This is a genomic window from Methanospirillum lacunae (genome assembly GCF_003173355.1).
In the GTDB taxonomy this organism is placed as follows: Archaea; Halobacteriota; Methanomicrobia; order Methanomicrobiales; family Methanospirillaceae; genus Methanospirillum; species Methanospirillum lacunae.
Window position 1 is genome coordinate 57,002 of record NZ_QGMY01000011.1, and the last position, 57,671, is coordinate 114,672.

Consider the following 57,671-nt stretch of genomic DNA (forward strand, 5'->3'; position numbering starts at 1 on the left):
TATCATCCTTGCAGAAGAACGCATGATCGAGGAAGAGAGTGTTATCGATTTTGCAGATATAAACACCCGGTTTGCCCCAAAAGATTCTCAAAAGGGCGGAAAAGATAAGGCCGGCCCTGTAAGGCAGAAAAAAATGTTTGACTGGATCTGATATCAGGTGATGTCACTTCTTTTGTTGAAGATTACACAACTCGTGATGTAGTTGAGAGTTCAATGCCTTTCTCGGTTACAATGAATGGCAATACTCTGCCGGGTGGCTGCATCCCAGAAATTTTTTTCACTTCAAGTGCCCTTATAACCTCATTTCCCCTCATCTCTTCATGTAGTTCGATGACTACGTCACAGAGTCGTATCAGAAGTATCTCATTATAGAGCTCATGAAGGCCACGGTACAGAGTAAAAAAAGCGTGATCATGTGAATCTGAAATCCACTGCCGACAGGAAGATACTCCTGAAAGAACTGGTTCAATCCCCTCTCTTATGATCAATGTAGAGAGTGAATCAACGATTATCCCTTTTCCCTCTCCCTTAAAAATATCAGAGCACGGCATGGTTCTGGAATCGATCATTCCCTCTTCCAGGTATCCATCTATCATGAAAAATGATCGTTTTTCTGGTGATATGGACCAGAACTGCCTGGCAAACCTGTCAGCCCCTGATGTTGCAGATCCAATAAGAAGGATTGAACTACCTGGAATGAATCCACCTTCAAGTGCAAGATCAAGGCCGTTAATTCCGGTTGAGCTTCTTCCTTTATAAGCTCGGATTATAACCCGGCTAGTATCTGTATCATCGGGCATGAATTATCTGGTAATAATCTGATGATGCGTACGGTATCATTATATTTTCCTCTAGTAATTAGTTATTACAATAGTATGGTGGGGGCTCTTTTCAGAATAACTATAGGAAGTGCCGGTATGAAACCGGTGTGAAAGGCCCGCCCACTGATTGGGCTGAAAGATGGCGCTCAAGATCAAATTTGGCAAAGGAAAACCAAAGTCTGGTGGAGAGAGCCAAAGCCAGGACTCCACGTCTGTATCCTCCGATATTTCCATAAAAAAGCCACGGCTCATTTCGAGCCTTAAAAAGACCGAATCAGGATCAGATAAATCAGATATTACATCTCAACTAACTCCTGAACCAGTGAAGGCAGGTATCAAAAAGTTTCCTGGAGTGAAAAGAGTAAAACCCTCCGAAGATGTAGGGATGCAAGATGCTAATCTGTCCGGTTCATTGAATCCAGAGAAGGGTGAGGAAAAATCTAAAAAAATCGGATTTTTCAGAAAATTTTGGAGTATCGCTCCCCAAAAGCGAAGAGAGGTATATAATCCTGATCTACATGGTTCTGTCGTTGATCTTACCTATATTCCACCACCGGGAGTAGAGGAGATAGAGGTATACCCTGTCAATCCCCCTTTTGCATACATCAGGATAACTTACAATTACCCAAACCATGAGTATCTCTACGAGGTTGTAGAACCCCTTTACACAGATTCAGAGAAGAAACTGCTTGATGAGTTGAAAAAGGGGATCTTTGAACGGGTGAATGTGAACACAAGACAGATCTCCCGTGAGATAGCTGCAGAGCTCCTTGAAGAGATGATGAATGAGGTCTTTGCAGATTATGCGATTCACCTGGATCCAAGAACTTATGCCAAGATCCATTATCAACTTCACAAGGATTTCCTTGGTAACGGTATGGTTGATGCAATCATGCATGACCCGTTGATTGAGGATATCTCATGTGATGGAATCGAGCGGTATCTCTTTGTGTATCATTCAAAATACGAGTCGATGGAGACGAACCTCAAGTACCTGGATCCTGGTGATCTTGACTCATTTGTCACTAAACTAGCACAGCGTGCCGGAAAGCACATCTCTGTCGCTGAGCCGATGCTTGACGCTACAATGTCTGATGGTTCACGTATCCAGATGACTCTCGGAACTGAAGTCACTGCTCATGGTTCGACCTTTACCATCCGTAAGTTCAAAGAAGTCCCCATCACGCCGACTGACCTTGTGGAATGGGGTACCTTTTCACCTCTCTCAATAGCTTTCCTCTGGCTTGCAGTGGAGAACGGGAAATCCTGTATTTTTGCCGGTGGGACCGCATCGGGAAAGACGACCTCACTAAATGCCATCTCCCTTTTTATCCCGCCTCTGGCAAAGATTGTTACTCTTGAAGATACCCGAGAACTCAAGCTTCCTCATGCAAACTGGATTCCAAGTGTTACCAGGGAGTCGTTTGATATTGCAGGGAAAGGGGAGATCGATATGTATGAACTCCTCAAGGCCGCCCTTCGTCAGCGTCCAGAGTATCTGATTGTCGGAGAAGTCCGTGGCAAAGAGGCTCTCACACTCTTTCAGGCAATGAGCACCGGACATGTTACATATTCAACGATGCATGCTGATTCAGTTGCCAGTGCGGTTCATCGTTTAGAAAATCCCCCTATTTCTGTGCCCAGGAACATGCTCTCGGCCTTGGATCTTATTTGTGTGCAGGTCCAGGCAAGGGTCGGTGGGCAACGGATCAGGCGTAACAAGCAGATCATTGAAATCCTGGATATTGATCCCAGGACTAATGAACTTATCACGAATGAGGTCTTCCGGTGGCGTCAGGCGACTGATGAGATCACATATTCAGGAAAATCATACATCCTTGAAGAGATCATGGAAGCTCATGGATGGGACGAAGAGCGGATTAGTCGTGATCTGATGCAGCGTCAGGAGGTACTTGAATGGATGCGTCAGCATGATATTCGCGATTACCGGGAAGTGAGTAATATTGTTGTCTCGTATTTCAGGGACTCTGAAGGGCTGATGGAACAGATTCGGTCCGGTGCCAATGAACTCATATGAACGATTCTGCTTCAACCTGCTTGGGAGCAGGATGCTTTCCAGTCGTGAAAAGTATTTTGATCTGATCGCAAATCTCCGTTCTGCCCGAATGGGAATTACTTTTGAGGCCTACCTCGCAACAGCAGTTATTACTTCCGCAATTGCTGGATTCTTCGGTTCCATTCTGGTAGCACTGATTGTATACCTGCTCAATATTCCTGCGTTGATAACGTTCAAAGGAAATATACCTCAGGACATTGCTTCTGGTATCAACCAGTTCTCTGTCTATTCCCTCGTTGCTGGAACGATAATCGCAGGTATCGTTTCCTTCATCACCTTTGGAGGGTTTACCTATTTGATCTACCTCATCTACCCGTCAATTGTAGCAGGCTCAAGGCGGAGAGATATCGAGTCAAGCCTGCCATATGCGATCAACTATCTTGCAGCAATGTCTACTGCCGGAATTCCTCCCGCAGAGGTCTTCAGGCAACTGGGCAGTTCAACAATATATGGTGAGTCTTCTGTTGAGGCCAGGTATGTCTCGCTCGAAATTGATGTATTTGGAAAAGACCTCATAGATGCTCTCAAAACTGTCTCCATGGCGACCCCGAGCCAAAGAATGAGGGAGTTCATGCAGGGAGCGATTGGAAGTGTGGCTTCTGGATCTAACATTTCTGATTATTTCAGAACAAAAGCAGAACAGTACACATATGAGAACCGGCAAACACAGAAACAATTCCTTGATACCCTTGCACTCATCTCTGAAAGTTATGTAACAGCCCTTGTCGCAGGGACTCTCTTCCTTATTCTGATCCAATCTGTCATGTCGATTCTTTCGGGGGAAGGAACCCCGTTCTTTCTCTATATCATCATTTACCTGATCATTCCGTTTGGGAGTGTGATGTTTGTGGTCATGATTGATGCTATGACACCGGAGTGGTAGAGATGAGACTCTTTGATCGGTTCAAAAAGAAGGATGAAGTAATACTCAGCCCTGATGATGAGGCGGCAAAGAAGATCCTTGATAAGATAGAACTCCACAGGCAGTATTCCAAAGGGAACCTCCGGATTATCAGACATCCCTTTCGGACCCTTACCGAAAAACCTGTTAATATCCTTTTTGCATCTGTCCCCCTTGGTATTATCGTCTTTATCATCGGGTTTTCAATGGCAATCCAGAAAGATGGGATTATATCGCTGCTCAAGAATTCTTTTATTGACGATGTCATTGTGATTACACTGCTGATCATTCTCATACCGCTGGTTGTTCTGGATCTACGAGAATCTCGGAGAATCAGAAGTATCGAGATTGCACTCCCGAACTTCTTCCGGGATCTTGCAGGAATGCATGAGAGTGGAATGACTCTTCAGGGTGCAGTCCACCTTGTTTCAATGAGTGAGTATGGCGCCCTCACTCCTCATATCAAACAGATGGATCAACGAATATCCTGGAATTTCCCTTTTATTGATGCAATTCGTGCGATGGGAGAAGAGATCCCTATCCCACTTGTCCGCAGAAGTGTGGATCTCATTGCCAGGGCGAGTGAAGCCGGTGGTGATATTGTTGAGGTGCTTAGAGCTGCAGCAAAGGACTCGTTTGAGTATGTAACACAAAATACAGACCGGCGAAATAACATGTTCATCTATGTGATCATCGTTCTTGCTTCGTTCGGTGTGTTCCTTTTTGTGATGCTCATTCTCGTTTCATCATTTTTGAAGACCATGGCGGATCTTGGGACGACAACCGGTGCTTCATCAGCACCCGGATTTAATCTCGGTGGTTTTGATCTCGCTCTCTATATTAGGATATTTTCACACGGTGCCATGTTCCAGGGTTTTTTTTCAGGGTTGGTTGCTGGTGTAATGGGTGAAGGACGGGTCACAGCGGGTCTCAAGTATTCAGTTATAATGCTCCTCATTGCCTGGATTGTCTTCAGGGTTGCTGTCTGATTGATCAATATCCTGCAAAGGTCTAAAAACCCCCTCTGGTACCGTAATAATAAATTCAGCACCTATGCCGTAGGTACCAGATTCTTTGATACCCATTCCAGTGAGTCCGAGAACCTCCTTTGCAAAAAAAAGGCCCCATCCTGTTCCGGTTCCAACACCTCTCTCAAAGATCCGTTCTTTCATAGTTTCCGGAACACCCCCTCCATCATCAACATAGACGATGAGAAGATCTGAGTTATACCGTCGAGTTGTAACAGTGATGTAAAAGACGTCTTTTCCATGTTTCAGACTATTTTCGATGAGGTTGTAAAAGACCTTCTGAAGGAGCTGGTCAGCATAGATCTCATAGTTCTCCCCTGTAACAGAGAATATAAGCCCTTTACGACGGGACATGGCATATGCAAGATTCCACACCGTTTGGATGTCCTGCCATCGTGGCTTTTCGATACCAGCTTTCTGATATTCTTTGGAGAATTCGATGTGTTTGTTGATCTTTTCAGAGGCTTCTTCAGCACTACTGATAAGTTGGGTAAGCGATGTATCAATGTTTTTACGTCTGATGAGTCCGAGCATTCCCCTGATTGTTGTGAGTTGGTTTACAATATCGTGTCTGGTCATACTCCCGAGAAGTGAGAGTTTCTTGTTGGAGAGGAGGAGTTCACGCTCTGCACTCCGATACTGGGAGATGTCAGTAATTACACAGAGATAACCCTGTTTTCCTGTTTCAAGGGGATAGGATGCCAATGCAATTCTTACCCAAATATCTTTTCCATTTTTAGTCCGGGTATGTATCTCATGGTGCCCGGGTTGCATTATCGGGGTTTGTTCAATCGTGCTCTTATCTTCCGGATTGTGTTGAGAGAAGAGTGAGTCGAGTCGTTTTCCGGTCAGTTCGTAGGAGGTAGTTTCAAAAATTTCTGCCAAAGCAGGATTTGAAAACCAGATCAGATTATCAGGTCCAATCAGACATATCCCCTCCTCAACTAGTTCTACCAGGCGGGAAAGCCGGTGTTCTGAGGAGATTCTCTCCTGTTGTGCCTGTTCTAGAGAACTAATCATATTGTTGATAGAACCAGCAAGATCACTGATTTCATCATCTCTCTTTGTCTTGATTCGGCCTGAAAGTAGACCTGAGTTACCAATATTAATGAGGTCCCGGTTAAGATCCTGAAGTGGTGATATGATGATGCGGTTTATTAGCCATGATGCGAGGTACATAAAGATAATTGTCAGAAGAAGCAACGATGCAATCAGAAAAATCCGTGAGTATATACCTCCTCTATTCAAATCCTCTCGCTTGGTAATCTGGATACAGAGAACTGGCTGCCCTTCAATATCAGAAATAACAGCCTCATAGGCATTATTAGTACTTTTTTCCTGAGATGCACGAGAGAAAGATTCTAAATTTGTATCTGAAACCAGGGTGACCGAAATGTTCTGAAGAAGGTTTTGCGACAGTTCGTTTATCTTGTCATTATCCAGGCGACTAAGTATAACTATCGTTCCCCGGGAAGGCCCCTGCATCATCGAATTTAAAATTGGATGTGAAGCAACCGCAAATGGAGTCTGGTTATCTACTATGATCCCCTGGATCCCATCTGGTGATGCAGAAAGAATAGGATATGTCTGCAGGAGTTTGTTTATGTATTCAGGGATTGGATCTGTAGTATTGTTCTGGGAAATACAGATCCCATTAACTAGGGTGTTATTAAGATTGTATAATGTAATCGAATAAAGTTTCATACCCCTGAGTGAAGATTGGACAAGGTTTGAGGAGATGTATTCAGGATTTCCCGAAACCATATATTCATATGTGTCATCCCATATCCCCCAATCCTGAGATATTGTGGAAAGACGAGATTCTTCTCCGTATAATGAGTTCTCAGCCCTGTGCAGGTCCTCTGATGCATACTGTTGTTCCAGACCTGATAGACTCCCCATCACAGTGAATTCAAATGTTACAATTAAAATTACGGCAATCGCAAGTATTGAAATCCCGATAATGAGAATTGTTTGTGCATAGAGTCGCATAAAGAAGAACTCCTGTATCTGGATGAAGAATGACGAACGACAATACCTTAATGTAAACCCAAATAATTGTTTCGACTTTGGGCTCTAATTGGCATCCAGGTATTGAATTCAAAAGATATCAGGCCAGTTCTACCACGTGGGACGACTCAGGTGTGTTTACCTTGAAAGTGAAGTTGTGGAGGGTTCCATTTTCAGTGAGAACTACTCCTGTATAATCACCGTATAATAACTGAAAACTGGTCTGCCCTGTAGCCGAGGTGATATCGTTACCAACTATTTTTCCCTCACTTTTTATTGTGACACGTATCCCTGGCATGGATCTTCCACCTTTGCGAAGATCCAACGTAATATTGCCTATTCCTTTTCTGACTGATGGGATCTCGGGTATGGCATAGACATTGGGAACCTTGATGTGGCTTTTGTCATATATACGGCAGCCAGTGATAAAGCGGGTAGCAATCTCGGGAGCAGTCGGATAGAATGTAAATTGGTGGCTATCCCTGAGGAAGAGGGTACTTTTATCGCCATACAGGACACCGGTTCGATCGATATATATCCCTCCATCTGGTTCACCATTCAGGAATATCAAAAAGGCCCGATGACCGTCCTGGCCTGTTGACGAAGCAATTCCATTCATTTTTAAGGAACGTGCTTGTTTAATAAGTTCAGGCAGAGTCCATGATCCTGCTGGACGTGTATTTTCAATAATAAAGTTGAGCGGAACATTCTCGTCAAAATCACCCATGTCTCTGGGCAGATCTGTGGCCTTCTCCTGGTACCGCTCTTCGTATTCTTTAATATCAGCTCGTGCCTCGCTCTCCTGGCTGATATCCCGTCCGGTTGCTTTGCAACTCACGAGTTGTCCTTCTGTTGAGAAGACCCCCTCAATGTGCCATGAAAAAGTAAGATCTCTCCCATCCGGTGATGTGAAGGTCTGTTGCAGGTCTACATTTGATGAATCAGGGGTGAGAAGATGTATAGCTCCACTGAGTTCCTCCTGATCTTCGAGGGAAAGATCAGACAGGAATTTTCTACCTATCATATCTGTTGGAGCCCCATGATTGAGGGCGGAGAATTGCTCGTTTGAACGAATTATTGTGAGATCAGGCAGAAAGTCAACGATAAGTTCACTCTGGACTGCAAGGACAGAGTGATAGAGTTCTTCTCTCGCGGCCAGTTCTTCCTGTACATCTTTACGATCTGCGACCTGGATGATTCGTTGCTCAAGAACAGCAAACTGTTCGAAGGGATCATTCCCTTTCCTGATATAATAATCAGCCCCGTGATTGAGGGCCTCGATGACGACCTCTTCCTTCCCTTTTCCTGTGAAGAGAAGGAACGGAATGTTTCCGTAATTCTGTCTGATATATTTTAAAAGGGCTACCCCATCCATGTCCTGCATCATGTAGTCTGATACTATGACCTGGAATGAGTTCTTTGAAAGAGCTTCTATTGCTTCCCGTCCTGAACTGACACACGTGAGATCAACTTTTCCAGAGTGGCCGAGGTACTCTTGTGCCAGCATCAGGTGAGGGATCTCATCGTCTACATACAGGACCTGAATTGCCATGGGTGAGCCTAGTACTGTTAGTTTAGTCTTTTCGCTGATAATTGTTTCCTTAGCCCGGAATTGTCTGATTATCAGTTATCGTACAAACAAATGTAAAAGAGGAAAGGGGTTATAATTGTTAATTTAAATAATGGAAATTTATTTAAATCAAAGTCATCTTGATCCATCGTGCAATTTGCAATCAGTACATACCGCATCGCTGTTTGCACACGCAGGAGTATTTTTATCACATTTTACAAGAACACTCTGAACGTTTCCTAACTTCCACTTAATATTATTCCAGAAACGATTTGTCCAGAATGGGGAGTTTGTTGAAGCGTTGACATAGAACTTTGTTGGCTGACACCGGTATTGTTCAACCATTCCTGATCCTGTGAATTCATTCCATGGAAGGCTACTTTCATGAACTGGAATTGTAAATGTCTGGTTTGCAGTATTAGTGTAGGTAAATTGGGCTACACATGTCGTCTTTCCACCGCTGTTGTATTTTGACGAGCACTTGCATACTGAATTTTCCACATAAACCGGGATGACTGCTGCTCCACCACTATCACTTGAGGAATCATCTGTTGTTGAAGTACATGATGTGGATACATTTCCACTCACATAAAACTCCATATCATTATAGTCCTTATCCCCACCACCATTAGCATCCTCAAAGGTCACAAGGTATTTTTGATATGTCCCCGTGGAATTCTTAAGACTTATTGCCCCGTGAATAATCTTATCTGGATTTCTTGAAGCGGGACCTGTGTAATATGTTACCCCATTTGCAGTATCTGAAAAGATCAGTTCTTGTCCCTTGGTGAACTTGCCAAGATTCCAAGTAGCACCAAAGTTAGAGCCTGTTCGACTTGTTCCTGATCCCTGTGACCACCCTAATGCAACACTGCGTGGACTTGATAATGCAAACACATTTTTATACCAGGCGTCTGAAAAAGCGAACTCTACAATTACATCACTTGTATTGTCTAATACACAGAGTTGAGCGCCAATACCTCCGGTATCAATTGGTATAACCGCTGTCGTTGTTGGAGTTGGTGTTGGTGTTGGGGTGGGAGTCGGCGTTGAGGTTGGTGTAGATGTATTGGGAGTACCAAGATCTGTAAACCAGGGTGGGTCTGATTTACTAGGATTTTTATCATCAACGATAACTTTGAAGTCACCAACACCTTTTTGTGAAGTTGTTTGTTCGTTCCCACCAAGAGAAGCACTATATGGAATATCTCCAATATAGACATCCATACCTCGTGGTTTTCCTTCTCCAGTGTTGTTATACTCTGCTGCACATGCAATTCCCACACCTGAAAAGAGAATTGCAAGCATGATGATCACAACAATCACATGATCAACTCTGAAATAATTCTTCATTTATATCACCTATTTGGTCAACTTTTCTTCATCTTGTAATAAATTAGGACAACATCTCCATTTTTCATACTCGTAGCGTTATTATAAGAAATACTCGAACTTGGAAGACTGCATATGTCGTCCCTGGTAAATACTGCAAATTCATCTCCTTGATAAAATTTAGTGCCATACACCTGAATTCGTTCAAAAGGAGTACCATTTGCATATTCAGTCCTCAAATAATATTTGAGCGTTTTAGGATCGATGGTATCACCTCCCTCATGCTTAACAACTATGACAAATGAATCTCCGGTGCAATCAATACATGAGGAACTTAAAATTGCCTTTTGATTTGCCTTTGGTGGGGGTGTTGACGTCATAAATACACCGACGATTCCTATGCCTGCAATTACGATAGCAACAAGTAATATTGCTCCGATAACTTCTGATATTGCTCTCTCACTTTTCATAGATCTACCCGCATGTAGCTTTTTCACTCTTGGATCTCCCGAGCCACCAGACCACGGATTTTGAGAAGTTTACTTTTACCGTGTCGATCTCCGATGTAGAGGAGGAGAAATCCTCAAGGGTCCCTGCAGTTTCTGAACCCTGAAAATAATTCCATGGCTTTCCACTTTGATGTACCGGGATTGAATAACTCCCTGAAGTCAGATTATATGTAAATATAGCCTGACAATCTCCATTGCATCCGGCAGGGCAGGATACACTTTTTAATTTAGGTGTGAGTTCCGCGGTTGGATCAGTGCATTCATCAGGGTTTTTATCTTTGACACAGGTACTGTCTCTGATCTCATTTTTAAAGTTTGCAGACATCATTGGAGATTTATAAGGAATGTACCTGACATCTATCCCTGCAGGTTGTTTATCACTTATAAATCTGAATCGAAGTGTCTGACCACTCTTCCAGTAATCAGATGTTGTCCATGTCTCCCTTCCTGATAAACTACTGTCCCCAATATCAGAGAACATACAATCCTCAGGAGTGCTGTCATATACCCACCAAGGGGTAATTTGCTCCTGCTTCCCATCATCTGTGTGTAAAAAAAAATTGGTAATATTACGATCCAACGTCTCACCCCCGCCATGGTACATGATAATTTCATATGTGCCTTGAAGATCACATCTGACACAGTACGAACTTATTGATGCCTTAGGGGTCTTCTCCGGTGGAGGAGTTGATAATAATATAACTCCAATTATTGCGATTCCCCCCATAACCAGGCCGATCAAGATGACTGCCCCGATAACTTCTGATACGGCATAGTCTTTCCTCATACTCAAACCCCCTTGGACGATCTGTCAGGTAGTTTTTTCAGAACTTATAACTTTGCAGGAAAACCGAGGGAATTATAATAACGGGGAAATAAACCTGAAGTCTAGCCCTCTCTAATTAATCCTTTTTGTAGATCGGCTATTATAGGAAGTTGTATGAATCAATTATTTTACATGAAATAATCAAGTAATCTTAATTATGTTACTAATTATTACCGTATTGGTTCATAATCAAGGTAACAGTTCTACCAGAAGCAAGGTTATAGATTAGATGTATACTATTAACTTGATTTGAACTATCAGGATTTGGAATAAGTAATAAATCTCCATTATTAAATGTTTTATCACTTAAATCAGGATATGAAAAAATTGAATCCCCCTGCTTTAACCTCCAGGAGGTTGAAATAGAATTTGTAAGTGAAAAACCATTGATCACAACTTTGAGATCTGATATCTTCAATGAATCACCACCGTTATGGCATATATAAAGCAATTTACAATTTGAGAGATCAGAACAGGTTAATTGTTCACAATTTTCTAGGCAACGAAGGATTTCTAAGTTGTGTTTTTCTGAATTGTATTGTGGATTATCTGAATAATCCCGGTATCTGCAATCCTGTTCGCAGGTATGATTATCAAATATCTTACATCCGAAAGAGCCACGTATACAGGGATAATCTGTAATATCAGCATCGGATATGTCGTTTTTACCACATGCAATATTTAATTTTACATGAGGATTTGTGTCTGGTTTTAGTGATGGGATGTATAATGCACCAAATATTCCAAATACACTGATAATAATACCGATTAATAGGATTACTCCTATAATTTCTGCAGAGCCTCTCTCATTCTTCATCAGAGTGCCCCACTCTGCATGACAATAGAGACCTCTGAATCCATATAATCAAGAATGAATTCAGAACCTCCTGGATTATCTAAATAATTTCGTAATGAATTCTCACAGATAGAGGCTTGGGTTGGATCGTTTATAACTGCAGGACAATCTCCTGATAAACGATTTTTTGCGTTTTCTCCAATTACAATATTTGCAGAATAAGGTAGTGCACTGGTTGAACTTTTTGCCATTCTAAAAATATACATCCACCCAGTGAAGTCCTTATTTTGATTGTTATCCATACTGCTTGAAAGAGTTTTATTGGTGATTGTTTTGATCTGATCAAATGCTCTCTTCCACAATTGTGCGGTGGTATTCATCTGATTAGAATCAGCAGTTTTTGTTGAATCAAAATAATCTGAACTATTTATCCGGTCATCATCTGATAAAAACTGGAGCCATACTGCTCGTGCATTAGGTTCATCACCTTCACGCATCTTCCATAAAGCCGATGAACCTGAAGAGGTTCCAAGATTAGATGGAGTATCTGTTCCTTTAATAATATTTTGATTGATTTTATCAACTTTCGAAAAAATCTGAGCGCTTACCGACCCACTAACATCTTCTGTGTCTATGATCCTGATATTATTGATACTGACTTTCAAATGGTATTCAGGGTCTGGATTCTGACTAATATTCTGAAAAGGTGTTAATGCAATAGATGGAATGAGCATTACTGAAGAGCCCCCATCTGTAGGCTGATTTAAAAATAACCCCCCCATCTCGTACAGAAGATTCTGGTTTACCCAATAACGGTTGTTTGATTCATACTGAAGTGAACCAATTCGTGGAGGATATTCAGTTACTTTCGTTGTTATAGTATGGGGAGCGTACAAGTCACTAGGTGTGGCTTCGGTAGGGTTTATCAGATAGTAATCAGTTGAATTGTTTGGGAATAATGCATTATCTTTTAATAGATTATAGGTAAGATTACACGGAAATGTAAGATTTTCAATGAGGGTTTTTTGTGCTATCAATGGTCTTGATGCAATGTTAGAGAAGGTCTGAAGGACGAGATCATATGTAGGTTGATATCCGGGAATTGCTAAGGATGCATTCCCTGTAAAATATGGTGTGTTATTTGGATAGGTAATTGCAATATTAACTGTTGTGTTATTTATTGAGAATCGTTCCTGTGTGGTGATGTTATAATATCTATCTGAAATTGTAAAATTTATTGGAGTTGAAGGGCAATTACTTGGTGAATTGCAATGTAATTCAAGTACTGGATTTGATATTGGCGGGGATACAATCGGGGGTAATCCAGACAGGTTTACCATACTGCCGTTTATCATGACATTCAGAAAGTCATTCTGCTCATTTACCATCAGGGTACCTGAAGCTTCGATAAATGAACTGACCGGGAGGATGCTTAATGCACCTGATCCAACCGATGAAAGTGTCCCGAGTTCGAATGATCTGGCTATCGGCAAATTAATTTTATTATTAATGATTAAACCGTCGATGTCTGCTTTCAGCCCTATAAACTCCTGCGTAATATATTTCATGTGGGATATCTCGGCATCCCGACCCTGAATGGGAACAACATAGAGTAGGTACATTGAAAACAGGATCGTCAGCAGGGAGACTATCATTAGGAATCCGATAACCTCGGACAGCCCACGCTCCTTCGTACATCCCACCATCGAATGTGTTACTGTTTATCTTCAAGGTTCATGAACCTATTGCGAAATTTTCCCGGATTTTCGTTAAGATAATGCGGATTTGGATCTGGTATCTGAAGATTTAAAATCGTATTCGGATTTCAAGTTAGATTTGCGGGTGAGACCCATGAGATGACTATTAACCCCATCCCGGAGATCTCAGTACAGGTATTTTTATGATCACCCAGTACATCACCACAAGCGATGGCCTCACCGAGATAGAGGACTTCAGGCCGGGATGCTGGGTTAAAGTTGTCAACCCGACCGAAAAAGAGATAGCATACCTTGTTGGCCAGTTTGGGATGCCAATTGACTTCCTTACTGACCCGCTTGATGTTGATGAACGTGCCAGGTTTGAGGTAGATGAGGGAAATACCCTAATCCTTATCAGGTCTGCACGACGAGAACCCGAAGAAGCGGCAATTCCATACATTACTTTGCCAATTGGCATTATTCTTACCCAGGATCTCATCATCACTGTCACACTCACTGAAGTTGATGTCATGGAGGAGTTTTTGTCAGGGTGGGTGAGAAATCATGACACAAAGCAACGAACCCGGTTTGTTCTGCAGCTCTGTTACCGTACTGCACTTAGGTTCCTGCGGTATCTCAAGGAGATCAACAGGATGACAGGTGTCATTGAGCGTAATCTCCACCGTTCAACCACTAATGACCAGCTTCTCGGATTATTTAATCTGCAGAAAAGTCTGGTGTATTTCACAACATCGCTCCGGTCCAACTCCCTTATGGTGGAGAAATTTTCTTATCAGAGCGTACTTGACATGACTGATGAGGAGCATGATCTCTATGAGGAGATGGTAATCGAGAACAAACAGGCACTTGAGATGGCCAATATTTATACATCCATCATCACCGGTATGACTGGGACCTTTGCCTCGATCATCAACAATAATGTCAATGTGGTGATGAAACTCCTCACCAGTATGACAATTCTCATTGCGTTGCCGACAATGATAGCCAGTATCTATGGTATGAATGTTCCCCTGCCTCTTCAGGAAGCACCGCATGCATTTCTTTTTGTCATGGGAGCAGCCCTTAGCTTATCTGCAATCGGATTATTTGTTCTCATTCGGTGGAAAGTTCTCTGATAATCCTGGAATATTTTTTCCGTTGTGGATTTATTTACCAATTTTTCATGATTATAGGTCCGGTGACCTGATGAAACGTGTGAGAAAAATATAACTTATGTGATATCAAACACACATTATGCGAGAAATTTCTAACACCTCCCGATCTACATTTACCCATCGTCGAATCATTGCCTCAGTCGGACTTCTTGTATCGGCAGTGATCATCACCTATTCTTTTGTATCTCTAACGGATGGAGATCAATCTGGTGATATTCTCCTCTGGCTCGGTCTTATCGCTGCATTCACTCTAGTTATTTACGCTCTCAAAACCGCAAAGAACAGGATGATTCAGTATGGAGTCATTGGAGTCGGTCTGCTTCTGGTTGTTTCAGGGCTCATAACAGTTTTTATAAAAAGTCTTCCCGTTAATGGGATGCCCACTCCAATAATGATAACCGGACTGATTGCTGCAGGAATGATAGTTATCATGCTTGGCGCCAGGATGAAGGAGAGAACTGGAGATATTGGAATACAGGATGAACGAAGTCTACGGATAGGAACCTATGGTATCTCTTACTCATGGTACCTGACATACCTGATTATAGTCTGTATCGGATGGCTTTCCGGGGTAAAGGTCATAAAAATTGATGGAGCATCAATCTGCCTCCTCCTTATCATTCTGATGCCGGTAAGTGCCATGATCTTCCAGTGGTACTTCAACATGAAGGGCGATGTCTACTAAGGAGAATACATGTATACCCAGATGAAAGAATTCCGTGCCCGGTTTGGATATACACAGGCAGATCTTGCTGCCCGGGTCGGAGTCCGGAGAGAAACCATAGTCTTCTTAGAGAAGGGTAAGTATAATCCTTCACTCAGACTAGCCCATCAAATCTCTCAAGTACTCGATACTTCAATTGATGAACTCTTTCTCTTCGATGATGAAGAGAATCCCCTGTAAAAATTTGTTAAAATTAAATGTCTAGTGGATGGTAAATCCGGGGTGGTTTCCAAAGGGATAATTCCCCCCGGCTCTTCTTAAAAAAGGTTACCAGACTCTTGCTCTGGCGGTATCGTTCCTATACAATTTATCTCCCGGGCTTATCTGTGGGAATGCTGCATAGAATTCATCGAGATTGAATGGAATTGCGTTAACCCGATACTTATTCCAGGGATGCTCTTCAATGAGCACCATATTCCTAAGTTCCTCATCCCTGATTGTGCCTCTCCAAGCCTGGGCATACGCGAGGAAAAACCGTTGTTCATCAGTAAATGTGGATGGAGAATTGGTATTATTCAGGTTCGGGGATGAATTAGCATCAGATATTTCTATTGTTTCATTTCCTGTCCGCGTGTTTTGCCAGGCATTCCAGGAAATAACTATTCCTCCGAGATCTGCAGCATTCTCCGGCAGGGTCCGGGTACCATTCAGATAGAGATCTGGAAGTGTCTCCATCTGATCAAATTGTGCAACTAATGGTGCTGTTACCTCCGTGTATCGGGTGGTATCATTTTCATTCCACAGGAAGGTCTCGTTCCCATCTTTCACAAATTTTCTGAGTGGAGAATCAAACCCGTGAGTTAATTCATGCCCTATGATGGAGCCGATAGCCCCGTAATGTTCTGCATCGTCCACGGATGGATCATAGAACGGTGGCTGGAGAACTCCTGCAGGCAGGACGATCTTGTTTCTGGTCGTATCGTAGTAAGCGTTCACTGAGTGTGGTGAGAGGTACCAGGTATCGGGGTTTGATGGTGTGTCAGCAATCTGCAAACTTGCTCTGTAGTAGTAACAGGTGATATTGAGGACGTTTTCAAGGTATGAACTATTTGAAACCTCAAGATTTCGGTAATTTCCGAATTGATCGGGGTACCCAATCTGAATCCCCATTGAATCGAGTTTCTCTGTTGCATTCTCCCGGGTTTCAGGATCCATCCAGGTCAGGTTTGCAAGCCTGAATCTCATGGTACTCTTAAGATTCTCTACGATCTCTTTGACATGCTCCTTCTCTTCCGGTGTAAAATACTGTTCTACATAGAGTTTGCCGATAACACCACCCATCAGGGAGTTCATGGTGGCAATAACCCGCTTCCATCTTGGCTCCATCTCTTCCTGGCCTGAAAGGACCTTGCTGTTAAAGTCAAAGTTCTCCTTCTCATATGCCTGGCTGCTGTACGGGGCTGCAAACTGTAGCACCTTAAATGTCAGGAACTTCTTGATGTCATTAATTGGTTCTTCCTTGAGAATATTTCCGACTTCACGGACATACAGAGGCTGGTACATATCTATGACGGAGAGATCTGTCCTGTTAACAGAAGTGAGAAGACCATCCCAGTCAATTCCGTCAGTCACTTCATTGAGGCGTCGAACCGGACAAGGGAAATACCTTCGATCAGGTTTTCCATACCCATGGGAAGGGGCAGAAGCATTAGCGAGTCTTGTCTCAATCCTCATCACTTTTTCAGCATCGATATCAGCCTGTTCTGGTGACTCGTTATTCAGAACAAACATCCGTGCGATATGACCCTTGAACTCATCTCTCACCCTCTCGCTCTCTGTGTCGTTCCTGAAATAGTATTCACGGTCAGGCAGGGACGTTCCACTCTGCTCTATTGTGGCAATCAGCATGCTGCTATTTCCAGGATCTTCATCTGCATAAAATGAAAAGAATGGGGCTATTCCGAAACCCATCAGGTATGTAGTCAGGTTCCTGATATCATCGCGATTTTTAGCTTTAGCTATCTTCTCCAGTTCTGGCCGGAGTGGTTCCATTCCTATTTGATTGGCACGTTCCTGATCAATTGCAGTCGAGTAAAATGTTCCAACCAGAGGTTTCTCATATCCATCGTTACCTGGATTCTCTGCCGCCTCCTCAATTATTGACCTGACCCGGTCATCTACCGATTGTTGAACTTCAGTGACAGAACTGTACCAACTCAAGTCTGAAGGAACGGGATTTCGCTCCATCCAGTTCCCGTTTGCGTATGTGAAAAGATCGTCACCTGGTTTTACTGAGAGATCCATATCATCAGGATTCAGAGCCGCTACCGGTCCATTCAGGGTGAAAAGAACAAGGATCATCCCGTAGATAAAATATCTAAACTGTTGTTGCATGAATTTCTTATCTCCAATTACAGGAAGGAAAACTGACACTTCATGGGTTACCATATCTGAAAATACGCAATAAAGGGAATAATGTAGGACTCACAATGCACTTCTTATAGATACTGTTTGGTGAGTGAATGCATGAGCCTCTCTATGCATACGAAGTGAAGGTGAGAGTGTTACTCTCCGTTCCCTGGTGTTTGGCATCTCCCGCATAGTTTGCGACAAGTCCTACCATATTTACAAATTTCACATATAGAGTAAATTGGAAACTGCCGTCAGATCCTGTTGTGGTTGTGTCGAAGGGTTCACTAGTGGATGCTCCCTGATATCCGGTCTCGTCGATGGTGACTCTTGCTCCACTAATTCCATTTCCATCCATGTCTGTTAACCGTCCGGATATCACTACTTTATCGCCGACCTTGGGCATTGAGGTGCTGGCAGAGATTTCCAGGATAGTTGGAATAGGGATTGAAGGATTGCGGGTTATCATCGGAATGATGGTCTGCACCGGTGTGATCTTCTGGGTTACAACTGGTTTAACTACCGGTTCTGTGCTGTTTGAAGATGTGAATTTAATGGTTTTAGAGATTGCCTGGTTATCTCCAGTTTTAGAAGTAACTCTGAAGAGAATAATGTCCTTGTTTGCTGTCGGGACCGGCCAGACAAATATGCCGTTTTCGTCAGGTGTGATTGTGGCAAGATCTTGGAAATCTGAATCATTTGATACCTTCCCTTCTATGGTAACTGTAGTATCTGCTCGCGCGCCACTCATGTAACCGACGATCATGTTGGTCTCTTTACCACTCATTGTGGATATAAACGGCGAGATGGTGACCTGATTCTTTTGTGTGGCAATCCCTCCTGCTGGTTCAATGGATAGTGATGATCCCTCTTTAGGTTCCAGGGTGACCACCGGAAATATCCCCATCCCAACAGTGGGAGTGTTTTCAAAATCCCAGTTGTCATACTGGCCGACAACGCCGGAAATATCATCTGCATATACTGGAGAAAAAACCAGCAGGATAAAAATGAGAGAGATGATTGAGGTGATAATCAATATTTGAAGACCCATGGTCCGCCTGCTCTTCATCAGGAGAATGTTGAGAGCACTACCTGAATAAGTTGTTGAGGGCCTGCTATCTACCCAGTTCTTTGTGAGCTCTTGCAAGATGCTGGGCAGCCTGTGCTCCAAGGAGCGAGAGTTCACCGGCCAGTACTCCGACAGCAATAATCTCTGCAAGTTTCTTTGCATGTGAACCTGGTGGATCTCCCCCTCCGGATACGCCGAGAAGTTTCAGACATTCGGCCTGAGTGGCGACTCCTGTTCCTCCTCCCACGGTGCCAACCGGCAGAGCAGGAAGTGTCACTGAGACATACACTCCATCCGGTGCCTGATCGATGGTGGTTATACAGAGCGATCCTTCAACGACATGGGCCGGATCCTGCCCACATGCGATGAACATGGCTGCGATAATATTTGCAGCATGTGCGTTGAACCCAAGAGATCCGGCCCTGGCCGAACCAACCAGATTCTTTCGTGTGTTTACTTCCAAAAGTGAAGATGCGTTGGTCTTGAGGATGGTTCTGATCTGATCATCGGTCAGTTTAACCCCGGCGGAGACTGTCTTTCCTCTTCCAAGGATGACATTTACTGCTGCAGGCTTCTTGTCAGTACAGAAGTTCCCTGAAAGTGCTACCAGCCGTGCACCTGTCTGCTCGCAAATCAACTCAGCCGCTTTCTCGCTAGCGATAGTGACCATGTTCATCCCCATTGCATCCCCTGTGGTGAAACAAAATCTGATAAACACAGAAGTCCCGGCTGTAGTGATCTGAATATCAGTCAACTTCCCATGTCTGGTAGTGGCCTCCGCAGCCTGCCTGATCTCATCTTCATGAGTCTTGACAAAATCCACAACCTCTCTGGCATGAACAACACTATCTGTTGCAAAGACCGGTGCACGGGTCATGCCATCAGAGAGGATCCTTACATCTGCCCCTCCGGCTGCCGTAATGAGGCCGCATCCCCGGTTCACTGATGCAACAAGTGCACCCTCGGTTGTAGCAAGCGGAAGGAAATACTTGCCACCTGCAAATTCCCCTGAAATAAGAACTGGCCCGGCAACGCCGACTGGAACCTGGATGGTTCCTATCATATTTTCGCAGTTTCGTTTCACAACTGAATCGAGATCTATTGAACTATCACCAATTTTAGGGAGAGAAATGCCGGTCTCCTCCTCAACGAATCGCCTTCGAACCTGTACCGCCTCACCAGGAGGGAGTTCCTTCTCAAGAGCATAGAGTTTGAGAGACCCGTCCCGGATCCTGCGGAGGTAATCATCCATGCATACCTGTTTGTACCCGAAGTGCAATAACAGCTGATGAATGGGGAAGCAGCAGTGGTGTCTGCGGGTGAACCGGCAGGGTGCTGAAATGGTAAGAAGGACTCTTCTTGATGAGGGAACCCTTGATAAGAGCCTAAAGATAAGATCTGATGGCGACGAACTACTCTTTCCGGTTATCCATGAGTGTTCAGGATCGGTTATAGCAGAGTTTGAAGAACTTCATCAGCGAGTTCCTCTCCCGAGGCATGAACTGGTAGGAGGAATAGCCATACTTGCCGAAGATGATCCCGTTGGTGCTGCTGCCATTCTTGCAGAGCGTCCTTCGGTCCATACTGCTCTAATTGCAGAAAGTGCTGTGGAAGGTGAGTTCAGGACCAGGCGTTTTCGCGTTCTTGCAGGTGATAAGACAACGTCCACGATCCACACTGAATACGGCAAAACATTTCGGATAGATCTGGAAAAGGCATATTTTTCTGCACGGCTTGCTTCAGAACGTCAGCGGATCGTGGGAATGATGCATCAAGGAGAGGAAGTGCTTGATATGTTTGCAGGTGTCGGTCCATTTGCCGTCATGCTTGCAGAAAAAGCAGGTACAGTCTGGGCATGCGATCTCAACCCTGATGCTGTCTCCCTTCTCATCGAAAACATCACCCGAAATCGGGTCTCAAATGTCATCCCTATCCTTGGAGATGCTGCTAACTTGTCTGAAGTTTATGGAAGACGATTTGACAGGGTGATCATGAACCTTCCACTCATAGCTGAAAGGTTCCTGCCAGTAGCTTCACGTCTCTGTAGGTCTGGTGGCATGATTCATTTTTACTCACTCGTAGAGGATGATGATGAAGACTCACCAGTTTTTCACCAAATCCCGATTAAATCAATGCAAAAGCGGTTTGTCAGATCCTATTCTCCAGGAAGATCCCATGTGGTCTACGATATAGTCGTGGAATAAAAAAAGAATTACTTCATCCCTGAAATTTTTAATGGATATTAATAATAGGTTCCAGATTTTTGGGGTACACACTGTTTGCACAGGATTGAGATACTCTGTGCAGCGGTAGAGGAAAGGCCAAGGCTAGGATCACCAGATTCATTCCGAAGCGTCTTATAATCACTCTGGGCCCCCTGTTTTAACTGGAAAAGTTTTCGTGCCGAGAGTTCTCCACCCCTTCGGGTTTGATTCTCTGTTATTTCTTTGGAATTCTGCTGTATTGTCGTATTATTGACTTGGGTTTCTGTGGCTATCGGGTCTTCAAATGAGATGAGTGCATATTCCCTGACCTGATAATTTTCAGAACTGTTCTGTTCTTCTTCAGCAGCCATGATCGGGATGATGAGCATTCCGAATAGGATGAGAAGGACAGAACCTCTGATCATACCTAATCCATAGGAGGTATGGGAAAATGAAGGATATGGTCAGGTCTGCCTGAAGCGCCTGAGAAGGAATGCTCCAACTCCTAGGCCTATTGGCACGAGAATTCCTGGCAAAGAAGACTGGGTTGGAACTGGGGTTCCTGTTGGTTTCTGGATAGGGGTCATGTTCAATGATGCGGTTGTGGACACTCCTGCTTCAATGCGAACCTGGTTGATATAATCCTGGTACTCATCCATTTTTAGGGTCAATCCATATTGGCCAGGTTTTACTGATGAGAGTGTCAGAGGGGTTATCCCTATATAGAGATTGTTGAGAAGGACCTGAGCACCTGCAGGAGAAGAGCTGACGCTCAATGTTCCGTTCTGGGATGAAGGGATTACCGGTGATTTCAATTCAACCTGTACTGGAGTTACCTGTCCGGCAATCACTGTGATGATAGAGGAATATGTCTCACGTTGAGGTGCAGTGAGTGTTATTGTGTACACCCCTGGTGTGATATCTGTTAGATCTAGTGATCCTGAAACCGGGGTTACTCCCTGGTAATCAGTATTTAGGGAAACTGAAGCACCTGACGGAGTACTTGAAACTGTCACCGATCCTGTAGTGATTTCTGGTGGGGTTTTTACCAGGGATTGTCTGATATTTGTCTGCTGCCCAGCTGTAATAAGGACCTGCTGGCTGACTGTCTGGTACCCTGATAATTGCAGTTTCACGGTATGATACCCACTCTCAAGGTTACCCACCTGCTGGGGAGTCTGACCCTGCCATATGTTATCAACTTTGATATCAGCCCCTTGTGGTTCTGAATCAACAAATAATGTTCCAGTTTTCTGGTATTTTGTAAGAGGGGCATATATCTTCGGTTGGGCGTTGAAGTTCACCTGGACTTGGGTTGTATATTGATTATATCCCTCTTTACTTACCGTGACGGTGTGCATCCCTGATATTACCTGGTTGAAGGTGCAGGGAGTCAGGTACTGAGTACTTCCGTCAAGAGTTGCCAGGGCCCCTGAAGGGTCAGAACTTACATAAATACTACCATACTGGGCCAGGGGCACAAGTGTCGCCAGTATTGGGTAAACCTGGTCTTTTCCTGGATTTGTAGAGATATGTTCAGTATAATCACGATATCCGTTCATGGTGACGCGTATGTCGTGAGATGGAGTGACTGTAGTCGGGATCTTTACCAGAACAGGTGTACTTCCATAATAATCAGTATCAACATATGCGTCTGCACCCGATGGAATTGAATCGATCTTAAAAAATCCCGAGTCCCCTCCTATGCTGGTCGGTTCAACGGTGATGGTTGGCTGAATCTTTACAAGATAGGCAGTCCGATAGATCGTCTCTCCTTGTCCTGGGTTTTCTGATATGTGATCAGCCCAGTCCTGATATCCACTCTTTGATACCCGGAGATTGTGCGATGGTGTTCCAGTAGATAACAGTCTGATGAGGGCTGGGGTTACTCCCTGGTTTGAGCCATCAAGAAACACATCTGCACCCTGAGGATCAGAATCAACAGATAAGAATCCTGAATCTCCCCCTATCTTTGTTGGTTCAACAGTGAAGGTAGGTTCTGAAGTCGGTTGGTCTATTGGGCCCACAGTATATGGCGGTTCATATCCCGGATCAAATGGGCGCTCCTGAAGTCTGACCTCAATTGGAATAGCATTGCTCTCCGCGAAACAGATCCAGCATGCACTGATGTATATGATCAAAAGGACTGTAGTATACAGATACCGGTTCATACTGTTTTCAAACCTCGTAATGTTGAATTTATAGGATTTGTTATGAAACCTTCGATTGAGGTTTGTCATTCACGCTGTGATTATGCTTATTAAATGGAATGTCCATGTGTACTCACATGGAGAAACTCCCCTGCGAGGATATTGTCTGGGAATCACTTCCTGCCATACGGGCAGCAATAGCAGCGGAGATGGTTGCAACTGGTCTTTCACAAAAGGAGGTTGCCACCATCCTGGAGATGGCACCGTCTGCGGTATCACAGTACCTATCCGGCAAACGAGGATACCGGATTGAGTTCACTGACGAAGTAAAAAAGGCTATTGCATCCCTTTCAAACGATCTGCGCGATGGGAAGGTAACAAACCCTGCATCACGAATCTGTGCTATCTGCACACTTATCAGGGGTACTCCCTCGTGCGGTGCCTGTGATGAGGGAGAAACGTAAAAGACACAATAGTAGCGTGGTGTTTCAGGGTTCTCGCCAGATAAGGACAACCATACTGATCTCCCCGGTATGATCCGGGACTGTGGCAGATGAGAGGATCACTTTCTTCTTTCTCCCTCCTTTGGCCCTGATTGTATATCTGATATCACGGACCGTTTTTCCCCGGACAGCATCGGCTATCACGTTCAGTTCACCATTTAGTTCTGGTGGGATGATAGTAAGGGCGGATCCTCCGAGCAGTTCTTCGGCAGGATAACCTGTGATGGTCTCTGCACCCTGGTTCCACGAAAGGATAGTTCCCTGAAGAGTAACGGTCAGGACTCCTTCAGCCATAGATGAGAGAAGAACAGACAGAAGGGCAGAAGCTGATCCACCCTCCTGAAGGCCGGTGATATCGCGGGTAATACCAAGGATCTGTTCTACTTTCCCTGACTGATCGGGCACCGGATAGAGACGTTGATCAAGCCATCTGGGATCCTGCTGATCAATCATGACCGGGAAGACCTGTCGATGCGAAGCAGATGTCTCAATTACTGTCTCCACTGAGTCACGAATGATCTGTGATGCCTGTTTATCAAAAGGTTCAAGAATATTTGATCCGACTAGTTCATCTCCTCTTCCATCAGAAGCTGCAAACCTGGGATTAGCATACAGAATTGTATAATCAGGAGAAAAAATACAGACCTGTTCCCAAGTCTCTTCAGCAAGTGTTGAGAAGAGAAAATCGCTAATCCGACGTTTTTGTTCAGCTTCTTTCCAGTCTGTGATATCCTCAAGGATGAACGTATGCCCAAGGACCCCGTCATACATCACCATATCAGCGACTGTCATCCACAGGTGCCTGGGCCTGACATCTGTGTGAACACGAATCTCATCGGTGAATGCAACATCACGATCCGGATTTGTGATTCGGGCTCTCATCTCTGAAGTCAATCCCTGGATTCCCAGAAGATCCAGAAGGTTTCTCCCAATTAGATCATCCTCATCTGAACCAAGCAGATCGAGTGCAGATAAATTTATATTTACAATCCGGTATCGATCATCAGTCTGGATCACCGCGTCTGAAAGGTAACTGAGCACGCGGGTGACCGGAACTCTGGGAGCAAGGAAGTATAATTTCGCTTTTCCGACATTTCTTACATCGACCACACCGGAGAGATACATGAGTTCCAGGTATTTTCCGACGGTATTTCTGGACATATGAAGATCAAGGGCGAGCTCAGAGACCGTCATCCCTTTCTGGTTCTCTTTGAGGATCTCCTCTATGCTCGCAATATAATATTCATAATTATCCATTGGTAGAAGGAGTTTATTGGTGGCAGTATTTAATTGATTGCGTGGTGAACGTTCTCCATTGTCACCAGTATGTGTTATCATGTATAACTGAAGTAAATGAATCAATGCCAAACCGACTGGTCTATGAACAAAGTCCGTATCTATTACAGCATTCTCACAATCCGGTCGACTGGTATCCCTGGGGAGAAGAGGCCCAGACACTTGCACGGGAGCGGGATAGACCTATCTTCCTCTCAATTGGGTATGCAGCATGCCACTGGTGTCATGTGATGGAAAAGGAGTGTTTCATGGACCCGGAAACGGCTGGACTTCTTAATAAACACTTTATCTCTATAAAAATGGATCGGGAAGAACACCCCGAGATTGATCGGATCTATATGGGTGTCTGTCAGGCAATGACAGGATCAGGAGGATGGCCATTGAGTATATTCCTAACTCCTGATCTGAAACCATTCTATGCAGCCACCTTTGTCCCTCGCAGATCACGGGGAGAAATTCCTGGTATGCTGGATCTTATCCCTCATATTGTCCGTGTATGGGAAGAAAGGCGTGATGAAGTCTATGAGGCCGGAGATCGTATTTTCGAGGTAATATCCCAAGCGTATGGAAAGCATAACCCAGAATCCCATCCGGGAGTGCTCTCTGATCAGGATCTTCATTCAGCATTCCATAATCTTTCGTTTACCTATGATCCTAAGTTTGGGGGATTTGGTAGAGTGCCAAAGTTTCCCTCTGTTCCCCAGTTGATTTTTCTCATGCAGTACGGGATGATCTTCAGTAACGACCAGGCAATCCACATGGCAACTGGTACTCTTACAGCTATGGCCCTTGGAGGGATCAGGGATCAGGTGGGATTTGGGTTTCACCGGTATGCTGTAGATCGTGCCTGGAAAATTCCCCACTTTGAAAAGATGCTCTCTGATCAGGCGATGAATGCATCTGTATTTACTTCTGCCTGGCAGATCACCTCCGATCCACTCATGCGTAAGGCTGCAGGAGAGTCTCTTCAGTACATCTGTCAGACTCTACGACATCCTGATGGAGGATTTGCATCAGCAGAGGATGCTGACAGTGAGGGTGGAGAAGGGGCATTTTACCTCTGGAAATCCTCAGATCTTAAAAAGGTTCTGACCTCTGATGAAATGACGATTGCGGAGAAGATTTGGGGGATCACTAAAGACGGCAATCTTCCATCAGAGTCGGGTATTCCCCCCGGAAATAACATCATCTCATGGGTCTGGGGGAAAAATGTGGATGGGACTTATACCATCCCGATGCCCGTAGATTCACCTGTAGTCGAAAAAATACGACAGAAATTGTATGAACACAGAGAACTGCGACCTCGTCCCTTACTGGACGATAAGGTTTTAACAGACTGGAATGGTCTTGCTATCGCGGCACTTGCATATGCTGGAAGAGTCCTTGGAGATGCATGGATGATCCGTGCTGCAGAGGAAGCTTCTGATTTTCTGCTTACCACGATCATGACCAAAGAAAGAGAACTTTGGCATCAGTGGAAAGCGGGTAACGTAACCATAAAGGGTACAGCACAGGATTACATCTGCTTTTCATCAGGGCTGATAAGTCTCTTTCAGGCATCAGGAAAACCTGCATACCTGAATAGTGCAGTTACAATCATACAGACCGCAATAGATCTCTTCTGGGATGAGAATAGAGGAGGGTTTTATGCTACACGTTCTGATGATCCTCTGGTTCCTGTCAGGATTCGAGATGATTATGATGGACCTGTTCAGTCGGTGAATGGACTTGCCTGCCAGGTTCTCTCTGACCTTGCTCTGATTACCGGGAATGAGGATTATAAAAAACGGGCTGATACGCTGCTTACTGGTATGTATGATACCATCACCAGGGCACCCCAGGGAACTCTCAGCCTTCTCGGAATGACATGCAGGCAAAAAATGGAGATCCGTGCGGTAATTACCGGTTATGTTGATGATGAACGCAGAATCGCACTATGGAAGGTATTACATCAGAAATATATCCCGGGGCTGGTTGTCGTTCCTTATATCCCCACATATCTATCTGAAATGCAAAGAATAGTGACTGAATCAGAAACCGTTGCATGCGATGAAGTTCCAGCTGTTTGGATCTGTGCCGGACAGACCTGCAGACCACCAATATATAATCCAAAGATCCTATTGGATCTTCTGGATCATATTACACGTTCTTAAGTGCAACAAGGCTTCGAACACCGTTCAGTCTCCAAACAACTGATCTCTCTTCACGGCAGATGGATTCTGGAGCATCTTCAGGAGAATGTCCAAGGGCAGCAAGAATATTGAGTGAGAGATGCTGCTCTTGTATTAGATCCACAAATTTTCCCCTGATAATCTTCTTTTCGATAGAGTCTGTTACTTCTTCAAGATATCCCTGCAGGGTCACGAACATGAAACCTGAAAGATCCGGTTCATACTGTTCAATTTCAACTGAAACATATGGAGATTTACGGAAATATTCGAATTTTCGACCGTACTTAGTGGAGAGGAAGTACAGATGTTTCCCATCATACACATACATGAACGGTGCAATATAAGGGTATTTTTCCCCCTGGAATGCTATCCGGGCCATGAATCGATTATGAATCAGAGCGTCGTACTCCTCCTTCTCCATCTTTGGAATCTTCACGATCTCCATGGTATAGAACAATGATACACCCTGAGGGATATAAATCCATTCAACTGTACCTCATAAAATCAATCTGTGTTTTTTAACCTTAATTTGGAAAATACATACAATATGAAATCTTTTTATGTGACGGTAAAGTACTTCAGTGTCGAAGTCGTACTAGTTTTACACGTCTGATCCCTCTTTACCCGCCAGAAAAACGGTAATTTCCATGAACCGGCGCATAACACAGATCATACTGGTCATTCTTCTGCAGATGGTTATTTCACTTGTACTTGTACCCGTGACTGCAGAGAGCATACAGGATGCCACAATCTGGGCAAATAAAGGAAAAGCTCTGGCAGAAACGAAGGACTTCCAGGGTGCCATGGCAGCGTATGATCAGGCACTACAGCTCGATGCCTATTATGCTGAAGGATGGAAACTCCGGGGAGATGCCCTCATGGCACTTGAGAGGTATGCAGAGGCAGCAGATTCATACGACCGTGCAATCAGCATCGACAAAACTAATGCAGAAATAGTCGGGAAAAAAGGACGCGCACTGTTCATGCTTGGAAAGTACCGTGATTCTCTAGATGCCTACGACCGTGCAGTCTCGCTCAACCCGAATGTATTTCTGAATCTTGACGGCAAGGCGGATGTTCTCGCTGCCCTTAACCGGTACTCAGAGGCTGACTCGATGTACGATGCAGCCCTGAAGGTAGATCCACGGAGCAATGCTACCTGGAACAAAAAAGGTCTCACCCTGGCCAAGATGTTCAAGAACGAAGAGGCAGCAGAAGCATTCAACCAGTCTTTAACAATTTACCCTGGATCTGCAGAGGTCTGGAACAATATGGGTAGTGCCTATTTTAACCAGGGAAAGATGAAAGAGGCACTAAAAGCCTTTGAACAGGCTATCTCACTTGATGAAAGTTATATCCCCCAGAAGTATGGAGACACCCTGACCCGTCTTCAACAGGATAAACAGGCTGCTGCCCAGGAGGCACAAGAGAACAGTTCGGGCCAGCTTGTCATGCAATCTCCTTCAGAAATTAAATTGCCTCCCTCGATATTTTTAATAAATTATCTTATGATCGGGATAGGCCTTCTGGCAATTTTTTCACTCGGTGCTGTTCGGCTGTTTAAAACCAGAAGAAAGGAAAAGAAGATCAGGTAGCCCTGTCAAGAATTGTTTTTACAAGGTTACTTCTGTTTACCTCTTTTTTTATCTTCTTCTCAGGGAGGACCGGCTTTTTTGTCTTGAAAAAAATGCCGATTGGTATTTTTGCGTCATCGTTATAATTCCACTGTTGCGCAGTCCGGCAGGCAAATTCGAACAGACCCGCGTTTGATTCACTGGTTTCATAGATCCGCTCATCGTACCATGTTGTCATGTTAAAGAAGGATGCACAGATCTGCAGGACATCTACATGAGCGAAACCGGGATGCATAATTGCTTCTCTGAAAATTCGCCTTAAGTGTGGCAAACGACGGGTATATGCCCGTGAAACAAAGGTGGCTCCGGAACCAAGCAATAACTCAATAACATTGAGGGGATATTCATGAAGGCCCTGGGGGGTTGACTTTCCTTTGTATCCATATGGTGAAGTCGGAGTATACTGACCAGTGGTCAGGCCATAGACCCGGTTGTTATGACATATGACTGTAATGTCAATATTACGCTTCGCTGCATGAATCAGATGATCGAGCCCCTCTGCATACAGATCTCCATCACCGGCAAAACAAATAACCTTGAGATCAGGGTTTGCCATCTTTATACCGGTGGCAACCGGAATAGTTCTGCCATGAAGTGAATAGAAACTGTTCAGTTGGAAGTAGTCAGCAATCTTGGCGTGGCAGCCAATCCCAGATACCAGAACGAACTGATCACGTGATATTCCTTCTGCCTCAAGTTCCTGAATGACAAACTTCATGGCATGCTGAATTGCGAAGTTTCCGCATCCCGGGCACCAGGTATTCTGTGCCTGAGTGACTAGTGACTCTTCGCTAGTCATGAGGCAACCCTCCGTACTTTCTCAAGCAACTCCTCAACTGCAAATGGTCTCCCATCATACCGCAGAATCAGTTCATCTGTCCGGTACCCTTCAAGAGATAAAATCTTGTCGAGCTGGCCCGTTGAGCTGTCTTCTACAAGTATAACTTTTTCAACCCCCTCCATTGCTTTTCTAAACTCACCGGCAGGGAATGGGGAGATCACAACCGGAGAGACCAGCCTCATATTAAGTTCTTGTGCAACCTCATTGCATACACCACGGGGTGACCCCCAGCAGAGTATTGCAGTCTTTGCCTTAACCGATCCGCCGCAGATGACTGCTCCTGGCTTGTCAGTCATGGCTGAAAGTTTCTCCGCCTTCCTGAGCCGTTTATGGACCATGGCAATACTCATCTCCGAATCTTCTGAAGTGATCCCTTCGTAGTCATGTGTATAACTGTTCACCTTGATCACCTCTCCTTTATACGGGGGAATCAAAATCGGGGATATCCCGTCAGGGGTATCTGCGTACCGCTTGTATGGGTATGAAGGGGATGGAAGCGGGGGATATGCCCTGACCTCCGGTGTTGTTTCAGGAGTGTATATTCCCTCTGATAATGTTTTGTCTGATAGGATAAATGCAGGAATCTGGAGTCTCCAGGCAAGTTGCACAGATTCGGCTGCCCACTTGAATGCTTCAACTGGTGTTGCAGGGGCAGCGATGAACCTTGGGAACTCGCCCTGCCCTGCATGACATGTAAACAGGAGATCTGACTGCGCTGTATATGTAGGGAGCCCGGTTGAGGGCCCTCCCCGCTGAGAGAGTACAATCACAATCGGAACTTCGGACATCCCTGCAAGAGAGAGCCCTTCGGTCATCAGGCAGAATCCTCCTCCTGAGGTTCCTACTGCAGCCTTTTTCCCTGCATAAGCAAAACCGAGTGCCATTAGAATGACTGCTATCTCACTTTCAGGGTGGACAACATCTATACCTGCTTCATCTGCCACAGAGGCGAGGAAATGAAGGACTCCGGATGAAGGTGTCATCGGGTAAGCAACATATGCATCTATGCCCCCTGCCAGAAGGCCGAGGCCTATCCATTCATTGCCTGAAAGAAGTGGTCGAGGCGATGCTCCCTCCACCGGGTGGATCTGCATGCACCGGGTTGTACGGGAGAATGCTTCGCGTGCGATAAGTAGGTTAATATCTGTCTCTTTGGTCAGTTTTTTTCTGAAAACTGACTCAGCCAGATTCCAGGGGATTCCTGCACACCCACAAAACCCGGCAACTATTGCTGTGTTGCCCATGATCGCCCTACCTTTAAACTGGGCAACAATCTCCTCAATTGGTAGAGCCTGCCCCTCTGTTTTGACTTTCGGGCTGTCATAGATTACGGTTCCTTTGGTGGTAAGATTACTGGTGTGTAGATCAACAGTCTTTTGATCGAGTGCCAGGATCAGATCGACACCAGTGCGATGAGTAAAAACTGGTTTATCTGATGCCCGTATGATACAGAAGTTATGTCCACCTTTGATTAGAGACGGATAATCAATATACTGATAAACGTAATAGCCCAGTTCAGAGAAGATCGATGCAATCAACTGACCTGCCTGTGCGATTCCGTCTCCTGCTTTTCCTCCGATGAGGACAGAGTATTCAGACAATTGTTCCGCCTCCATGGGGAGATCTCTGCACCTGATCTCTTTATACTTGTTACCGGTACCAAGTTGTCAGGCAAATGTCTGATCTATCCATCTGGTAATGCTGTTCCTGACATCCTGAAGATGTTTCAGACATTGTGGTTCTTCTGGATTACAGTCACCATGATCAGGGAATGATTGGTGAAAGACCACTCCTGCACCTGGGACCATGGGGCAGGCCCCCGATGCAGTATCACACACAGTGACTGCGATATCAATGTCCTTGTCAAAGAAATCAAGAAGGGGCTTTGAAGTCTGTCCGGAAATGTCAATGTCGATCTCTTTCATCACTAGAATAGCTCTGGGATCCAGAGTGGTTGGTTGTGTCCCCGCACTGTATGCCTCATATCGATCCCCATACTTAAACCGGAGATATCCCTCAGCGATTTGGGAGCGGAATGAGTTATGGGTACAGACAAACAGAACTGTTTTTTTGGTATCAGCCATGCTGAGATCTACCTCCTGATACCAGATGAGCATTTCCTGATGACTGGATCAGATCCTATTGTTTTTTTAAAAACAAAACTTTCGTAAAATAATTAAAGGTGAGCAAAGATTAATTCTGAACGTACTTTTCTAAAACACTTCGTGGCATAAAGTAAACACTCTGGATCCTTCCAGAACCTTTTACATTACATTATATATGTGATCACATGGGACTAATTGACATGCGAGTCCTTGCAATATCAGGTAGTCCTCTAAAAAACGGGAACACAAGCAGGCTGATCAATGCAATCGTTGGTGACCTGGAAAAGAGTGACATTACAGATCTGAAGGTAAAGGAGATCTCTCTTGCAGGCAGTTTAATCCGCCCATGCAAATCATGTCGCAAATGTATGAAAGAAGGGCACTGTGTCCTGAAGTCAGATGATTTCTCCAGGATTGTCCGTAGGATGAAGAAGAGCGATCTTATCATCATCGGTTCGCCGGTATATTTCCATGATGTTAATGGACAGATAAAGAACTTGATTGATCGCTCATATTCACTCTGGCATGAGCGTCAGCTGAAAGGTAAAAAGGTGATACCAGTCGCGGTCTGTGCAGAGAGTGGTGATGATCGAACACTTGAAACCCTGAAAATATGGGCCCAGGCCCAGGAGATGAAAATCATCAGAACGGTAAGCGGACGTGGATTCAAAGCTGGTGATGTGCTCAAGGATAAATCAGCAATGAATCAAGTTAGTGATGCGGCAAAATCTGTTGCAGGTGAGGTAAAATCAGAAAAGAACAACTAACACACAGTATCAGGGATGTTGTTTTTCCCCATCAGAGGAAGGTAATACCTCAATTTTTAATCCTCTCTTCATTATTCGTTCAAAGGATCTGATATCTCCAAGGATCGCCCACTGTTCGAGTGAACAATCTCCAGTGCATTCAATGGCCAGTGTTATCTTTCGTCGCTCTGATACCAGGAGTTTTGCACAAGTCACTCTCCCGTCATGACTTCTGTCAAGGTTTTCGGCCATTCTAAGAAATATGGAGAGGATCTGGACCATCATTTTGTCTTCATTGCTCAATGGGCCATAAGATGAGTCCTTCCTGCGTGGCATCTTTTTTCGGTGATACCGGGTGACAAGAGCGATGATCAGGATCTCATGCTCATTAAAACCAAGTAGGGGAGCATGGGTTATCACGTAAAATGAGTGCTGGTGATGGCCTGGGAATGAGATGAACTGGCCGGTATCATGAAGAACTGCCGCATATGATAAGAGTTCCCTGCTCAAATTTGAAAGGTTGTGTAGTCCTGAAACACGTGCTGAATCAAACAACGAGAGTGCCAGTTTTCTGACATGATTGGCATGTGGTTCATTGATATGACATGCTCTTCCAAGGTGCTGTATACTTGATTCCCGTATCGGTTTCTGTTCGGCATAGGGAAAGCCGGGAATTTTTGAAAGGTAATCGATAAGAAGTCCGTCTCTCAGACTTCTTGAAGAGATTCGGATCTCATTGATGTTTGCCTGCCCAAGTAATGATTCAAGAATAAGAACCCCTGCAATGATGATATCTGCACGATCCGGGTTCAAACCCTGAACGTTTCTTCGTTCTTTTAGGGGGAGTGAACAGAGGAGTGAGATAATTGCTGACAGTTCATTTCTGGTTATTACTCCTGGCTGGTGAGGAGTTACAGAGTTCAACCCGGCTGCAATTGCTTCAAGTGTAGTGATTGTTCCCGAGCTTCCAAATGCCAGTTGTACCTTTTTACCAACTACATGCCTGATTGTATGTGTAGCACGGCTGCGGATGTGTTTTTGGATCGTCTGCACAACTGACGGAGAAATTGGGCCCGTAAGATCTTGTGGAATATATGTATTGGTGGTCCTTATGGCACCAAGTTTCAGACTTCGTAGCAGAAACGGTTCATACTGATCTCCGACAATAATCTCGGTACTTCCTCCCCCGATATCAATAAAAAGAGATTTTGTCTTTCCTATCTTGACACCACTCGAGACCCCGAGCCATATCAGCCTGGCTTCTTCTGGTCCTGAAATCACATTGAGTTCAAAACCTGCCTCTTCCCGTATTCGGGTGATCAGAGTGTCACGGTTTCGCGCATCTCGTGTTGCAGAAGTGGCAACAGCGACAATCTCTGAAGCCCCAAAACTCAATGCCATCTCAGCAAATCTGGAGAGGACAATGACAGTCCGTGTAATGGCATCAGATGTAAGGATGTTATCAGCAAACTCTCCTTCACCTAATCTTACAACCTCCTTCTGCTGGGTTAAAACTGAATATGAACAGTTAAGGTTCAGCCTGATGATCAGAAGCCTGGCTGAGTTTGTGCCAAGATCGATGAATGCAACTACTTTGGGCTCGTTTAATTCCATGAAATTTCTATCCGGCACCCGGTCACCTCACTGAGCAGAGCCGACTTCTTTTCAAGTACCCGGGTTTCCGGCTCAGGGATATGATCATCTGTAGTCCTGCAATCAATTTGAATGACCCCCTCACCTGTCTGGATTGACAGTTCCTGTACCGATGAACGGTGGAAACGATCAAGGGCATCGGCAAGACGCAGAATACCTGCAGACCACCGAACCTGCCATTTCTCCTTATTAGTTAATCTGGCAAATGATGAATGAGAGGGATCCGGATGTGCTTTGCGATGATACCTGGCAATGAGGGCCACAATCTGCCGGTCTGTTGGAGTCAATGGGATGGTTGTGTCTGATAGAATGAGATCCATTGAAGCCTTATGATGGGGACGAGATGGTACGCTCCAGCCTATATCATGAAGAAGAGATGCCAGTGAGAGAAGTCGCCGTTCAGGATCTCCCATTCCATGAAACCCGGTAAGGAGATCAAAAAGCAGTCCTGAAAGTCGTTCTACCTGGAAGGCGTGAGGATGATCAGGATCATAGCGCTCCATGAACGAGAGAGTGGGATCTACACTTTGCTCTTCTAACTGACCCACCCTGATGGAATCAGTGAAGCTCAAGTCTGTTCCTCAGGATCCTGAACCACATCCAGAGATTTCCCTTCCCTGATGATTCGTGCGAATGCATCAGGGAGGTGCCTGTGATGTAATTCCTCAATGGTCCGCTCTATTTCATATGGGACCCTGATATGAATGATTGAAAAGGGTTCAACGGTAAGAAGGGCGTAGCAGGCCCTGGGATCACCATCTTCCGGCCTGCCGACACTGCCTGCATTGATGAACCAGACACCGTCTACTTCACGGGCTGCCCCCCTGTGTGAATGCCCGGTTATGATAACTTTCGCTTCTTCTGCAGCTGCGATCTCGTGAAGTCTGGTGTCAGGGGTTCCATAATCGAGGTATTCTGTCAGTGAATCAGGACTTCCATGTGTGAGAATCAGTGGGATGCCTCGTACACACATGCATACCTTTCTGGGAAGGCTGGCTAGCCAAGTGCGGTTTTCATCTGATATCTGGTGATATGCCCATCTCATCGCCAGTTGTTTCTCCTTTGATGAAGGCTTTCCCTTCTTCCATTTTTTCGAAAGAACCGAGAGATCATAGTTCCCGATAACACTGATGATATGTCTCTCTCTGATAAGGTTGATAACCTCATCAGGGAACGGTCCGTAACCGGTTAGATCTCCTGCATGAAGAACCACAGACGCACCCCTCACCTGTGCATCAGCAAGAACAGCTTCCAGTGCAGGAAGGTTTGCATGCACATCACTGATCAGGGCGATGGTAAGTGGTCCTGTATGTTCAGAATCTATGGCCCCGTCAAATGAATGCTGAAGTGGTAATGAGATCTTCTCAGAGAATCTGTTCCAGAATCCCTCATCTTTTACTTCTTCCCAGTTCTTGGTAAGTTCTCTGAACTGTTCTTCACGGCTTTTTTCCCTGTCCGTGATAAGGAGAGAGATCCCTGGTTTTATGAGTTCGAAGAATCCATGATTTCCGAAATAGGTAATAGACCGCTCCTCCTCTTCTTCAAGAAACCGGGGCATAAGCCCGATCCAGACATCACAATCATGGATGTCACCTAGGAGTTCCTGAAGATGTTTGATTACCTTGATCTCGGGCTTAAGGCGATCCTCGTAAAGCCCAGCGTAGGCTTCAAGTGTGTATCGAAGCCTCTTTGCAGCGATACGCATCTCGTGGTGTTGCTCTATCCGTGACGAGTCCTGAAGATATGGCTCGAACCAAAAGAGATCAGATACGCGGGCCATGATCTGCATGAAGGCACGCTCGTAGGTCTGAACCGGATGGACTCCCGTTCCTTCAAGCATTGCCCTGATTTTTAGATCATGGAGAAAGGCTGCCATATCCTGGATAACCCCTTTCCTGGTAAAATCTGATACCTCTTCAGAAACACCTGGTTGCATCACCCTCCTTTTCTGTATCAGCCTCAGCAGAAGACATTCAAGTCCTAAAGTAACAGGGTCAGATGACTGAAACAAACTGATCTTCCCGGCTTGGGGGATATTAGAGGCAGTCTCTTTTTCTCCTCCTAATGGTTCCTTCTCCTGATGGAGGTTTTTTAGATGTTTACCAATCCAGGAAGAAATCCGGTCTTTGACTGTAAGGGGGGGTACTGGAAGGCTCTGTTGTGAGACTAATGCGGGGTCCGTGATCACCTGTGAAATCTGAAGAGGTTCAGCAGATGAGAAGAGAAGAACTGTATTTCTCTTTTCAGGACAGCACTCTGCAAGAAAAGCACGGACAAATTCTATCTGTACATCAAGATCGCGTGCTTCACCTAGTGATCGCGTAAGTTTGCGAATCTGGTTCTCCCATTTTTGCCTGGCATCTTCAGGGAGACAGTCAGAAAATAAGGGAAATGCAGCACGTATTCTTCGTGTCGCCACCCGGCTGCGATGGACATACTCGATATCATCATCCTTCACCACACCCTGTAGTTCTGCTTCCAGCTGGCTGAGAAGAGGCAGAAATGTGCTGGTAGCATAAAGACAGTAATCAGGATTCTGGAGAGGACATTTTATCGGCCGCTGGCCGGTCATATGGTACATGATGTGGAGGTTTTTCTGGTTATATGTTGTGAAAAAGAAAGGTGTGCATATTGAAAAATTTTGAACTGTTCTGCAAGTCCTTATATTACAGGCTGTCCTACGTTGGATTCATGGATTATCGGACATTGTTTCTTATTATGCTGGTTATGGCTACAGTGCTTCTGGCAGGTTGTACGGACCAGAGCAGCAAAGCATCGCCAGAGAAAAATTCGTCGATTATTGATACCGGAGAAAAAAACTCTATGCAGTCTGTTGTTTCTGAAAGTGCCGGTTTGGAAAGGATTGATGGAGAAAATCTGCAGTCAGACTCACAAGAGACAATGCCCCTAAATGATACCATCAATATCTATCTGAAAGAGAATCCCACTACTGGTTTTCAGTGGAATGCAACAGTGACGTCAGGCCTTCGTATCGAAAATGATACCTACGTCGCTGACCCTGTCAAACCGGGTGTTGCAGGGTCTGGAGGAATGCATTACTGGCTGGTTCAAGGTATTGAAAAGGGAAACCAGACATTTGATGCGATTTATATGAGATCATGGGAACCCATCACTGGGAATGAGTCTAGATATACCATGAATATACAGGTTGAATAACAATACCCGGCTGCCTTCCACCTTCTTTTTTCTACGGGTTTATCCCTGGCCAGGATCAATATCAGATCATGCAGAGGTCTGATCACGCCGCACTCATTGGAGCGATCACTGCAGCATTGCTCTTCGGAATTGTTGTTCCAGTTTCAAAGACATTTCTCGTAGGAACCGGTCCGATAACCCTTGCAGCTCTTCTTTACATGGGTGCAGGTGTAGGGCTTCTTCTGCTTAAGATAATCAGACCGCACCAGACCCAGCAAGAAGCACCGGTGACAAGAAGAGACATACCATTTCTTGCAGTCATAGTTATCGCAGGCAGTGTCATGGGCCCGATTCTCCTGATGACCGGATTAACCATGGTACCAGCAGGGACTGCTTCACTTCTATTAAACGCTGAATTGGTCATGACAGGGATTATTGCATCTCTCTTCTTCTCTGAACCACTTGGTAGGAGGGTTGCCATAGCGATGATGGCTGTTGTGATAGGCGGGCTTATTCTCTCAGTGGATCCTTCTGGTACCTTTGGTATATCTGCAGGGGCAGTACTTATTCTTGGAGCGTGCTTCTGCTGGGGAATAGATAATAATGTCACCCGTAGCCTTTCAGGAAAAGATCCAGCATCTGTTGTTATTATCAAAGGGATGTGTGCTGGTATTGTTGGGCTCATCCTTGCAACACTAATAGGGGAATCTCTCCCTTCCACTCATGTTATTCTGTATATCCTGATAACGGGTTTTTTTGGGTATGGGCTTTCATTAGTTCTTTTTATCAGGTCACTTCGGACGCTCGGGGCTGTCAGAACCGGTTCCCTTTTTGCACTGGCGCCGTTCATAGGCGCAGGGTTCTCATGGATATTCCTTGGAGAGGTTCCAGGTTATCAGGCCGTTGTGAGTTTTCTGTTTATGGCCATTGGGGTGTACCTGATAGCGACGGAAGACCATCATCATCTCCACTCTCATATCAGGGTTAGTCATGATCACCGACACCGGCATGACGACGGACATCATACCCATTCTCACCTGGAATCAGATCCTGGTGAACATGCCCATCTTCACCAGCACGATATGGTGACTCATGATCACCAGCATACCCCCGATCTCCATCACTACCATGATCATGAGTTACTGCCTGATGACAAGAAGAGTGAATAACATACGCTGAATAGATAAATGTAGAATGTAGGAGTACTGGATGGATCTTACCATCCTGGAAAATCAAGATAATGAATAGCTTCCAGATGACTGAGAAACATCTCATTTGATCCGACCAGGTCTGAAAGGTCTGTCTGGGCGGGTATGGTCTTGTGTTTGGGATGTGGGGTTCCGGTCAGCAGGGAGCAATCGTAATCACAGTAGAATGCAATACAACTCATAATTTCTCACCTAAACCGGATTGTATTCGGTGTATGGCACTGTGGAACAGTGCAGATTATTGGAGTCATCCTAGTAACAGCATCAATGTAGGAGGACATGGTGACTGATTTAGATGACGTCCTGCTCACAGGTGTCCTGTGACATCATAATGTTAGATGAAACACCATATAAGAGCGGAATAGGATACTCCGGCTTTTCTGTTTGAAATGGGTTTATCCTTTAAATTTTTTTTAAAATTCACATTAAGGAACAAATTTCTATGAGCCACCTGTTCGGGAAAATTGAGGGCGTTTCTCCTGGTTCAGACTGTGTTTTCATCATTATCAGGAGGACAACGAAATGGGGGTGTAAAAGTGAAAATTTCTCGGTTTCAATGGTTGCAACCGGTTGCAACACAAAAAAAGTACGAGTTGTTGGAGAGACATTCAAAATATTTGGGCTAATGTGTTATTGAGACAACAGGCGGTGAAAAGAGAACAGTAGGAGGCTGTCAATGGTGTGATTTACAGCCCTGACTCTGGGTCCTGGTGCAGATGCGGATCAGATCAGCCAGCCTGACAAACTGTACTGCCGGATCCCCCCCTTTCTGAAGGTACCAGGTGTTGGAATCCAGCATCCCGGAGATCCCCTCTTTTTTCTCCCTGCCAGTGAGGAAGATGAAGGGCATGGAAGGGAACATCATTCGTACCTTCTCTCTGAGCGTGGCTCCATCCATTCTTACCATCTTGCAGTCAGAAAGAACAATATCAAATTCTCCCCTTTCCAGAATATTTAATGCCTCTTCACCCTCTGTTGAAACAGTGATCGAGAATTCCCCATCTTTTTCCAGGATCACCTTCACAATTTCAAGAAACGAGATATCATCATCAACATACAGGACGCGGGTAATTCTCCCAACATCACCAATTCCTGGAGTACATTTACCTCCAATAAAAGGGGTCATTAGTATCAGACCATCAGACCGGTGTCTGAAAAGGGCTTTATCTTAACCAGAATATAATCACGCATCCGGGATGGCCGAATGTCACTGATCATCCCTACTGTCACCCCTTTCTCCACTTCTACTTTTTTCAGTTGTACTGCAAAAGGATCATATGGTAGTTTCACCCTTACTCCGTCCATCTGAACGACAACAGGAACAGGTGAAGTAACATCATGGATATCAGGAAGTTGTTCCAGAATAACATCCATCAATCGTGCTGGAGAGATACTGAGAGGATCCTTGGCAATGTCTGATCGTCTACCGTCTAGAACCCGGGAGACTTCAGATACAATATCATCAAGCTTAGCAATCTCCGGTGCCTCTTTAGTCCGGTGCATAAACCTGCCAAATCCTCCAACATATCCGGCAACCGGAGGATCGATTATTTTTTTGAGTGCATCGGTTGATGGCCCCCCGGTAACGACGATTGGAATGTGGATACCTCTTCTAAATGTTGGCATCTTCTGTTTAATACAGGTCTCAAAGTTACCAAAGAGGTAAATCACGAGATCATGCTCGTTGATGATATCACGTTCCTCATCAGAGAGAAGACCTATTCGTTTCCCAAATCCACGGGCAAGTCCAATCATGTTGGTCTTCGCACCAGCGGTTCGGAGGTACTCGGCGACATCGCATGAAGCATGGGGAAGGTGATGAATCTCAAGTGACATTGAGACGATTGCGATCTCTGTTCCGACCAGCGGGGCAAAGATAACCTCTCCAGTAAGAGGTCGTGATAAAACCCTAAGTGTCTCAATGTCTTCACGTGGGATAAGAGCCTGGAGTACAACCTCCTGGGCGATCATATGCTTCTGGATGATATATCCACCCATATCCTCGATCAGATCAAGGATCTCATCATGCCGGTAGACTCCTCCTTTATAGGTAATCGGCACCAGGATCATGATCCCTCTCCCATGATGGAAAACTGCTCTTCAACGAGAGGTGTTACATCTTCCTGAAGGGTGTTTTCACTTGCAACGAACCAAAATTTCCCGTTCTGGAAACTCTGTTTCTTCACCTTGAATCCCTCAGGGCAGATCACCTGCATGGTGTAGATGAGATCACGAAAAAGTCCTTCGGTTGGATCTGCTACTACAATCTCTTCGATCCCTTCCCGCTCTTCGGTGTTCAGATGCATCTCAATGGTGAACCGGTCTGGCTGGACGATACGTTCTTTTCCAAATTTTCTCCAAAGTAATTCAAGGAGTGGGGCAAGATAGGTCTCATCAGCGATCGAGAGGATGACCTTATCTCCGTCATATGTGATTCCGGCAAAATCCCTGACAATAACGTTGCGGGGAACTGTCCGTGTAATTCCAACCGCAATGAATATTGGGACTTCAGGATCGATGAAGATCCGAAGACGGTCCAGTACCCGGAGGATATCATGGTCTGTGATCACTGTCGATGCGATCCTGCGGTATAGTTCTCCTCCGGCAGGTTCGGTCGACTCAACCTGAAAATACTCCAGTGTCCCCATCCTAATCAGTTTTTCTCCACAAATCCTGACGAGAGAAGAGCAGCTCCTACCGATCCGATGTATTGTGAGTGGTGTGGCACCACTATCTCTGTCTGCAGGAGTTCGCCCATGGCCCTGACCAGTCCCTGGATAAGCGAAGTCCCACCAACCATAATCACCGGCTCCTTGATATCTATCTCCTGAAGTTGCTGTTCAAAGACCTGCTCTGCTACGCTATGGCATGCGGCTGCAGCAACATTTTCTTTGCTGTGCCCTTCAGCAAGGGCATTGACAAGACTCTGTGTCCCAAAAACAATACAGTAACTGTTCATCGGCACATCTCCGCCCATGCCAGCCATAGCCAGGGGTCCGAGTTCAGTGATGTCAACCCCGAGCCTTTTTGCAGTCATCTCAAGGAATCTGCCGCTCGCTCCGGCGCAGATACCTCCCATGGTAAAGGTCCCGGGGATCCCATTGTTTACAGATATTGCTTTGTTGTCCATCCCCCCGATATCAATTACCGTAGATGGGCCATGCTGGCAGTCTGCAAGGAATACTGCACCTTTGGAGTTTACTGTCAATTCTTCCTGGATGAGGTCTGCACCAATCCTCTCTCCAATTAAAAACCTGCCATACCCGGTTGTACCAATGGCGTCAAGATCCTCTCGCTTGACACCGGCCTCCTCAAATGCCAGTGCCATAACCTCATCTGCACTGCCCATTACCTCAGTAGTCGGGCGCCAGCCTGTGCCGATGATCTCATTATCCTGCATGATCACGGCTTTAGTCGTGGAAGATCCAGAGTCAACCCCCATGGTGAGACCCACCTGCCTCTCACGTGCAAGGAGGGCGCGACGCCTCGCAATCGTGGTAAGAGCTTCCATTCTGGTGAGCAGGGTTCCGGAGGTTGTCCTCTCGGTGAATGAGTAACTCACCACGGGAAGAGAGGAGTGTTCATGGATATATCTCCTGAGTTCATTCCTGACAATCGCGGCCTCTGCACATCTGAAACAGGAGGCGATAAAGACTGCATCAGCCTCAACCGATCCTTCAACCAGTGCCACTGCACGGGCGATGGCTAGTTTCAGATCACCTGATCTGACATCAAGCCCGAAATCCCTGAAGTTACGCCTGATATCTGCAAGTGAGAGATCAGGGAAGAAGACTTCAGCACCGACTGCTTCGGCCGCTGTATAAATCTCCTTCTGCACACCGCTGTATTCAGGCCCGCACGAGAGTTGGGCTATCCTGACCAGATCTTCACTCATGGGTTCCCTCCAGACTCTTCAAAAATGCCTTGATGCTTCTGACAAAAGCGATACCCGTATCCTCATCGGACGGATACTCAACCTCCAGAACTGGGACTCCTTTCTGCTTTATCAGGAACTCTATCAGTTCATCTGTTCTGGCACATCCCATACAACCGAATGCATAATCAGCATGTTTTACGATCACCGCTGCTTCTGCCTCGTCGATCAAGGGTCCGAAGAGTGACATTCTTCCTCGCACCCCCGACGGAACTTCTACCGCTGCCCACCTGAGTCCACGCTTTGCATCCTCAGGTGTCATCTGCAGAGGAGGCGAATCAAGGCCGGCGGTCTGGATTCTTTCACGGATCGAAAGGGCGGTTCCAAGTGCTTTGTGCCCGAAACGGGCTACGAGATCAGAGAGGATCAGGCTGGTTGCAGGATATATGAACACTTTTGCCACGTTATGGCACCTCGGCATCGATAATTTGCTTGAGTTTCTGCAGATCTAAAAGGGGTGGTTCTTCCGGAACTGATGATGATAAAGGAAGTGTTAAAGCAGGGTCTTCTGAGTTTATCGCCTCGATCCCTTTTGAAACCCACTTTACCACTTTCATCTCGAATTCATGCCCAAAGTAACCGGGCCTGGCCCCACCAAGATTAGCCCGGCACCGCCGAGGGTCTCCGGGAGGAAAGCCCCGGTCCTTCACGAAAATATGGGATGGATCAATCTTTCTGATATGGGCGATCACCCGCTCTACTTCAGATTCTTCACCTGTGATCTGAAGACCGAAACAGGTCTCTTTGATCATTACTTTCTCACTGACCTCATATGCCCGTGATGTCAGGTCGTCAGGGGTTGTCTTGTATGATTCCACAAAGACATACTTAGTGACAGTCCCCTGGTAGAGTGGTGGAATTTTCTGCTTCACTGGTGCACCTCCCTGAAATAAACCATATCGCCTTCTTTGAGTGCACTCAGTTTTTCAAGGTCCACTACTCTTCCCAATACATTTGTTCCAGAAAATGGTTCTGATGTAGGGCCGAACTCGCTGTTATCATTTGTCCTGACACCAACCATCCCTGCTCCTTTCCTTGACTCATTGGTCATCGCGAATGCTCCGGCGGTAACTTCATCTTCGGGTGTGTTTTCAGGTTTGATATTGATCGTCTTCGGCACTTTAGTCTCGAAGAGATATACATCATCGAAGGCGAAGAAGAGAGGAAGCCTGCCCACATCGTGAAACTTCAGACCCGTGATCTCCCTGAAGATACGACAGGTTTCTGGTGCATGAAGATCATCAAGAATAATGTCGATAACCTGCGATCCAGGCACCGTCTTTACTTCTACTCTTCCTTCATATAGCACATCAAGGGTTGTTGCCGGCTCCTGGGAGATGATGATACGATCCGGCTCTTCCCGGTCTGGTATGAGTTTAACTCCCTGACTAGAAGCAAACGGGATTGCCTTGTCAAGACTAACTCCGACAAGATCAAATTTTGCAGGTGTAACTCTGACCTCAAATGAATCCCCTTCTTTAGCAATCTTGGCGATCTCAATACCATGAACTACCTGACCGGTCCGTGTATGAGCAAGGCTGCGGGGAAGATCTTCTGTATAAATGTACACAGAACCCTGCTTTTTACCAGATGTTCTGAGCATGACTGAACCCTCTCGCCTGGATGACCCGGCCTCATAGGGGACAGATGTCCCGGCAAGGGTATCGCACCTGATATGGGTGCTCATCCGCTGACTACCTGTAAATTTCCCGCTCCTGAGAGCGAGCAGCATGAGTTCAACGCTCTTTGCTGCCAGGTTTGTGTATCTCTGGATGGCACTGTCATATCCCTGGGCTTCAATCCTGACATGACTGATGATCTGCATCCCATCAGAAACCTCAAAACCCATATCAGTTGTTGTGAATGCATCCACAGACTCTGAGAAAGAGATGACTGGTTCAATGCCAAGGATTTTATCTCCCGGTCCAAGTCGATCCATAACACCCCGGCCTGAAACGACTTGTCCTAAAACTCCCCCGTCTCCTGCAGCCCCATGATCTGCAGAATGAGTTTTTCGTGAAAAGACCAGCATTGACTGGGCAGGATCATATCCTCCGCACCCGAGGATGAGATCACCACGCTCATACCGCGAAGGACGGCGTGCAGGAGCAAAAATGGCTGGAAAAATTCCAATACTTACTGTCTGACGCTCCTGCCATCTGACTTCAAGACCGGAAGGAAGGGAGGGCAGGGGAAGTTTTTCTTCACCTGATATCTCAACAACAATCTCACCAGCTGTTGTCTTGAGCAGGTACTGCCTTGTCTCGGTATGGCTGGAGATCCCGGGTTTTATTATCGCTATGCTCAGAGAAGGATCATGGTCTGGCAACAGGTCACCAAGCGTGGTGCCGGTTGAGATATCCATCCGGTTCCCATCAAGCATGACTGTTGCCATAATATCCTCCCTGGTTACTCCGCGGCCATGGTCTGTCGTTCCTGCTCAGTCACTTCTGCAAGAACCTCAGCAGTCGGACCAACTTTAACAATCTTCCCAAACCGCATTAATGCACACCGATCGCAGGTGTCCCTTACAAAATCCATATCATGCGATACGATGATGAATGTTTCCTCCATCTCTTCACGTGAATGCATGATTGAGTGTTTTACATCAACCTTAGTTATGAGATCCATTGTTCCGGTTGGCTCATCAAGAACCACCACATGGGGCTCCCTGATAAGAACCTGGGCAAGAGCCACCCGGTGCCGTTCCCCTTCCGAAAGTGTTCCCGGGAGCCTCTCAAGGATCTCTTTACTCTTTTCAGTTGTGAACCCAGCCATCTTAAGAGTGATGATGGCTTTGCGCATTGCGAGTTCTTTTGGAAATTCCAGACCTATTGCATCTGTAAGATTGTCAAGTACAGTCCGGTGAGGAAAGAGATCATACTCCTGATGAAGGAGACCAATATATTGTTTGGCCCTTCCCCTGAATTCAAAGCCGGGTTTGGTCATATCAACCCATTCATCACCCACCTTGGCAATCAGGTCCCCGCTGGTCGGTTCCAGGATTCCGGCGATCATTTTTGATAAGGTGGTCTTTCCTGCCCCTGATGTTCCAATGATTCCTAATATCTCTTTCCTGTTAACAGAGAGGTCAACAAGATCTACTGCCCTGATGAGTCCGCGGTCAAGGGAGACGTACCGTTTGGATAGTTCTCTCGCACGCATGATCTCTTCTCCCACTTCGATGGCACCAAACTGCTCGTCATCGTGGTATCCCTGCATGAAGACTTCAGTAACCTCTGCAGGCGTCCCGATGGCTTTTATGGCACCATCATCCAGAAGAATAGCACGATGAACAATATCCTCAAGAATCTGAGAGAAATGAGAGGTGACCACCATTGCCATACCTGTCTCTTCTGCCGATTCCTTGAGCACCTGATGTACTATTGATGCAGTCTTTGGATCAAGGGTTCCGGTCGGTTCATCTGCAAAGAGACAGAATGGTTCTTTTGCAAGTTGTCTGGCAAGCACAACCCTCTGTTTCTCACCGCCAGAAAGATCACGGGCAATATGCATCATTCTGTGAGAGAGTCTTACCTGATCCACGAGGTCTGCTGCCCGGGAGACTGCTTTGTGGGATGGAAAACTTACATCGTCAAGGGCTTTGAGAACGTTATCGATAACCCGGTCATTACCATACAGGGCAAAGGTCCGCTGGAACATGATAGCATTGCGAAGCATGATACGACGCTTCATCCCTTCATTATCAGGATTCCAGAAATCAACATCAATGGATTTCAGGAGAGCACCGCAGCGGGGACAGGCCGTTCCCTCGTGACTTCCTATTGTTACGTACTCGCATCCGTCACATGCTGCGATATGATATAGAACTCTTCCTCCGGTGGGTGGCTGATCCACCCCGCGGAGCAGATGCATCAGGACGGTCTTTCCTGCCCCGCTCCGGCCGATGATCCCGAGAATCTCTCCTTCTGCAAGGGTGAACGACAAATCCTTGATTACCGTCTTTCCATCAAATACCATTGAGAGGTTCTCAACTGTGATCAGGGGTCTCATGATGCACTCACTGTCTGGTGTACTGGTGTGCTCTGGTGGGTAATACTTTATTTCCTGTAGTATGCCATTCACGGGCGTGAATTTTTTTCATCAGATGGTTAGGAAAAATTAGATAAGGGGATTGATGATGCCAATAACTTCCCTGACATCATGGATTCGGTGGTTGACAGCCGCTATCAGTTCATCTGGTTTATGTGAACACTGTTGTTCGGTCAGGACTGCAATATCTGCAGCCCGCATCGCCAACAGATCATTTATCGAATCTCCAACCATGAGCACCGTATCATACTCTTCTTTTAGATCTTTGACTATCCGTTCTTTCACTGTGGGTGTTGCAACTCCGAATACCTGGTCCCGGGGTATTCCGAGGTAATCTGCCATTCGCTCAAGCTTCGCCTCCCTGTCCCCTGATGCAATAAAGGTGGCTACTCCTAACCTGTGTAGTTCACGTATCGTCTCCTTCGCTCCTGGGAATGGGGTTCCTCCGGCAGTAACTGTAAACTCGATCCGGTGTTTGCCTGTATGAACTATGACCCCACTGTTTAGAGCAACGATCGCCTCTTCTTTTATCTTTGACCAGATGATCCTCATGCACTCCTGCATATCCCCGACCCTGACATGCGTATCATTCATCAGAATTCTGCCGATCTCTTCGGCTTCAACAACACGACGGGTGCAGGATATTCCAAACCCCAGTTGATGCTCTTTCAGGAACGATGAGAAGAGCTGATCTTGTGGTGCTGCCATAATGCCATGTGAATGGGCATGAATAACACAAAGGACCCGGTTTGGATCTGCGAATGTGAGCATTGTCGTCTCGATATCTGGAAATAATTCTCCCGAATCTACATCTTTGGCTATTCGGTAGGTATGAAGAAGCGTTCCTGCACTGTCAAAGACAACTGCAATTGACATAGGTGATAGAGAGATCACCGCCTTGAAGAATAATACCGATCCTCCAAATAATTCAGATCCTGAAGTTCGAGGAGGCACAGGGATTCTATGGCATCGGGGTATAATATCATATTATGACCCTTGAGGAGACTGCAGACCGGATCAGGAGCATGGAGATCCGGGGTGCCGGAAGGATTGCACGTGCTGCTGCGAAAGCACTGCTTGCTCATTCCCAGTCTGGCACATATCAGGATCTGAAATCATACCAGGAGCGTATGATGGTGGCATCAGAGATGCTTGCAGGTGTCAGACCTACCGCGGTGTCTCTGCCCAATGCAGTCAATCTGATCTCAAAACCCCTGTCCCTGGCAAAAACCCTTGATGAGGCGAAGTCAGGTCTTGAAGAACGTGCACAGGCATTTATCATCCATTCTGAACAGGCAGTCGCAAAGATAGGTGAAATTGGTGCACGACATATCAGGGATGGTGATGTGGTTATGACCCACTGTAATTCTGAAGCGGCACTTCAGTGTATCCTCACTGCCCACCAGCAGGGAATGGATATTGAGGTTTATGCTACGGAAGTACGGCCACGAAACCAAGGACATATTACAATAAAAACTCTTTCTGATGCAGGAATAAAGACTAATTTCATCGTTGATTCAGCAGCCCGGTATTTTATGAAAGAGGTTGATCTCTGTATCACCGGTGCAGACGCAATCACAGTGAATGGGGCTGTCATAAATAAGATAGGGACTTCCCAGATAGCTCTCGCAGCCAAGGAAGCACGAGTGAACTTTCTGGTGGCTGCAGAAACCTACAAGTTCGCTCCACGTACCATCCTTGGAGAGCGGATACTGATCGAGGAACGATCAGCAGACGAGGTTCTTCCTGATGCTGCCCGCGCAACCCTCCCACATGTAACGGTCAGAAATCCGACCTTTGACGTGACTCCAGCTGAATATGTGGACCTTATCATCACTGAGCACGGTGAGATCCCGCCCGGGATGGCATACATAATCATAAAAGAGCATCTTCAATGGGATATGGACAATCTTTGTATCGATTACCCGTACTGTGAGGAAGAGTAACCATGGCAGATGCAGTTGCAACCTATTACTTCCGCCCCAAAGAGGGCATAACTCCGGAGTGGGCGGCCAAAGCCATTGCCGAGGAACAGACTACCGGGACCTGGACTGATGTCTCTACCCGGGAAGAGTACGTGCATTATCTTGATGGCCAGGTTGGAAAGATCACTCCATCAGGAGATGGGTACCAGGTAGCAATCAGGTATCCTGCCGAAATATTTGAAATTGGAAATATCCCCCAATATCTGTCTGTTTTTGCCGGTAACCTCTTTGGCTTATCGCGTATTGCAGGGGTCAGACTGCTTGATGTGGAATTCCCCAAGGAGATCATCCCCTTTAAAGGGCCAAAGTTTGGGATCGAAGGTGTCAGAAAACTGGTTGGAACTACTGACCGGCCGCATGTCGGGACTATCATCAAACCAAAAGTCGGTTTGAACCCAAAGGATACTGCTGAGGTTGCATACGAAGCAGCTATCGGGGGTGTTGATCTGATCAAGGATGATGAAACCCTTACCGATCAGAAATTCTGCCCGATTTCAGAGCGTCTTCCAGCGGTGATGGAGAAACTCGATCAGGTGAAATCGGAAACCGGTAGAAATGTGCTCTACGCTGTCAACATATCCACTGCCGGGGATAAGATCCTTGAACGAGCCAGGCAGGCAAAGGAGATGGGAGCAAACATGCTGATGATAGATGTCATCGTCTGTGGGTTTGATGCTGTCAGAGTCATTGCAGAGGATCCATCCATCAATCTGCCGCTTCATATTCACCGTACTATGCATGCTGCAATAACGAGGAATCGTGAGCATGGGATTGCGATGCGTCCATTTTGCAGGTTAGTGCGGATGCTTGGTGGTGATCAACTCCATACCGGAACAGTATCAGGAAAGATGGAACATGATATGCAAGAGCTCATTGGTGACAACCGGACCCTGACTCATCCTTGGCATGGTATCAAAAGTGTCTTCCCTGTTTCGAGTGGTGGGATTCATCCTGGTGGAGTAGTGGAAGAGATCAGGGTTCTTGGTAGCGATCTGATCCTTCAGGCTGGGGGTGGCATACATGGACACCCAGACGGGACCCGTGCCGGAGCAACTGCAATGCGTCAGGCAGTTGATGCAGCCATGGAAGAGATCCCGCTAGCAACATATGCAGAAGATCATAACGAGTTAAGGCGTGCCTTGGAAAAGTGGGGAAAAGTAAAGGTATAATACCTGAATTACCATTTTCTCTTGTCAATTAGACCTGATATACCCTTTTTTATCGAATTGGATATCTGTGGAAAGACCTCAAATAATCCAATAAGATCAATTCCAGTCTCAATAAACCTGACAAGTAGTGCAAACCAGAGGGAAAGGGTTAGTCCTATCCCGAGAATGGAGAAGACACCAACGATACCGCTCTCCTGAAAACCTATTCCTGAAGGGCTTATTGGAACGAAAGAGAGGAGTGTGAGTAATGGATTTAAAAATAAGGCATCTGAAAACTGGATCGAACTGATTCCAATAGCCATGGCAAGACAATACCATTCAAATCCCCGGAGGATCCAGCAAATGCCTGATATGAAAATAACAAATGGGACTTTCACATGAAGGTTCTGGCACTCTCTGCCTGTTTCAAGCAGACGACTAACAATTGAGAATTTCCTTCCAAGATCTAACGCAAAACCAGGTGGATATACAGCAAGAAGGTACAGGCCTATGAGTGTGAGAATAATCCCGACGGTAGCGCCGCACCATATAAGTATCGAATTTCCGAAGATAGTTGAATACATGAAAAGAACTGACAAAAGCGCCAGCCCTAACTTGAAAAGAAATTCATAGATAAAGGTCCCGGTAATCGATGCAAGCCCTTTTTCATAACTGATACCTTTCCTATTGAAAAAAACTGCAACTGATAGATACCCGCTTCTTCCTGGTGTGAAATCTGATAGGAGCATACCGCCCATGTGGGAAGAAAATACCTGAGAAAAAGAAGTTTTGATGTCGAGATGTGATAATATCCGCCGTAGCCTGAAACTCATCAGGATATTATTGAGAAGATAACTGAACCCGGCAAGAATGATGAACCAGATATTTATTAAATCCGGCATTACCTGGGTCTGGCCACTGAATATGAGGCGGAGAATTGAGATAAAAAGGAAAATTCCCAGATAATATTGCCAGTAATGGTTCAGGTGTTCTCTGATCTTTTCCCATGAAAGGGTACTAACCGAGTTATTCATGGAAACGATGACAAACCCTGAATGTTGCAATATCTGTAAACTGGATGATATACTGGAATATTACTTTCAAATTCAATTTACTTGAACCACCTTCACGTTCAACGAATGTAATTGGCAGCTCAATTATACTATTCCAATTACTTTTGCCAAGGACCTCAAGTAATATCTTATATCCTCTGGGCTTCAACCTGGCCCCCTCCAATATTCTTCTGTGTAAACCAAAAAAGCCACTAACTGGATCATTAATATCTGGGAATAAAAGTCTAGCAAGGAATGTTGCTCCAAAGGAGAGAATTTTTCTCTCAACTGGCCAGTTTTCAATGGCACCCCCCTTAATATACCTGCTTCCAATTGCGAGGTCATAACCTTTTGTCAGAGCATTATATAACTCAACAACCGCAGAAGGTGGATGCGAAAAATCTGCATCCATCACAATGAGAAGGTTGTTTTGGGCACGTGAGAATCCGTCCACAACTGACTGAGACAAGCCATGATCTCTTAACCTGATAATCAAATGAATATTCAAAGAACTCTTTGAGATATTCTGAACAATTGTTTGAGTTTTATCTGTTGATTTATCATCCATTACCAGAATTTCATAGGGAATTGAGTTATTTTCAAGAATTTTTTGTAATGTAACTATTATTTTCCCAATATTTTCTTCTTCATTGTATGTTGGAATAATTATTGAAAGACTATTCATGGTTTATGGAAGGTAACAAATCCCTAAATGTTTAAATTATGGTGAATTAATGGCGATTCCTGCATTATTCAATCCGTCTATAATATCATTTTTTAATTCGGTCTGGCCTTTTCTGACAAATAGGTAAAAATTCTTTCCAATATCGATTTGATCATAATTACTTATGATCTCTTTTTTATAATCAGAAAAGATATTTGCCCCGTTATAATATGGAAATAGGAGAATAACATCTGCATTAGGATGATATCCTTCCCATACTGAATATCTTTCTGACATCAGGGTAAGAAGTTGCCATTGGGTAGACACAGAGGCGGATACCGGGATGATGGCACTCATTTTATTCAGGGTTTCCTGCTCTTTAGTAAATTGCTCCGAAGGATAAAATGAGAGGATACTTCCAAGGCTATTTACCGGGGAATACATTATTGTCGAAGCACAGGATGCAACTAACATGAGAATCAGAAGAGGATAGAACAGCCTCTTGATTCTTGGATAATCACATAGTTTCACTTTCAATAGAGAGAGAATCGTTGCCATAAAGAATATTGGTGTGATTAAGAGTGGATAATGGCTAAAAATATTATAATATACGAAAACATCTGGGGATGAAAACAAGATTTCGATCAGGGAGGGTATTGAAATGATGAGTAACTCCGGCGAGAACAGAGGAGAAAATATGAGAGGAATAAACATCTGAAACAGGAATATAAATCTATGATATGCATCCCCCTTCACGTTCGCATATGGGTCAGAGTATTGCGAAATAAATTGAACACTGTCAGATGTATCAGCCAACCCAAATGCAGGTTTCATAATAAATATATATGTGACCAGAATTAGTACAGAAAGAAGGACTAAAACAATATTTCTCCAATCAATTTTCTTCTGGATCAGCCATTCCCTAAAAATTCCTACGAGTCCCATCATGCCAATAATGATGGCTACATCTTCCTTGATGAGAAGACAGATTATACACGAAATAAAAAAGAGATTCTTTTTTCCAGTGATAAAGCCAAGCAGCCCAATGCCCAGAAAAAGAGGGAGAAATGCAAGTTCATGAAACGCAAAGAGATTTGCTCCGTGAACTGCTGGATAAAGGAGATAGAGAATTCCGATAGTAATTCCAGCTTTTTTGCCTAACAATTCTTTTCCACAGATGTAAATTGGGATTGCTCCAAGTCCGAGTAATACACTCTGGCTAATTAAAAGAATCTGAGGTCCTGGGGCAATGAGGTAGAGAGGCAGAATACTCAACAGTATGGGAGAAAAATGATATCCGAAATGAGAAACTCCTTCAAAAGAGTTTTCTAATAGTCCACCTGAGTGCAGTGTTGTCCAGAATGCCTGGTTAAATATTGCGACATCTCTTCCTAACTGGAAGAGTGATAATTCAAACAGAGTGATATATGAAAATACAAATGTGTAAAGAATCACTGCAGAGAGTATACCTAAATCGTATAGATCTAGTTTTTTGAGATAATCAGTTAAAAATTTCTGATATCTGGCACACATGTTGGTACTACTTCAGTATAATTCACTCAAAAATTCTTCCTGAAATAATGGATTATGTATGATTATATTGACAAAAAAAATAAGATCTGAAATATGTGTGTCAGAATTCAGAAGGTGAATTAGCACCTGCATAAATTAAAAAAGTAGATGCCGGGGGGCTGTTCACAATGTGTATCGCAGGAACAAAACATGTATTAGAATAGTGTGAAACAGCCTACTATAGTATAGGAGTACTGAATATGGATCTGCCTTTTGTCAAACTACATGGGAACGGTAACGACTTTATTCTGATAGATGAGTGGGACGGAATTAAGGTTCCCGACGAGATGAAAGGCGAATTTGCAGCGGTCTATTGCGATCGTAAGATGGGAATCGGCGGTGACGGGGTTCTCTTCCTTGGAAAGGCGACTGATGGAAAGGCAGCCATGCGACTTTTCCAACCGGATGAGAGTGAAGCTGAAATGTGCGGAAATGGTATCCGGTGTCTGGCCCGGTATGGTTTTGATATGGGTTATCTATCAGAGAAGGGGACCATTCACACCGTTGCAGGACTGATTGATGTTACCTGCGGGTATGATGAAGATGGAGATTTTCTTGCAGAAGTCACCATGACAGAGCCCCTGTTCGATGCTCCGTCTATACCGGCGAAAGGAAGTGGTGAGTTTCACGAGATCATCAATGGATATGAGGTATATGCCACCAACACCGGTGTTCCTCATGCGGTGGTCTTTGTAAAAGATCTCGACTCAATTGATGTATGTGGGCAGGCCCCTGTAATCAGAAACAGCCAGTTCTTCCCGAAAGGGGCGAACGTTAATTTTGTTGAGGTTATCGATCAGAACTCGATCAGGATCCGTACCTTTGAGCGAGGAGTTGAATGGGAAACTCTTTCCTGTGGAACAGGAGCCACAGCATCTGCTGCTATTGCTCACAGACTTGGAAAGACCGGAGCAGTTGTTGAGGTTGAGACCCAGGGCGGTCCACTCACTATTACACTGTCAAACGGGGCCACGATGAAAGGTCCGGCTGATGTGGTCTTCACCGGCATGCTCATCCTCTGATCAACTTTCCTTCTTTTCGTATTTGTATAGATTAGTCACGATCTTAGCGATCAGGAGTGCAATAAACAGTATCCCCACTATCATCCCTAGAGATGAGACAACTCTTAAGAGGGGCATGGATTCACCGGCAACACCTCCAGATCCGTTGGCCGTAAGAATGGCTATGCCCTCGAATAATGCTTGAGGAAGATCAATATCGACTCTCACCCCTGTGGTTGATCCATGGTAAAGTGTTGAAATCAGGTAGAGGCTTATGCCTAATATGGTTCCAATCAACAGAAAGAGAGCAGTTGCTGCGAGAAGTAATTCGTGTACCGGGAGTTTGGTTCTGATGAAAATGGCCAGGTACCTGCCGCTCAAAATAATAAGGAAGAGAAGAAGGCAAAACTCTCCGAGTGGGAGAAGGGATGTTGCTGCCTGCCAGAGGGAGACCCAGATAAGTTCAAGTGAGATTAACACCAGGATTGCTGCAATCAAAAACCTCCTACGTGAGCCCCTCATGAGCCAGAGTCCTGTAATGAGAATGAGCGAAAAGAAAAGGGTCAATGAAACCTGTCCTGTCTGACCTCCTGACAAGACCGGATAGATGACCTGCAAGGGGAGCATCATAAGCAGAAGCAGCAGAAAGTTCTGCCTATCATCTTCAGTTTTGTCAACACTGGACTTGTCTGTTTGCTTCCCAACTAATCCATACATATGGATTATTTTCTCGGACCTGTATTGAGCGTTTCACCCACAGGAAAAAGATAGATATCTTTAATGCAGAAGGTAGGTAACCATCTCTATCTGGTTTAGGGAGTCAGGGACAGCCTATGGGTGATGAGATCAGCACAAAGGAAGCGAGACGCTGGAAAGAAGAAGGCAACAAACTGAGTGCCATGCAGAAGTTTGATGATGCCATCCGGTGCTATGAGAAGGCAATCTCATTAGACCCGGTTGATGAAGATACCCATTTTCAAAAGGGTCTAGCTATGATGAATCTGATCCGGTATCAGGAGGCGATTGATTCCTTTGAACAGTCTCTCAGGATCAATGACAAGGATCCCAGGTACTGGCTATATATGGGGGTCAATTATTTCTTCATGGGAAGATACAGCAAGGCAATTCCCTGTTTTAATATGGTCATTGAACTTGATCCAACAAATGTCCATGCATTAAGCAACAAAGGTTCAGCACTTGCAGAACTGGATAAACATGCAGATGCAGTGGAATGTTTTGACAAGATTATCGAGTTGGCTCCTGGTGATATCAATGCTCTTTATAACAAGGGAATCAGTCTTCAGAAAATGGGAGAGCACAAAGATGCAATATCCTGTTTTAAGCAGATCCTGAAGCAGGAACCTGAAGATGCTGATAGCTGGTTTGAACTTGGGAATTCTCTTGCTAAAACAGACACCTGCAAGGAAGCTATCAAGTGTTATGACAGGGTCATCAGGATAGAACCGAACCATGCAGAAGTGTATGATGCCAAGATTGAATGCCTGCGTAAACTGGGATTTGATGAAGAGGCAGACAAACTTATTGCGACCCGTGAAATGGATGATGGCTGGTAAACCGTCAAAAATCTATTTTTAAAAAAAAGAGACTGAACCCAAAGATGAGTTCAGATAACAGTAACAGTCTTTGTATATGCCCTTCCAAAGAGTACCTCAACCCCGGTACCCTGACGGGCTGCCTGATATTTAAGTGTGTATGTTCCGGGCCTTGAAGGAGCCCTGATATCGAACGATAGGGTCTGGGACTGACCAGACTTGATCTGAGTTCCATCAGGGATTCCTATCCATGATGGTCCCAATACTGCTGTATCTTCAAGAGCCATAATCCCCACCTGATACTGGGATATCCAGTCATCAGATCCATCATTGAATAGGATTAGTCCAACTGGGTATGTATTACCTGCCTTCATCTCTGTTGGAATTGAGTCCCCGGAAATAACTGCATGAATACCTGTCATGATGGTTTTCGGAGTAGTATCCTGAGGCGGTGTCATATTTGGAGAAATAGTTTCGACAGGAATAATTGTTGAGATAACAGTCGGTGTAGGTTCTGGGGATAGACCGAAAATCGCGGGTTTCAACTGATCCCGGCTTTTACTTGCATTTTTATCACCTGCGTTATTGTTTTTTCCCGGATCTTGGGACTGAATGTCACTTCGGTTCATCAACTCCTTTTCACGGGCCGGCATATCGGTACCCTTTTCTCCTGTTTCTAGTGGAGGTGAGATAACAACATCATGGCTCTGGGTATCTTCTTCAATATTTTGGGTGTTGTGAAACTGGTTGTTTACAATCTGTATACCGTTTACTCCTTCAAGAGATATTCCCGCTTTTCCATTTCCTTCAATCAAAGAAGAAGTAATATTTGATCCGGTACTCTTCCTGAGGACAATGCCATATTCAAGGTTATTCTTGAGATGTAAATCCTGAATATCAACCCTGCTACCTAGAACTGTAACACCTGAACCGGTACAATCCGTTATTGAACTTGTTGTAATTTTTGTATCAGACTGATTTGAAAGGGTTATTCCTTCATGACCGGATTTGATGGTGACTCCGGAAAGGATCAGGTTCTGAATTCCTTCTGTTGCTTTTTCGGCATCTATATCACCGGTTCGATCCTGTCCCCATGGGAAGATGGATGTGTCAATTCCTTCAGAGTAGATCCCATTCCCCTCATCTTCAATGCTCACATTTCTGATGGTAACTCCTGTAACTGGTTTTCCTGCAGAATTAGTGAGGCTTATCCAGATCCCTACAGATGGGGATTCTGGTGATACAGGTCGAATGGTGTATCCCTGTCCGTCAAGGATGACAGACGGAGCAGCAATGATAACCCCTACCGGATACTGGTGTGATACATTCTGCTCAAGCGTATACCGTCCCGGTTCGGTAATATATACATAATCACCAGAATATGGCCCGACAACCGGGGGGAATTCCACCCCAAGCGAATTTGCTGCTACATAGAATGATGGGCACACCACAGCCAGCACTGCTATAGCGAAAACCCAAGCGTTAATTGAAAGATAAAAAAATTTCGTGAGAGAACTCCTCCTGATCCTGCTACGTTGGTATCAGCTAATCAGGTAGGTTCTCGATCATTTATGAGTTATGGGTTGGGACCCTGGTTTATCTGTTCCCCTGATACCTGAATCCCTTCCTGCACCATAGAGAAATTCAGATAATCACCTTCCGGCTGTGCATGGTGTTTGACTATCCTGACTCTCCTGAGCACGTCCATACGATCAATCCGGAGAATTACCTTTGAAAGATGAAAGAGACTGGTTCCTCCTAGAGGTGCGAAATCGTTTTTAGCAGGATCCATATACACCTGATTGGTCAGCAGGATTGGTATGTCATATCGTTTTGCATATCCGAGAAGAACTACGATCTGTCTTGAGAGGCGCTGTAGAGAATCCTGCCCGTGTTCCAGTTCAGTCCTGTATAAGCCGGTTGCTGAGTCGATGACAATGAGTCCGGTATCACGGGTTGAGAGGATGTGGCCGGCATCCTGGATCATCGAAGCCTGTTGATCAAAATCTGCAGCTTCATACAGGTAAAATCGTTCAGATAGTTCTTCAGCCCGGCTATCAGCGATCTGGGTAAACCGGTCAACCGAGAAACTTTCAGTATCTACGTAGATGACGCACTTGCCAGCCTTCAGAACTGACACAGCTGCCATGAGACAGAA

At 45.1% G+C, this 57,671-nt stretch carries 55 protein-coding genes (2 of these 55 running past the window's edge); 18 read left to right on the forward strand and 37 right to left on the reverse strand.

Features of this window, described 5'->3' with window-relative positions; genetic code table 11:
• Positions 1 to 151, forward strand: the 3' portion of a protein-coding gene (locus tag DK846_RS14275; RefSeq protein WP_109969646.1) for a hypothetical protein. 206 nt of this gene lie to the left of the window's left edge; 151 of the gene's 357 nt are visible here — the last part of the coding sequence; the start codon falls outside the window, past its left edge; it ends in the stop codon at positions 149 to 151.
• Positions 152 to 182: 31 nt separating this feature from the next.
• Here the strand turns inward: DK846_RS14275 and DK846_RS14280 are convergent, their stop codons facing one another.
• Entirely contained in the window at positions 183 to 800 is a 618-nt protein-coding gene (locus DK846_RS14280; protein ID WP_109969647.1) for an RAD55 family ATPase, read from the reverse strand.
• A 160-nt stretch (positions 801 to 960) separates the two neighbouring features.
• On the opposite strand from DK846_RS14280, the gene DK846_RS14285 reads away from it, so the two are divergent.
• The 3 genes from DK846_RS14285 to DK846_RS14295 are packed head-to-tail and all read left to right on the forward strand — an operon-like array spanning position 961 to position 4,788.
• A complete protein-coding gene (locus tag DK846_RS14285; protein WP_109969648.1) occupies positions 961 to 2,859 on the forward strand; it encodes a type II/IV secretion system ATPase subunit in 1,899 nt (632 codons plus the stop codon).
• The gene (locus DK846_RS14290) at positions 2,846 to 3,781 is read left to right on the forward strand and encodes a type II secretion system F family protein (RefSeq protein ID WP_109969649.1); all 936 of its coding nucleotides are present in this window, start codon (positions 2,846 to 2,848) and stop codon (positions 3,779 to 3,781) included. The genes DK846_RS14285 and DK846_RS14290 overlap by 14 nt, the downstream gene beginning before the upstream one ends.
• Before the next feature lie 2 nt (positions 3,782 to 3,783).
• A complete protein-coding gene (locus DK846_RS14295; RefSeq protein WP_109969651.1) occupies positions 3,784 to 4,788 on the forward strand; it encodes a type II secretion system F family protein in 1,005 nt (334 codons plus the stop codon).
• Here DK846_RS14295 and DK846_RS14300 read toward each other — a convergent pair.
• From DK846_RS14300 to DK846_RS14330, 7 genes are all read right to left on the reverse strand, one after another.
• Positions 4,738 to 6,819, reverse strand: a complete 2,082-nt coding sequence (locus tag DK846_RS14300) for a CHASE4 domain-containing protein (RefSeq protein ID WP_109969652.1) — start codon at positions 6,817 to 6,819, stop codon at positions 4,738 to 4,740. The two genes, DK846_RS14295 and DK846_RS14300, sit on opposite strands and share 51 nt — an antisense overlap.
• Positions 6,820 to 6,937: 118 nt before the next feature.
• A complete protein-coding gene (locus DK846_RS14305; protein ID WP_109969653.1) occupies positions 6,938 to 8,389 on the reverse strand; it encodes a response regulator in 1,452 nt (483 codons plus the stop codon).
• Between the two features lie 153 nt (positions 8,390 to 8,542).
• Positions 8,543 to 9,760, reverse strand: coding sequence for a DUF4114 domain-containing protein (locus DK846_RS14310; protein WP_109969655.1), 1,218 nt, complete (start codon positions 9,758 to 9,760; stop codon positions 8,543 to 8,545).
• Between the two features lie 17 nt (positions 9,761 to 9,777).
• Positions 9,778 to 10,209: a type IV pilin N-terminal domain-containing protein gene (locus tag DK846_RS14315; protein ID WP_109969657.1), complete on the reverse strand. Its 432-nt coding sequence runs from the start codon at positions 10,207 to 10,209 to the stop codon at positions 9,778 to 9,780.
• A 4-nt stretch (positions 10,210 to 10,213) separates the two neighbouring features.
• Positions 10,214 to 11,035, reverse strand: coding sequence for a type IV pilin N-terminal domain-containing protein (locus tag DK846_RS14320; RefSeq protein WP_109969659.1), 822 nt, complete (start codon positions 11,033 to 11,035; stop codon positions 10,214 to 10,216).
• Between the two features lie 202 nt (positions 11,036 to 11,237).
• Positions 11,238 to 11,891 carry a hypothetical protein gene (locus DK846_RS14325; RefSeq protein WP_109969660.1) on the reverse strand — a complete coding sequence of 218 codons (654 nt, stop codon included), beginning with the start codon at positions 11,889 to 11,891 and terminating at the stop codon, positions 11,238 to 11,240.
• The gene (locus tag DK846_RS14330; RefSeq protein ID WP_109969662.1) at positions 11,891 to 13,525 is read right to left on the reverse strand and encodes a hypothetical protein; all 1,635 of its coding nucleotides are present in this window, start codon (positions 13,523 to 13,525) and stop codon (positions 11,891 to 11,893) included. The genes DK846_RS14325 and DK846_RS14330 overlap by 1 nt, the downstream gene beginning before the upstream one ends.
• A gap of 245 nt (positions 13,526 to 13,770) precedes the next feature.
• Here DK846_RS14330 and DK846_RS14335 point away from each other — a divergent pair, with 245 nt between their 5' ends.
• The 3 genes from DK846_RS14335 to DK846_RS14345 all read left to right on the forward strand — a co-directional run bounded on the left by DK846_RS14335 (position 13,771) and on the right by DK846_RS14345 (position 15,646).
• Positions 13,771 to 14,703 carry a magnesium transporter CorA family protein gene (locus tag DK846_RS14335; protein ID WP_109969663.1) on the forward strand — a complete coding sequence of 311 codons (933 nt, stop codon included), beginning with the start codon at positions 13,771 to 13,773 and terminating at the stop codon, positions 14,701 to 14,703.
• Positions 14,704 to 14,821: 118 nt separating this feature from the next.
• Positions 14,822 to 15,427 carry a hypothetical protein gene (locus DK846_RS14340; protein WP_109969665.1) on the forward strand — a complete coding sequence of 202 codons (606 nt, stop codon included), beginning with the start codon at positions 14,822 to 14,824 and terminating at the stop codon, positions 15,425 to 15,427.
• Between the two features lie 9 nt (positions 15,428 to 15,436).
• Positions 15,437 to 15,646 (forward strand): helix-turn-helix transcriptional regulator, encoded by a 210-nt coding sequence (locus DK846_RS14345; protein ID WP_109969666.1) that lies wholly within the window; start codon positions 15,437 to 15,439, stop codon positions 15,644 to 15,646.
• 87 nt (positions 15,647 to 15,733) lie between these two features.
• On the opposite strand, the gene DK846_RS14350 is transcribed toward DK846_RS14345, so the two are convergent.
• The 3 genes from DK846_RS14350 to hmgA form a co-directional block, all read right to left on the reverse strand.
• Positions 15,734 to 17,854: a M13 family metallopeptidase gene (locus tag DK846_RS14350; RefSeq protein ID WP_109969667.1), complete on the reverse strand. Its 2,121-nt coding sequence runs from the start codon at positions 17,852 to 17,854 to the stop codon at positions 15,734 to 15,736.
• 88 nt (positions 17,855 to 17,942) lie between these two features.
• On the reverse strand, positions 17,943 to 18,962 hold the full coding sequence (locus DK846_RS14355) for a carboxypeptidase-like regulatory domain-containing protein (RefSeq protein ID WP_146201240.1): 1,020 nt from the start codon (positions 18,960 to 18,962) through the stop codon (positions 17,943 to 17,945).
• On the reverse strand, positions 18,931 to 20,136 hold the full coding sequence (hmgA, locus tag DK846_RS14360; protein ID WP_109969670.1) for a hydroxymethylglutaryl-CoA reductase (NADPH): 1,206 nt from the start codon (positions 20,134 to 20,136) through the stop codon (positions 18,931 to 18,933). Before hmgA ends, DK846_RS14355 begins: the two co-directional genes overlap by 32 nt.
• Positions 20,137 to 20,176: 40 nt before the next feature.
• On the opposite strand from hmgA, the gene DK846_RS14365 reads away from it, so the two are divergent.
• Positions 20,177 to 21,088 (forward strand): class I SAM-dependent methyltransferase, encoded by a 912-nt coding sequence (locus DK846_RS14365; RefSeq protein ID WP_109969672.1) that lies wholly within the window; start codon positions 20,177 to 20,179, stop codon positions 21,086 to 21,088.
• 38 nt (positions 21,089 to 21,126) lie between these two features.
• On the opposite strand, the gene DK846_RS14370 is transcribed toward DK846_RS14365, so the two are convergent.
• Both DK846_RS14370 and DK846_RS14375 read right to left on the reverse strand, forming a co-directional pair.
• A complete protein-coding gene (locus DK846_RS14370; RefSeq protein ID WP_109969674.1) occupies positions 21,127 to 21,513 on the reverse strand; it encodes a hypothetical protein in 387 nt (128 codons plus the stop codon).
• 39 nt (positions 21,514 to 21,552) lie between these two features.
• Positions 21,553 to 23,259: a PEGA domain-containing protein gene (locus DK846_RS14375; protein WP_181391801.1), complete on the reverse strand. Its 1,707-nt coding sequence runs from the start codon at positions 23,257 to 23,259 to the stop codon at positions 21,553 to 21,555.
• A gap of 116 nt (positions 23,260 to 23,375) precedes the next feature.
• Here DK846_RS14375 and DK846_RS14380 point away from each other — a divergent pair, with 116 nt between their 5' ends.
• Positions 23,376 to 23,702, forward strand: coding sequence for a transcriptional regulator (locus DK846_RS14380; RefSeq protein ID WP_109969677.1), 327 nt, complete (start codon positions 23,376 to 23,378; stop codon positions 23,700 to 23,702).
• Positions 23,703 to 23,726: 24 nt separating this feature from the next.
• On the opposite strand, the gene DK846_RS14385 is transcribed toward DK846_RS14380, so the two are convergent.
• On the reverse strand, positions 23,727 to 25,079 hold the full coding sequence (locus tag DK846_RS14385; protein ID WP_109969679.1) for a PAS domain S-box protein: 1,353 nt from the start codon (positions 25,077 to 25,079) through the stop codon (positions 23,727 to 23,729).
• 23 nt (positions 25,080 to 25,102) lie between these two features.
• On the opposite strand from DK846_RS14385, the gene DK846_RS14390 reads away from it, so the two are divergent.
• Positions 25,103 to 27,190: a thioredoxin domain-containing protein gene (locus DK846_RS14390; RefSeq protein ID WP_109969681.1), complete on the forward strand. Its 2,088-nt coding sequence runs from the start codon at positions 25,103 to 25,105 to the stop codon at positions 27,188 to 27,190.
• Here DK846_RS14390 and DK846_RS14395 read toward each other — a convergent pair.
• Positions 27,177 to 27,653: a pyridoxamine 5'-phosphate oxidase family protein gene (locus DK846_RS14395; RefSeq protein WP_109969683.1), complete on the reverse strand. Its 477-nt coding sequence runs from the start codon at positions 27,651 to 27,653 to the stop codon at positions 27,177 to 27,179. The two genes, DK846_RS14390 and DK846_RS14395, sit on opposite strands and share 14 nt — an antisense overlap.
• Before the next feature lie 202 nt (positions 27,654 to 27,855).
• On the opposite strand from DK846_RS14395, the gene DK846_RS14400 reads away from it, so the two are divergent.
• The gene (locus DK846_RS14400) at positions 27,856 to 28,803 is read left to right on the forward strand and encodes a tetratricopeptide repeat protein (RefSeq protein ID WP_109969685.1); all 948 of its coding nucleotides are present in this window, start codon (positions 27,856 to 27,858) and stop codon (positions 28,801 to 28,803) included.
• On the opposite strand, the gene DK846_RS14405 is transcribed toward DK846_RS14400, so the two are convergent.
• From DK846_RS14405 to DK846_RS14415, 3 genes are read right to left on the reverse strand one after another with little or no spacing between them, the layout of a single operon-like run.
• Complete coding sequence (locus tag DK846_RS14405; protein WP_109969686.1) at positions 28,796 to 29,641, reverse strand: thiamine pyrophosphate-dependent enzyme; 846 nt, start codon at positions 29,639 to 29,641, stop codon at positions 28,796 to 28,798. The two genes, DK846_RS14400 and DK846_RS14405, sit on opposite strands and share 8 nt — an antisense overlap.
• Positions 29,638 to 31,299, reverse strand: a complete 1,662-nt coding sequence (locus DK846_RS14410) for a 2-oxoacid:acceptor oxidoreductase subunit alpha (RefSeq protein WP_245926569.1) — start codon at positions 31,297 to 31,299, stop codon at positions 29,638 to 29,640. Before DK846_RS14410 ends, DK846_RS14405 begins: the two co-directional genes overlap by 4 nt.
• A gap of 51 nt (positions 31,300 to 31,350) precedes the next feature.
• Complete coding sequence (locus tag DK846_RS14415; RefSeq protein WP_109969766.1) at positions 31,351 to 31,767, reverse strand: arsenate reductase ArsC; 417 nt, start codon at positions 31,765 to 31,767, stop codon at positions 31,351 to 31,353.
• 206 nt (positions 31,768 to 31,973) lie between these two features.
• Between DK846_RS14415 and DK846_RS14420 the strand changes: the two genes are divergently transcribed.
• Positions 31,974 to 32,555, forward strand: coding sequence for a flavodoxin family protein (locus DK846_RS14420; RefSeq protein WP_109969688.1), 582 nt, complete (start codon positions 31,974 to 31,976; stop codon positions 32,553 to 32,555).
• Positions 32,556 to 32,564: 9 nt separating this feature from the next.
• On the opposite strand, the gene DK846_RS14425 is transcribed toward DK846_RS14420, so the two are convergent.
• From DK846_RS14425 to DK846_RS14435, 3 genes are read right to left on the reverse strand one after another with little or no spacing between them, the layout of a single operon-like run.
• Positions 32,565 to 34,148, reverse strand: a complete 1,584-nt coding sequence (locus DK846_RS14425; RefSeq protein WP_109969690.1) for a Ppx/GppA phosphatase family protein — start codon at positions 34,146 to 34,148, stop codon at positions 32,565 to 32,567.
• On the reverse strand, positions 34,139 to 34,759 hold the full coding sequence (locus DK846_RS14430; protein ID WP_109969692.1) for an HD domain-containing protein: 621 nt from the start codon (positions 34,757 to 34,759) through the stop codon (positions 34,139 to 34,141). The genes DK846_RS14425 and DK846_RS14430 overlap by 10 nt, the downstream gene beginning before the upstream one ends.
• On the reverse strand, positions 34,756 to 36,759 hold the full coding sequence (locus DK846_RS14435; protein WP_181391802.1) for a CHAD domain-containing protein: 2,004 nt from the start codon (positions 36,757 to 36,759) through the stop codon (positions 34,756 to 34,758). Before DK846_RS14435 ends, DK846_RS14430 begins: the two co-directional genes overlap by 4 nt.
• A gap of 119 nt (positions 36,760 to 36,878) precedes the next feature.
• Here DK846_RS14435 and DK846_RS14440 point away from each other — a divergent pair, with 119 nt between their 5' ends.
• A complete protein-coding gene (locus DK846_RS14440; RefSeq protein ID WP_109969696.1) occupies positions 36,879 to 37,364 on the forward strand; it encodes a protease inhibitor I42 family protein in 486 nt (161 codons plus the stop codon).
• Positions 37,365 to 37,432: 68 nt separating this feature from the next.
• Positions 37,433 to 38,512 (forward strand): DMT family transporter, encoded by a 1,080-nt coding sequence (locus tag DK846_RS14445; protein ID WP_109969697.1) that lies wholly within the window; start codon positions 37,433 to 37,435, stop codon positions 38,510 to 38,512.
• 47 nt (positions 38,513 to 38,559) lie between these two features.
• On the opposite strand, the gene DK846_RS17780 is transcribed toward DK846_RS14445, so the two are convergent.
• The 10 genes from DK846_RS17780 to DK846_RS14495 form a co-directional block, all read right to left on the reverse strand.
• Positions 38,560 to 38,733, reverse strand: coding sequence for a hypothetical protein (locus DK846_RS17780; RefSeq protein ID WP_181391803.1), 174 nt, complete (start codon positions 38,731 to 38,733; stop codon positions 38,560 to 38,562).
• 491 nt (positions 38,734 to 39,224) lie between these two features.
• Positions 39,225 to 39,677, reverse strand: coding sequence for a response regulator (locus DK846_RS14455; protein ID WP_109969701.1), 453 nt, complete (start codon positions 39,675 to 39,677; stop codon positions 39,225 to 39,227).
• 5 nt (positions 39,678 to 39,682) lie between these two features.
• On the reverse strand, positions 39,683 to 40,621 hold the full coding sequence (locus tag DK846_RS14460; RefSeq protein WP_109969703.1) for a methanogenesis marker 7 protein: 939 nt from the start codon (positions 40,619 to 40,621) through the stop codon (positions 39,683 to 39,685).
• Positions 40,618 to 41,199, reverse strand: coding sequence for a methanogenesis marker 17 protein (locus tag DK846_RS14465; protein ID WP_109969705.1), 582 nt, complete (start codon positions 41,197 to 41,199; stop codon positions 40,618 to 40,620). The genes DK846_RS14460 and DK846_RS14465 overlap by 4 nt, the downstream gene beginning before the upstream one ends.
• A 5-nt stretch (positions 41,200 to 41,204) precedes the next feature.
• A complete protein-coding gene (locus DK846_RS14470; protein ID WP_109969707.1) occupies positions 41,205 to 42,446 on the reverse strand; it encodes a methanogenesis marker 15 protein in 1,242 nt (413 codons plus the stop codon).
• Positions 42,439 to 42,888, reverse strand: coding sequence for a methanogenesis marker 5 protein (locus tag DK846_RS14475; protein WP_109969708.1), 450 nt, complete (start codon positions 42,886 to 42,888; stop codon positions 42,439 to 42,441). The genes DK846_RS14470 and DK846_RS14475 overlap by 8 nt, the downstream gene beginning before the upstream one ends.
• Before the next feature lies 1 nt (position 42,889).
• Entirely contained in the window at positions 42,890 to 43,357 is a 468-nt protein-coding gene (locus tag DK846_RS14480) for a methanogenesis marker 6 protein (protein ID WP_109969709.1), read from the reverse strand.
• On the reverse strand, positions 43,354 to 44,880 hold the full coding sequence (gene mmp3, locus DK846_RS14485; RefSeq protein WP_109969710.1) for a methyl-coenzyme M reductase-associated protein Mmp3: 1,527 nt from the start codon (positions 44,878 to 44,880) through the stop codon (positions 43,354 to 43,356). The genes DK846_RS14480 and mmp3 overlap by 4 nt, the downstream gene beginning before the upstream one ends.
• Positions 44,881 to 44,894: 14 nt before the next feature.
• Positions 44,895 to 46,499, reverse strand: a complete 1,605-nt coding sequence (gene atwA, locus DK846_RS14490) for a methyl coenzyme M reductase system, component A2 (protein WP_109969711.1) — start codon at positions 46,497 to 46,499, stop codon at positions 44,895 to 44,897.
• A 108-nt stretch (positions 46,500 to 46,607) separates the two neighbouring features.
• Complete coding sequence (locus DK846_RS14495) at positions 46,608 to 47,414, reverse strand: HAD family hydrolase (protein ID WP_109969767.1); 807 nt, start codon at positions 47,412 to 47,414, stop codon at positions 46,608 to 46,610.
• Positions 47,415 to 47,527: 113 nt separating this feature from the next.
• Here DK846_RS14495 and DK846_RS14500 point away from each other — a divergent pair, with 113 nt between their 5' ends.
• Both DK846_RS14500 and DK846_RS14505 read left to right on the forward strand, forming a co-directional pair.
• The gene (locus tag DK846_RS14500; protein ID WP_109969712.1) at positions 47,528 to 48,484 is read left to right on the forward strand and encodes a ribose 1,5-bisphosphate isomerase; all 957 of its coding nucleotides are present in this window, start codon (positions 47,528 to 47,530) and stop codon (positions 48,482 to 48,484) included.
• Positions 48,485 to 48,486: 2 nt separating this feature from the next.
• Positions 48,487 to 49,692 (forward strand): RuBisCO large subunit C-terminal-like domain-containing protein, encoded by a 1,206-nt coding sequence (locus tag DK846_RS14505; RefSeq protein WP_109969713.1) that lies wholly within the window; start codon positions 48,487 to 48,489, stop codon positions 49,690 to 49,692.
• An 8-nt stretch (positions 49,693 to 49,700) separates the two neighbouring features.
• Here DK846_RS14505 and DK846_RS14510 read toward each other — a convergent pair whose 3' ends face one another.
• From DK846_RS14510 to DK846_RS14520, 3 genes are read right to left on the reverse strand one after another with little or no spacing between them, the layout of a single operon-like run.
• Positions 49,701 to 50,705 carry a lysylphosphatidylglycerol synthase transmembrane domain-containing protein gene (locus DK846_RS14510; RefSeq protein WP_109969714.1) on the reverse strand — a complete coding sequence of 335 codons (1,005 nt, stop codon included), beginning with the start codon at positions 50,703 to 50,705 and terminating at the stop codon, positions 49,701 to 49,703.
• A complete protein-coding gene (locus DK846_RS14515) occupies positions 50,698 to 51,408 on the reverse strand; it encodes a polyprenol monophosphomannose synthase (RefSeq protein ID WP_109969715.1) in 711 nt (236 codons plus the stop codon). The genes DK846_RS14510 and DK846_RS14515 overlap by 8 nt, the downstream gene beginning before the upstream one ends.
• Positions 51,409 to 51,444: 36 nt before the next feature.
• Positions 51,445 to 52,920: a DUF2079 domain-containing protein gene (locus DK846_RS14520; protein WP_109969716.1), complete on the reverse strand. Its 1,476-nt coding sequence runs from the start codon at positions 52,918 to 52,920 to the stop codon at positions 51,445 to 51,447.
• Positions 52,921 to 53,159: 239 nt separating this feature from the next.
• Between DK846_RS14520 and dapF the strand changes: the two genes are divergently transcribed.
• Positions 53,160 to 53,981: a diaminopimelate epimerase gene (gene dapF / locus DK846_RS14525; RefSeq protein WP_109969717.1), complete on the forward strand. Its 822-nt coding sequence runs from the start codon at positions 53,160 to 53,162 to the stop codon at positions 53,979 to 53,981.
• On the opposite strand, the gene DK846_RS14530 is transcribed toward dapF, so the two are convergent.
• Positions 53,982 to 54,677 (reverse strand): hypothetical protein, encoded by a 696-nt coding sequence (locus DK846_RS14530; RefSeq protein WP_109969718.1) that lies wholly within the window; start codon positions 54,675 to 54,677, stop codon positions 53,982 to 53,984.
• Positions 54,678 to 54,793: 116 nt separating this feature from the next.
• Here DK846_RS14530 and DK846_RS14535 point away from each other — a divergent pair, with 116 nt between their 5' ends.
• Positions 54,794 to 55,534, forward strand: a complete 741-nt coding sequence (locus DK846_RS14535) for a tetratricopeptide repeat protein (protein WP_109969719.1) — start codon at positions 54,794 to 54,796, stop codon at positions 55,532 to 55,534.
• Positions 55,535 to 55,584: 50 nt separating this feature from the next.
• On the opposite strand, the gene DK846_RS14540 is transcribed toward DK846_RS14535, so the two are convergent.
• A complete protein-coding gene (locus DK846_RS14540) occupies positions 55,585 to 56,973 on the reverse strand; it encodes a NosD domain-containing protein (RefSeq protein ID WP_181391804.1) in 1,389 nt (462 codons plus the stop codon).
• A 116-nt stretch (positions 56,974 to 57,089) separates the two neighbouring features.
• A protein-coding gene (gene radB / locus DK846_RS14545) for a DNA repair and recombination protein RadB (RefSeq protein ID WP_109969721.1) crosses the window boundary here: on the reverse strand, positions 57,090 to 57,671 show its 3' portion. It continues 153 nt past the right edge of the window; the window shows 582 of its 735 coding nt (coding positions 154–735); its start codon lies beyond the right edge, outside the window; it ends in the stop codon at positions 57,090 to 57,092.

Bases quoted from the DNA above. Each gene is read 5' to 3' on its own strand.
- DK846_RS14280 (WP_109969647.1), bottom strand. From the start codon at position 800: ATGCCCGATGATACAGATACTAGCCGGGTTATAATCCGAGCTTATAAA.
- DK846_RS14285 (WP_109969648.1), top strand. From the start codon at position 961: ATGGCGCTCAAGATCAAATTTGGCAAAGGAAAACCAAAGTCTGGTGGA.
- DK846_RS14290 (WP_109969649.1), top strand. From the start codon at position 2,846: ATGAACTCATATGAACGATTCTGCTTCAACCTGCTTGGGAGCAGGATG.
- DK846_RS14295 (WP_109969651.1), top strand. From the start codon at position 3,784: ATGAGACTCTTTGATCGGTTCAAAAAGAAGGATGAAGTAATACTCAGC.
- DK846_RS14300 (WP_109969652.1), bottom strand. From the start codon at position 6,819: ATGCGACTCTATGCACAAACAATTCTCATTATCGGGATTTCAATACTT.
- DK846_RS14305 (WP_109969653.1), bottom strand. From the start codon at position 8,389: ATGGCAATTCAGGTCCTGTATGTAGACGATGAGATCCCTCACCTGATG.
- DK846_RS14310 (WP_109969655.1), bottom strand. From the start codon at position 9,760: ATGAAGAATTATTTCAGAGTTGATCATGTGATTGTTGTGATCATCATG.
- DK846_RS14315 (WP_109969657.1), bottom strand. From the start codon at position 10,209: ATGAAAAGTGAGAGAGCAATATCAGAAGTTATCGGAGCAATATTACTT.
- DK846_RS14320 (WP_109969659.1), bottom strand. From the start codon at position 11,035: ATGAGGAAAGACTATGCCGTATCAGAAGTTATCGGGGCAGTCATCTTG.
- DK846_RS14325 (WP_109969660.1), bottom strand. From the start codon at position 11,891: ATGAAGAATGAGAGAGGCTCTGCAGAAATTATAGGAGTAATCCTATTA.
- DK846_RS14330 (WP_109969662.1), bottom strand. From the start codon at position 13,525: ATGATAGTCTCCCTGCTGACGATCCTGTTTTCAATGTACCTACTCTAT.
- DK846_RS14335 (WP_109969663.1), top strand. From the start codon at position 13,771: ATGATCACCCAGTACATCACCACAAGCGATGGCCTCACCGAGATAGAG.
- DK846_RS14340 (WP_109969665.1), top strand. From the start codon at position 14,822: ATGCGAGAAATTTCTAACACCTCCCGATCTACATTTACCCATCGTCGA.
- DK846_RS14345 (WP_109969666.1), top strand. From the start codon at position 15,437: ATGTATACCCAGATGAAAGAATTCCGTGCCCGGTTTGGATATACACAG.
- DK846_RS14350 (WP_109969667.1), bottom strand. From the start codon at position 17,854: ATGGTAACCCATGAAGTGTCAGTTTTCCTTCCTGTAATTGGAGATAAG.
- hmgA (WP_109969670.1), bottom strand. From the start codon at position 20,136: ATGGATGATTACCTCCGCAGGATCCGGGACGGGTCTCTCAAACTCTAT.
- DK846_RS14365 (WP_109969672.1), top strand. From the start codon at position 20,177: ATGGGGAAGCAGCAGTGGTGTCTGCGGGTGAACCGGCAGGGTGCTGAA.
- DK846_RS14370 (WP_109969674.1), bottom strand. From the start codon at position 21,513: ATGATCAGAGGTTCTGTCCTTCTCATCCTATTCGGAATGCTCATCATC.
- DK846_RS14375 (WP_181391801.1), bottom strand. From the start codon at position 23,259: ATGAACCGGTATCTGTATACTACAGTCCTTTTGATCATATACATCAGT.
- DK846_RS14380 (WP_109969677.1), top strand. From the start codon at position 23,376: ATGGAGAAACTCCCCTGCGAGGATATTGTCTGGGAATCACTTCCTGCC.
- DK846_RS14385 (WP_109969679.1), bottom strand. From the start codon at position 25,079: ATGATAACACATACTGGTGACAATGGAGAACGTTCACCACGCAATCAA.
- DK846_RS14390 (WP_109969681.1), top strand. From the start codon at position 25,103: ATGCCAAACCGACTGGTCTATGAACAAAGTCCGTATCTATTACAGCAT.
- DK846_RS14395 (WP_109969683.1), bottom strand. From the start codon at position 27,653: ATGGAGATCGTGAAGATTCCAAAGATGGAGAAGGAGGAGTACGACGCT.
- DK846_RS14400 (WP_109969685.1), top strand. From the start codon at position 27,856: ATGAACCGGCGCATAACACAGATCATACTGGTCATTCTTCTGCAGATG.
- DK846_RS14405 (WP_109969686.1), bottom strand. From the start codon at position 29,641: ATGACTAGCGAAGAGTCACTAGTCACTCAGGCACAGAATACCTGGTGC.
- DK846_RS14410 (WP_245926569.1), bottom strand. From the start codon at position 31,299: ATGGAGGCGGAACAATTGTCTGAATACTCTGTCCTCATCGGAGGAAAA.
- DK846_RS14415 (WP_109969766.1), bottom strand. From the start codon at position 31,767: ATGGCTGATACCAAAAAAACAGTTCTGTTTGTCTGTACCCATAACTCA.
- DK846_RS14420 (WP_109969688.1), top strand. From the start codon at position 31,974: ATGGGACTAATTGACATGCGAGTCCTTGCAATATCAGGTAGTCCTCTA.
- DK846_RS14425 (WP_109969690.1), bottom strand. From the start codon at position 34,148: ATGGAATTAAACGAGCCCAAAGTAGTTGCATTCATCGATCTTGGCACA.
- DK846_RS14435 (WP_181391802.1), bottom strand. From the start codon at position 36,759: ATGACCGGCCAGCGGCCGATAAAATGTCCTCTCCAGAATCCTGATTAC.
- DK846_RS14440 (WP_109969696.1), top strand. From the start codon at position 36,879: ATGGATTATCGGACATTGTTTCTTATTATGCTGGTTATGGCTACAGTG.
- DK846_RS14445 (WP_109969697.1), top strand. From the start codon at position 37,433: ATGCAGAGGTCTGATCACGCCGCACTCATTGGAGCGATCACTGCAGCA.
- DK846_RS17780 (WP_181391803.1), bottom strand. From the start codon at position 38,733: ATGAGTTGTATTGCATTCTACTGTGATTACGATTGCTCCCTGCTGACC.
- DK846_RS14455 (WP_109969701.1), bottom strand. From the start codon at position 39,677: ATGACCCCTTTTATTGGAGGTAAATGTACTCCAGGAATTGGTGATGTT.
- DK846_RS14460 (WP_109969703.1), bottom strand. From the start codon at position 40,621: ATGATCCTGGTGCCGATTACCTATAAAGGAGGAGTCTACCGGCATGAT.
- DK846_RS14465 (WP_109969705.1), bottom strand. From the start codon at position 41,199: ATGGGGACACTGGAGTATTTTCAGGTTGAGTCGACCGAACCTGCCGGA.
- DK846_RS14470 (WP_109969707.1), bottom strand. From the start codon at position 42,446: ATGAGTGAAGATCTGGTCAGGATAGCCCAACTCTCGTGCGGGCCTGAA.
- mmp3 (WP_109969710.1), bottom strand. From the start codon at position 44,880: ATGGCAACAGTCATGCTTGATGGGAACCGGATGGATATCTCAACCGGC.
- atwA (WP_109969711.1), bottom strand. From the start codon at position 46,499: ATGAGACCCCTGATCACAGTTGAGAACCTCTCAATGGTATTTGATGGA.
- DK846_RS14495 (WP_109969767.1), bottom strand. From the start codon at position 47,414: ATGTCAATTGCAGTTGTCTTTGACAGTGCAGGAACGCTTCTTCATACC.
- DK846_RS14500 (WP_109969712.1), top strand. From the start codon at position 47,528: ATGACCCTTGAGGAGACTGCAGACCGGATCAGGAGCATGGAGATCCGG.
- DK846_RS14505 (WP_109969713.1), top strand. From the start codon at position 48,487: ATGGCAGATGCAGTTGCAACCTATTACTTCCGCCCCAAAGAGGGCATA.
- DK846_RS14510 (WP_109969714.1), bottom strand. From the start codon at position 50,705: ATGAATAACTCGGTTAGTACCCTTTCATGGGAAAAGATCAGAGAACAC.
- DK846_RS14515 (WP_109969715.1), bottom strand. From the start codon at position 51,408: ATGAATAGTCTTTCAATAATTATTCCAACATACAATGAAGAAGAAAAT.
- DK846_RS14520 (WP_109969716.1), bottom strand. From the start codon at position 52,920: ATGTGTGCCAGATATCAGAAATTTTTAACTGATTATCTCAAAAAACTA.
- dapF (WP_109969717.1), top strand. From the start codon at position 53,160: ATGGATCTGCCTTTTGTCAAACTACATGGGAACGGTAACGACTTTATT.
- DK846_RS14530 (WP_109969718.1), bottom strand. From the start codon at position 54,677: ATGTATGGATTAGTTGGGAAGCAAACAGACAAGTCCAGTGTTGACAAA.
- DK846_RS14535 (WP_109969719.1), top strand. From the start codon at position 54,794: ATGGGTGATGAGATCAGCACAAAGGAAGCGAGACGCTGGAAAGAAGAA.